The organism is Rhodospirillales bacterium (assembly GCA_028824295.1).
Lineage (GTDB): Bacteria > Pseudomonadota > Alphaproteobacteria > TMED109 > TMED109 > VXPW01.
In genome coordinates this window covers 1-46453 of the sequence record JAPPED010000020.1, presented here as the reverse complement: position 1 = coordinate 46453, position 46453 = coordinate 1, and the positions used below count along the sequence as shown (strand labels likewise).

The window sequence follows — 46453 nt, the reverse complement described above, 5'->3', positions numbered from 1 at the left end:
GACGGCCCGATCCCGGTGGTCGCCACCTTCTCGATCCTCGGCGACATGGTGAAGCAGATCGGTGGCGAGCACGTCGCGGTCACGACGCTCGTCGGCCCCGACGGGGATACGCATGTGTACCAGCCGACCCCGGCCGATGCGCGCGCCATCAGCGAGGCGGAAATCCTTGTCGTCAACGGGTTGCAGTTTGAAGGTTGGCTGGATCGCCTGATCGAGGCTTCGGACTTCCGCGGTGTCCAGGTGGTGGCAACCGACGGCATCGAGCCGATGACTTACGAGCACGGCGCCAACACGCACGCTCGCGACGGCGAAGCCGGCCACGGCACGCACACCGAGGGCGATGATCACGACGGCCATGATCACGGCGCCCTCGACCCCCATGCATGGCAGAGCCTCGGCAATGCCGCAGTGTACGTGGACAGCATCACCGCGGCGCTGGCCAAGGCCGATCCAGGGAACGCCAGCGCGTTCTACCGCAATCGTGAGGCCTACGTGAATGAGCTTGAGGCCCTCGACTCGGAAATCAGCAGGATTGTTGCCGGGCTTCCCGTCGGGAGTCGGACCATCGTTACCTCCCACGACGCGTTTCAGTATTTCGGTCGCGACTATGGGCTGACCTTCCTCGCACCGCAGGGGCTCAGCACCGAGTCGGAGTCCTCCGCGCACGATGTTGTCCGTCTGGTCCGGCAGATTCGGGAACAGGGCATTCGGGCCGTCTTCATCGAGAACGTTGCGGACCCCCGCCTCCTGAAACGAATCGCCGACGAGACGGGCACCGTCATAGGCGGCACGCTCTATCCCGGCGCGCTGTCCGGCCCGGACGGCCCGGCCCCCACCTACCTCGACATGATGCGGCACAACGCGACGACGCTCGCGCGGGCGCTGGCATCGTGAGGCTCGGCGCAGCCTTCGAACGCCGGGACTGACAGTCGCGTGACACAGATTGTTATCACCGCCCGGGCTGAGGTCACCCGGCGCCTGGCAAAGGAGTCAGCATGACCGAGACTGCCTCTTCGGTCTTGGCGAAAGGGCCGCCGATTGCTCAGGGCACCTGTCGTTCATCCGTCCTTCACGTGTGCACGTCCTGTAGGGCGCCTGGCTCTCCGCGTGAGCCACGGGAGAATCGAGCCGGCGCCAAACTCTATCGAGAGCTTCGCGCGACGTTCCATGAGAGCCCATTGGGTCACCACGTGGAGGTCAGGTCCGCCGCGTGCCTGAGCCTATGCCCGCGCCCCTGCGGAATTGCGCTCACATCACCCGGGGCGTGGACGTACCTCTTTGCGGATCAGCACCCGGGCAAAAGCACACGTGACATCGTGGAGTGCGTCTCGCTCTACATCGGCACCAGAGACGGGTTCATGCCAAGGGAGCGACGTCCGAAGCCACTCCGCGCGAGCATCGTCGGGCGTGTGCCGCCATACGTGGAGGGCGCTGATGTCTCCGGGTGAAGGCATGCTTCCGCCGAGCCACACCGTCGCGTGGAGCGTCCCCGACCGCACGCGTCGAAGTATGGGGATCTCGTTGCTCCCCACTTGGTCGGACGCAGCACGAGTGCAGGCGACCACTGAAACGCCTGCCGTGATGTCATCCGGGCCCATCGTCGGTTTCGCCGTGTCGCCGGGACAAGAGAGAACCCGTCGATCACCACAGCCGGACCGAGATGGCTCCAGTGGCAGCGCCATGGAGGGGCTTCCTGAGCAGTTGCAACAGAATTTCAACAATCGGGAGAACAACATGAACGCAATTTACCGTATGTATCGCGACAAGTTGCCCGTCGTGGTGGCCGCCTTACTGATGGCAGCGCTGACGAATCCGATGTCCGCTTGGGCGCAGTCACCGGAGGCCGACAGCCGAATCATCAGCCTCGACGAAGTCGTCGTAACCGGACTTGGCCGCCCTGAGCCGCTCAGCAAGATCGCCAGCACGGTTCAGGTGGTCGACTCGGAACATCTGCGGGAATCGCTCGACAACTCGGTCACCGAGCTGATGAGGGAGCGCGCCGTCGCCTTCTTCAGCGAGTGGACCCCGGGCCAGACCTCGATCACCATGCGTGGCGCACGCGGCGACGGCCAGGGCCGCGACTACCGGGGCCAGGTGCTGGTGCTGCTGAACGGCCGCCGGGCGGGCACGGCGAACCTGTCGAAGCTCTCGCCGGACCAGCTTGATCGCATCGAGATTATTCGTGGCCCCGCCTCGGTCGCATTCGGCAACCAGGCGATGGGCGGCGTCATCAACCTGATCACCCGCGACGGCCGGAGCGTCTCGGGCGGCACGGCCTCGATCGAAGCCGGCAGTTACGGGTTCGGCCGGGCGAAGGCGGAGTACGGTAGCGCCGTCGCCGGGAATCTCGCCGGTTATGTCGGAGTCAACGGTATGACCAGCGACGACTTCGACGGCGGCTCCGGTGCCTCGAAACAGATCAACACCGCGGTGGACCGGCGCGGCGCACTCGCCGCCCTCAACTGGGACCTCGGCCCCAGCCAGTGGCTGAATCTCACTTTGCGCACCCACGGTGTGTATGACGCGGGGTTTCGCGGCTCCTCCTGGGACTACGACAACTACGACGACCGCTGGAACAATTCCGTCGACCTGTCCTACGCCGGCGTGCTGGATGATTTGGGCATCGACCTGAATGCCCAGGTCTATGCCTTCCGTGACGTCGACTCCTTCCACTGGGGCTCCGAAGTCAGAGGATTCGATACGGACAACCTTCGCCGGGAACTCACGGCATACGGGGCGAGGTTGACGCCGGAATTCCAACTGACCGAGACCACGCGGCTGCTCGTGGGCTTCGACGGCGAGTCATCCCAGCTGCGCGGCACTCGCACACGCACCTCCGTCAGCGGCGAACCGGTCTCGCAAGTCGCCCACTACGACAACAACGAGGACAACCTGCTGACGGCAGGCTATGCCGAGCTCACCCAGTCCTTCCTCGATGACCGGCTCACCGGGCGGGCAGGCGTGCGGTATACCCGCAACGAGCTCAGCCGAAGGGACACGCCAAACCTCAACCTGAGCGGCGAACCCGACCGCACCTTCGACGGCACGACCTACGGTGTCGGCCTGGCCTACGCGGTGTTGCCCGGCCTCAAGGCCCGGGCAAGCTATGCCACGGGCTTCCGCGCGCCGACGGGCCGGGAGCTGGCTGGCGAGTCCTCAGCGGTGCTGACACCGGATCGCATTACCCGCGGCAACCCGGACCTCGATGCCGAGGAGAGCGAGCAGTTTGAAGTCGGCCTCACGTACGCGCCCGGCAACCTCTTCTTCGACGCCGCCGTCTTCGATCAGACGATCAAGGGTCGGATTACCACCGGACCGTACGTTGACGACATTCGTCAGTTCCTCAACGCCGACGGCGATGCGGAAGTCCAAGGCATCGAGGTGCAGGCCCAGCTTGACGCCGCGCCCTGGCTCGGCCTGGCGGACCAACGTCTCACCATCGGCGCCGACGGTACCTGGAACTTCAAGCTGCTGGCCGACGGCATCGACCGCGGAGACAGTGGCCCCTATGGTCACAAACTGCAGCGGTTGAACGAATACCTGGCTGCCCTGCGGCTCGGCTACGAGTGGCGCGAGCGTTGGGGCTTCAGTCTGGTCAGCTTGCTGTACGGGCCGTTCTACTACGATACCGAGGAAAGACTGCTGCCGACCGCCGAGCCGGCCAGGAACTTCGTGCACCGCAAGGATGCCTACTGGGTCTTCAACGTGCGTGGCCACTACAACGTGACTGACCGGGTCACCGTTTACGGTGGGATCACCAACCTGCTCGACAAGAACCAGCACCCGATGTTCGTCGCGATCGACGAACAGCCCTACATCTCCGACCCCTCGAACTCCAACGGCGGCCGGGGCAACTCGATGCGCGGGCGCTTCTTCTCCGCCGGCATCAGGGTCACCTTCTGATGTCCTGATGAAGCTCACTCGACGCCGCTTGCTGCCGGCCGCGGCCGGGACCCTCGCGGTAGCCATCACCGCACCCTGTGCGGTGATGGCGGGGTCGCACGGCGGCTGGCCGCGCGAGGTGACCGACGCGCTGGGCCGGCGCGTCCGTATCGCCCGCCGGCCTGCCCGCATCGTGCCGGTGTTCTCCAGCAACACCGAGATCGTTGCGGCACTTGGCGGCGCCGGGCGCATCGTCGCGATCGACGGTCTGACCAGTTATCCGCCGGAGGTCCTCGACCGGCCGCGCATTGGCAACCGCATCGGCTTCAGCCCGGACATCATCGCCCGGCTGGGCGCCGACCTCGTCATCGTGACACCTTCGCGGCACGCGGCCGCACGGCTGTTGCGGCCGATGCGCCTGGCTGGCGTTCCGGTAATCGTCCTCGAGCATCCGACGCTGGCGCGCATCCTGGCCAACATCGCTCTGGTCGGGCGCGCGATCGGCAGCGAGCGGGAGGCGCGGGCGCTGATCCAGACGATCGAAGGCGAACTTTCGGCACTGGCCGAGAGCTTCGCGTCGCGGCCGCCCAAGCGGGTCTACTTCGAGACCGGCGCGGCCGGCCGTGCCGGCTACCTCTCGGTCCGGCCCGGCACCTACACCGACGACATCCTTCGCCACGCCGGGGGGCTCAACGTCTTCGGCAACCGCACGAGTCTCTCGCAGGTGAGCGGCGAGGCCGTGTTCCGAGCGGATCCCGACCATATCCTCGTTGCGGGTAGCGAGGCGGATGTCGCTGCCCTTCGCGAGCGCCCCCACTGGAACGGTATCCCGGCGGTCGCCGCCGGGCGGGTCGATGCGATCCCGCGTGGCCTGGTCCTGATCCCGGGGCCCCGCGTCGTCGAGGGCGTGCGCAGCGTCGCCCGTGCGCTGCACCCCGATCTCGTTGCGACCCGCCGGACTTGACGCGCATCCTTGCCATCCCGACCGGCTGGCTGGCAGCTCTCGTTGCCGCGGTGCTCCTGTCCATCGGGTTCGCCATGATGCTCGGGCCGGAATTGCTCGGCCCCGGCCGATTGCTGGATCTGCTCCGGCCGGCGGCGGGCGATCATCCCCTGGACCGTCTGCTGTTCGAGTGGCGGCTGCCGCGCGTGCTGACCGCCTTCGTGGTCGGCGGGTTGCTCGGCGCGGCCGGGGCGATCTTCCAGGGCATTTTCCGCAACCCGCTGGCCGATCCCTTCCTGATCGGGACCGCGCCGGGTGCCGCGCTCGGTGCCACCCTCGCGCTGCTGGTCCCGGGGCTCGCGCTCTTCCAAGCAGTCTCCCCGCTGCTTCTGCTGCCGATCCTGTCGTTTGTGGGCGCCTTCGGCGCAACGCTTGCCGTCCTCCTGCTGGCTCGCATCGCCCAGGTGCGAGACACCGCCGGACTGCTCCTGGCCGGCGTCGCCATGGCGGCATTCCTCGGCGCCCTGCGCAGCTACCTGATGCTGGCGCTTGCCGACGAGACGATCAGCCTCCAGGTCGTGCTGTCGTGGACGCTTGGCGGCATCCAGACCCCCTTCTGGCGCGAGCTGGGCTACATCGCCCTGGCGAGCCTGCTCCTGCTGGTGTTCGCGCGCCGACTTGCCCACGGCCTCGATGTCCTCGGCCTCGGGGACGACGTGGCGCGCAACATGGGGCTCCCCGTCGAGCGCTTCGTCGTAGTGGCGACCTTGCTCGCCTCCGCCCTCGTCGCGCTCGCGGTCACCTGGGGCGGCACGATCGGCTTCGTCGGTCTGATCGTGCCGCACCTGGTGCGCTGGACGCTTGGGCCGCGCCACGGCCCGCTCATTCTGGCCTCGGCCCTGGTGGGCGGCATTCTCCTGGCCCTGCTTGATGGTCTGGCGCGCAGTCTCCTTCCGCCGGCGGAAATTCCGCTTGGCTTGTTGACCGCCCTGATCGGCGCGCCCTTCTTCATGCTCATTCTGGCAAGGCGCAGCCGTCAATGACCCAAACGCCCGCCAAACCCGACCCGCTTGCGCGCTTGTCAGATCTGCGTCTCACCAAAGCCCGTCGCCCGGTGCTGGACGGCGTCGCACTCGAGGTATTCGCAGGGGAACTGCTCGCACTGGTCGGCCCGAATGGGGCCGGCAAAAGCAGTGCCCTCAAATGTCTCGGCGGCATCGAAATGGCGTGGAGCGGAGGGATCGAACTGGAAGGTCGCCGGCTGGCCGAGTTTCCGGCGGAAGAAAGGGCGCGCCGCATCGCCTATCTCCCGCAGTTCTTCGCACCGCACTGGGAACTGAGCGTCGCCGACCTCCTGGACATCGGCCGGCAACGTGGCCTGGCGGCACTCGGATGGAGCGCGATTCGACCACCCGTACCCGCGGCCGGCGATACGGCAGACGAGTCGAGCGGTCTGCTTCAGGATCTCGAGCTGACCGGGCTGCTGGACCGCCAATTCGCCTCGCTGTCGGGCGGCGAGCGCGCCCGTGCGCTGCTCGCGCAGGCACTCATTGCAAGGCCTAGCCTGCTGCTCGCCGACGAACCGATTGCCAGTCTGGACCCCGCCCATCAGCTCAGAACCATGCAGTACCTGCGCCATTGCTTGACCGATGTCGCATCGCTTGTCGTGCTGCACGATCTCAACCTCGCGCTGCGCTTCGCCGATCGCATAGCGGTCATGGCTGAAGGCCGGATCGTGGTCTGCGGAACCAACGAGGACATCCTGGACTCCGGGATTCTCGCGAAGGTGTTCGGCGTTCGCTTCGAGACGTACCCGACGTCTTGGGGACGGGCGTTGCTGCCTGGCCGGGATGACCTCGGTTGATCGGCAGTTGCCTGCCTGCCGTCAAAAAGACGAGGAGGGGGAGATGGGGGAACCGGCCCGCGAGCTGACACCGTCGGCGTTCTGGAAAATGGCCTTCGCCCAGAAGGCCGAACGCGACGAGCGTTGGCGTGACCAGGCGGCTGAGGAAGCCTTCTGGCGCGGCTATGCGCCAGACTACGACGAGCGGAGCCCACTGGCGCAGCACGCCGATGTGCTGATCACTGACCTCCTGCCACTGCTGCGGCCCCGCGACCGAGTGCTTGAGATCGGGTCCGGATCCGGTTCGTTCACCCGGCGGATCGCCAACCATGTTGGCGAGATCTTTGCGGTCGAGCCCTCGCTGGCCATGCGGACGGAGTTTCTGCACCGCTGGGAGGAGGCACGATCCAGCGAGGCGCCCCGGCTCTGGCCCTGCAGCTGGGAGGATGCGCCGGAGTTGGAGGCCGACGTCGTGTTCGGATGCAACGCCTTCTATCGCATGGAAGATATTGCGACCTCGTTGTCGAAGATGCACCGCTTTGCGGCCCGGTGCGTCGTCCTGGTGCAGAGCGTCGGTGCCCCCTACGCGCCGCCACTGCACGTCCAGCTCAACGGGCGCCTCCTGAAGCGCGAGCGCGCCCATGCTCTCGCCGATGTCCTGCGGGAACTGGAGATTTGCCACCGCCTGCGGCTGTATTCGGTGGAGCGTGCGCCAGGCACTTGGGGCGATGTCGCTCTGATCGATTGGCGGACCGACGGTTGACCTGTGCCCAAGCAAGTTGCGCCGGGGCATAGGCGACACCTCTCCGATGGGTTCGCAGGTGGGCGCCGACGGAAAGACTGCAGGGCCGTCGAAGTCCCGCGAACTGAAGGGTGCGTGCCGCCTGGGGAATCTCGATTCACCCCGGCATGTGAAGTGATTTGGAATTCGACGCGGCGTAGACATCGACGGCAAGCGCATGCGGGGGTCCGCACACGACCGACTCGGTCTCGACGCGGCGCGGCGCGCGATTATCAGGGTGCGAGGCAAATGGATGGCGTCGACGTTGCCGGACAGTTGCGCGGTCCTGTTCAACCGCGACCGGTGGGTGCAGTGCGAGCGCAAAAACTACAAAGTGCGGCCTAGTCGGAAGCGAGGAACTGCATCCATGCATAGCCAGTATCCGGACGGACCGTCGCTGCAACTGGACGTCGTGGGTGCCGCCAGTTGGCAGAGTGCGCCAACTCGACGACGCGGCACCCACCGTCAACCCAGCTGCTGCCGCTCGGCGCCAGCCTCCCGCATGGCGGCCTCCCTCTCTTCCACCGTTTCAGTAGTCTGCCCTCCGGGGCAGCGAGCATCCCTGTCACGGGTCGCGCCTAGGGGCTCTCGCTGGAAGCCAACTTCGGCCGGGTTCGCGGCTCAGCGTGTGGTCTGTTTGATTCGCCGAAATCCGATCACGATCGCGGTGACGCAGAAAACAAAGCCGCAACTCAACAGCGCGATCATCAGCACGTCCCACAGCGGCCGGCGATCAACGATTCCCGGGAAATCGAAGCTGTGCAATCCGTTGAACAACCACCGGTACACTCTCCGGCTACGATCCATGATCGAAATGATCTCGGCTCGTGTCGGATGTACGTGTACCCACGTATCGGCGGGATCGTTAAGGACAATACGAACTGTGTCAGGTGGAAGCGACCCACTGCGCAAACTTGTGTAGATGTCACTTTCGCCCAAGACATAGGAATCGACTGGTTCGTAGCCGGGCCAGGCATTGCCCACAGCGGCCGAGACCTCGGCAGTGGTCGGCCGATATTCCTGCAGTTGGTTATCAAACAGTCGCCATAACTTAGGTCCATTCGGACCCGCCGTTCTGAGTACCGGCGACCCGGCAAACGCGCCAATTTCCGCATGGGAGAACGGAGCAGTATCGGCAAGCGCGTCGATCCGAATCATATCGGCCGCGGCCCGTACACTCATCCCGGTGAAGCGCTCAACATGACCTCGTGTGGGTGACGGCGTCGAGAAAAGCCGTCCGTGATCCATCGACAGCCAGCCGCTGAAGACCCAGGTCAGGACAACCACGCCGATGGTCAGACCGCCGATGTGGTGCCACTTCATCCAGCCACGGTACGGGCTCGACAGGCCACGTTGACCGCTACGGGCGGCGGACCGCCATCGCAGGATACCGAGGTAGATTCCGGCGAGCGTCAACACGATGCCTGCGAGGGACACCCACCAGACCAGTTGGTCCCAAAGCGCCCAATGTTTGCGGATCACGGTCGGGTAAATCCAATGGACTACGGCGCCAACGTAGTTCCATCTACGTTGTGACCGTGCGGTGCGCTGGACCACTTCCCCGGTAATGGCAGAAACATAAAGATCCGTACCAGCTGGATCGTCGAGACGCACACGGTAGTATGGGCGCAGTTCGTCAAAGGCACCGTAAACGACCCATTGGTCGTACTGAACGGGACCATGGACGCTCTGCGTAGCGATTCCCGAGAACTTGCGTGCGATTCGACCGGCGCTGGCTGAATCGAGCGTGGCGGCGAGTTCGCCGGTGTCGGCCTGGACAACGACTGCCCGTCCATTGTCAGCTATCACATACTGCGGTCGACCATCCTGGCTCCGCAGGCGAATACCGACGCTTGAACTGGAATCCGCGAGGTCGACAGCCTCAGTCGGGGTAACCCGGATTCTGTCTATGTCGACTACCTCAGCCCGATCGATCCGATCGGCGAGCGGCAGCAGCGGGAACGGCACGTAGATCATGACGATCCCGCTCGCAAACCAAGCGGCGAACATTAGACAGAGAACGATACCTATCCAACGGTGAAGCTGGACGAGGATCCGCTGCACGGTGGACGTCCCCAGGTTCATTGGCGTGCTCTCCTAGAAAAAGTACTCGATGCCAAGCTCCCAGGTTCGGGGGGAGCCAAGAATCAAATGATTTGCATACGGCACACTGGGATCGGTCTGTTGCAGATAGAACACGTCGGACCAAGGAACGTAGTCGGTGTCGAATACGTAACTGAGGGAGGCTGTTACACGGTAATTCTCGCCGTCCCACGCGGCGTACGCGTCCGCAATCCCGTAGTCGGCCAGCGTCACGGCATTCGCGTCGTCGCCGAAGCGCTCACCGACGTAGCGCGCGGCCCCGCCGACTTCCGCCGGCGTTCCCGCGATACTGCAGTACGATGTCCAGAGGTTGAACGTCCATTCCGGAACGTTTGAAGGCGTGTTGGCGGCGAAACTATCGAAGTTGGCCGGCCGCTTGAACGCGGCATCGGTATCGGCTGCGTTGGCAGCAATTTCCCACTGCTCGGAGGCCGGGACGGAAGCGGCTAGCTCTACGTCCCTGGACTCCCTGCAGCCGATGCTCGACTCCCGCCTCACGCTTGATGCGCCGTAGCCGATGTCCAGCGACAGAGTAAGTGAAGCGTAAGGCGACACCCAGATTATGGGTCCGGCTCTCAACTATGTCGCGTGAAAATAATTCCTCCATCACCTTTTCCAATCAAGGTTTGGGAAAATTCAGGGATCTATCCTCAGACGTCGCCAGGCAATAGTGATGGACGTCAGCGAAAACAATGCAGCGGTGCTGCATAGCAGCACAAGCAAGATGTCCCACAGCGGCCGGTGATAGATTAGAACACTGAAATCCAGTGTGTGCAGTCCGTTAAACAGCCATCGTTGTACGCGGTTCTTGAAAGTTAACCGCCCCAGTAATTGGCCTGTTTGTGCATGAATATGAAACCATGTCGATTCAGGGTCCGAAAATATGACCCTTATCACCGGCAGCGGGCGATAACGTTCATGATGCGAATAATAGTAGTTGTCATAGTCTTCCAAGTACTCCATGGATGCTACTTCGCTGTCAGGGAGCAAATGGCTTATCGCCGATTTTATCTGTGGAGCTATGCTGGCTTCGGTAAGCTGGTACTCTCCATACACAGACCGAAACACATCAGGAGAATGATTCAGAGCAAGCAAGGATTGCCCTGCAATCCAATGCCAGTTCAATTCCTTGATATCGTCAGTCTTGTATTGTTGCAACAGTTGACGGATTTCCTCCGCAGTGGAATAGACCGCCTCTAAATTTCTGATATCACCCGGTTGCTGGTAACGCCACAATTGTTGAGTAAAGCTGGTTTTCGCATCAAACAGGCCCCAAGGCGTCATCGACATGAACCCGCTGAACATAAATGTCGTCAAGAAAAATGCACAGGCTAAACCAGCAATATGATGGAGTTTCATCACGCCCTGATAGGGGCTCACGTTGTTTCCCCGATAGCGCCGTCGAACGCACAAGCGCATGACACCAATAATACTGCCGCTTAGTACCGAGGCTAGTCCCACCAGGGTAAGTACAACCAATACATTTGCCCACACCGTCCTGTGCTTACGTAACTGCACCGGATAAATCCAGTGCAAGTTGGCACCAAGCCAGTTCCACACACGTTCACTACGAGTTACATCCCGGACCACCTGACCTGTGCCAGAAGATACATAAAGCCAGGTTGCGGCAGTGTCATGCAATACGACTTTATGCAGCGGCCGGTGTGAATTCAACGCGCTGGAAACCGTCCACTGATCCATCTCCAGCATACCTTGGTAAAGAACTTCAATCGATTCTCCTTCAGCCTGTCGAGCCTGAAAAAACGTTCTGGCTGCGCTTGCGGCATCCTCAGCTGTTGGTCTTTTCAGCCACTCACCGGTGTCCGCATAGAGCCCTAGCCAGGGATGTTCCGCCTGTTTCAACAAATAAGCAGGGCGGCTTGAAACATTGCTTAATCTGAATTGTGTGACTGGAACGTCAGGAGCGGCATGTTGCAACAGCTTCGACGGCCCGACGCGAATGTGCTCAGCGTCAAGGACAGGCAGACCGGCATATCGTTCTTTCGCGGTAAGTTCCGGAAAACCGACGTACATCATCACCACGCCGCTCAGGGGCCACATGGCAAACAACAGGCACATGCCGATACCGAGCCAGCGATGAGAAAGGTAAAGCCAGCGCATCAGTTTCCCGGCAACCCTCGGCAAACGGCCGGCCCGGCCATAAGCCCGGGCCGGCGCGTATCAGGCATTGCTCAAAACAAGCGATAATCCAAGGTCAGGCTGACGGTGCGCGGTTTGCCGACCAGCCACTGGGGAGCGCTGTAATAGAGGGTAGAAGCATAAAGTTCATCGAATACGTTGTCGACGCGCAGCGCCATGGACAGATCCTCATTGAAGCGCCAGCGTGCAGAGGTGTCGACAACTGTGTACGAAGGAATCGGGTTGTCCACGTTAAAACGCTTACCGACATAGCGGGCATCGGCCAATACCAGCAACTCGTCCAGCGGAGCCCAAGCAAGACCTAGGTTGTAGGTTTCTTCAGGTGCATCTACTTGCCAGCCAAGAGCTGTTCGTTCCACGTCCACCAACGTCCCATTGGCAGTTAACTGCAAGGCATTGGTCAGCGCATAGGTCAGGCCAAGCTCCACACCTTGGGAAGTCTTCTCTGGAATGATGATCTGGGGTTCGCTGGGATTCGGATTATCTGCAATCAGGTCATTCTTGACGATGTCAAACCAGGCCAGTGTCCAGTGCAAGCGGTTACCCAGCAGGCTCTGTTTGATACCGACTTCAACCTGCTCACTCTTGGTAAAACCGACGTCCCGGTTTGTACGGTTGACCCTCACGATGCCTCCGGTCGGATGGGTCGCACCGGTAGCGTACTGAGCGTACAGCACCGTAGTGTCGCTCAGATCAAAGACCAGTCCTGCCCGGCCTGTCAGGGCGTCCAAGTTCTGCTCGAAGGTCGGCGGATTGCTGATATCGTTGTAATCCCCTTCAACGTTCTCATGACGCAGTCCCAGCACCAGCGTCAGCGATTCGGCGAGGCCGATCTGGCCCTCCGCAAACACAGCGAATTGGGCGACATCAGAAATAGTTTCCGTTCTGGTCACTGCATCGGTCAAATCGGAGAACAGGCCGGGGTTGAAACTAAAGGCATTGACGACATCAAGGTCATTGCCCCAATCAACTCCATTGGGATTTCCACCGCCAAAATTGGTTGGCCGTATAAAGGTTACATCGTTGATTTCAAAGCCTGCCGAGGTTTTCAGCTTCCGCCCGCCGTCACCGGCATCAAACACAAGGTTGGTACGAAAGCCGTTATGTTCGACGTCATGCGCAATGACCAGCGGATACTCGCGCGTAACCGTGCCGGCCGCCCGATCGTATGTGTACCGATCGACCAGTTTCCAGAAACGGTCGCTTTCCAGGCGGTACAGCTCAGACTGCATGGACAGGCGTTCACTGATATTCCAGTCAGCTTTAATCCGGGCAACGCTTTCTTTGTGGCGGATCACCGAATCGCTGACATCGTAGTTCCTTTTCAGCAATTCAGTGGGGAACTTCCCGTCGACCAGTGGTGTTCCAGAGTAGCGCATAGGCTCCTGATCACCATAGTCGTAGCGTGCTGTCAGTGAGAAATCCTCGGTGACCTGCCATAGCAGTGAGGTGGAAATCATCTCGGTCTTGCTGTCAGCTCTCTCCACCCAGTTATCCGACTTGTTGCTACTGTAATCGAGCCGGTACGCGAGGTTGTCGGCGAGACCGCCGGTCAGGCCGAGACCGATGAAACGGGTGTCGTCTTCACCGGTAGATATGCGCATGTCACCACTGTGTTCCTGCTGTGGTCGTTTGGGGATAACGTTGTACGCGCCACCAATGCCGCCTTCACCGTACAGTACGGAGGAAGGCCCCTTCAGCACCTCTATACGCTCGATGCCCCAAGTATCGAAGGGAAAGGTAATGGTGTTGTATGCGTTATAGTAATTGGTGCCATCGTACAACTTGGTGACAGTCTCCTGACCATGAAAGCCTCTGGCGGCCATGTTTTGGCCACCATTCGCATGGTGTGCATCATTGGTAAAACCGAAGCGGGTGACGGCCTCCATCACGCTCGTATCCATGCGTTCACGAATCGTATCGCCCTGAATGATGTCCACCGTTGCCGGTGTTTCCCTGACGGATAGCTCCAAGCGGCTGCCGGTCTCGCTGACAGCATCAACGGGCGTGCCATAGACAGTGATCCTTTCGAGAGTCACTCCGTTATCTTGGGCATTGATGTCCTCGGTTGGTTGGCTGTCCTGTGCCATTGCTTCGGTTGTTAGCGAAATGGCCAGCGAAACCAGTACGTATAAGGTCCCGATCGTCCGGAACGCGGGGTTAAGCATGCGAGTTCTCTCTCGTGGTTAAGACGCGCCGGTCGCCCGTCTGATCAACCGGCGTTGCAAGGTCCATATGAGCGATGCCGTTCTCGACTGGTCTGGGTACATGGTCGCCGACCGTGGCGATGGCCCCGTCCAGGCGACGGCGCCGGGTGCCAACAGGATCGGGGGTAAGGGTGTGGACGATGGGGGCCGGATCTGTGAGACCGGCGGTCTCGCTCAATACCCCGTCGAAGCAGCACCCGACCCCGCGCGCACCGTGGAGGAACCTTTTCAGTGCTACCGTTTCAGCCTGCACATGTGGCCGGCCGTGACAGGAAGCGGTGCGGGGTCGGGGCTGGAACGACAGGACCGTCATGGCCTCAAACCATTACCGCTCCTTGGAAATGTTATGTTATAACATTCCATATGATTGCTGGCAACAGCCGTGTGCTGCGCGGAAGTTGCCTAAGCGGGCCTCACAAGCGCTTTCCCCGCCTAGCCTTGCTAACGACGTGGTGGCTATCGGCGAACCCATCATTCTTCGCCTGGCCAGCCAAGCGATGCTTGAGGACGCGCGCCCGAACGCCCCAGAGCGCCTGCTCTGCATGGAACCTTGTCCTGCGGTGTGGATGCGATTATCGCGTGTGCGGGTTTCGATAGTGCCGATCTGGTCTATATGTTGCCGTCGCGCGTCTTCCATGGTCTGTTCCCCGGCGCGCTGACCGGAAAGACGACAATGAAGCACAACCTGACCCTGGTGATCTTGACTCCGGAGCAGATTGCACGAGCCAAGGAGGCGCACGGAAGTCGAAGGCGCATCACGCACGCCCTCGTTTGCGGGCCCTATGGCCAGATGTTCGGAACGGAGCGGCAGTGCCTCAAGTACTTTACGGTCTGGGATCCGGATCACCGGATCGAGGTCGCGCCGGGGCAATTTCAGGCGCTGTTTGCAGACCTGTTCGACAAGGCGGTGAAGACGACCGCCTATGCCATCAGCGACTACCGGACGACCCCAGACTTGGCCGCGCAACTGATGGAGGCCTCCGGCAGAGGACCGCCGGCCGCGCGATCCGCGCGAGGGCTACTCGGTCGGATCCTGACGCGCAGGTGACGAAGTTTGGCTAGGCGCGACGACAGTGGACCCAGTGCCCGCGGCGCGTGAGCGGGCTCGGGACCGCACGATCCCGCGCTCTAGTCTTGGTGACAGCGGCAACCGGCCGCCAGGAGCGCCCCCCCCGCCCCTACTCGAATGGAGGGAGCGAAACTCGGACCGACTCCTCCTCTGGACGGTCACCGTGGCCCAGAAATCTGGCGGGATCGCCACGCTTCCTTCCGTCAGCGGTAGTCGACCATTCCAACCCGGACGCTACGGTGCAGCCCTCGGGTCATGTGAAGCAGCTTCACCACTGATCGTCGACACGGATGCTCCACTGCCCCCGGTCGTCGGCGTTTCACCGCCTCCGGGGCGGCCGGGCCAAACCAGGTCGCTGACGCCAGCGAATCGGTCGGCCACCACTGCGGATGTCACGACCACTCCTCACCATGTCCTCGTGGCAGCCAGGAAGATCGTGCGGCCCCGGCCTGAGTGGAGGTTTACATCCTGGGCATCAGGATCCGTGGGATCGATGGTCGGGCCCCGGTCCCCGATGTTAAGGACGCCGCCGGTCACGTCGAAACCGCCGAGCCCGAAGGCGTCGCGCCAACGGATTGCAAGATCTTGGCCCACCCAGTTGTCAAAGCGACCGGTCCGGCGGGCGTTCCAGTAGCCGGAGACTGCGTAAACCCTCCAATTCACGGTCAGATTGCCCTGGCTCATGCGCAACGACCCGTGAACGTGATCGCGCGGGTGATCACCCGGCTGCCGCTGGCCGACCACCCGGGTTTCGTGGCGCGTGCGGTGCAGCCACCCGGCATCAAGCTCCAGGTCCGCCCATGTGGTGGTCCAGCCGACCCGCGCCTGCACGTCGACGCCTGCCGCGTCGGTCTCGCCGCTGTTGACGATCGGACTGATGATCCTCTCGACCCTGCCTTCCTGCGTACGGACCACCGCCACGCCGGACGGCAGAGCATCCCTCGCCTCGAGATCCATGATCGACTGCGGGAGCAATTGGGCCGGCACGTCCGACAGGGCAATCCGGAACCAGTCCGCGCTCAATGTCAGCGGTCCGAGGCCGAGCATGACTCCCAACGACACACTCTCCGCATGATCCGGCTCCAGGTGCGGATTGCCGCCGCTGACCCGCTGGAACTGCTCCACGGGGCAGGTTGCGAGCGCGCCAACATGCGACCTCCGATCGCACACGTACGGGAAGTCATCCGAATTGCGCAGGTGCAGCTCGTACAGGCTGGGCGCCCTGGACCCGCGGTCCCAGGAACCGCGCAAGGCCACCGCATCGTGTAGGCGCAGCCGGCTCGCCAACTGGAGCGAATGGGCCGCGCCCACGTCATCGTGCGTATCGGCGCGCCCCGCAAGCGCGACGTGCCAGTTGGCACGGAAAGGCAGCCGCAACTCTGCGAAACCCGACCCGCGCCTCCGATCCCCCGACGCCTGGCCACCGCCGGCCCCCAGGGCATCGCTCGCATCGTGAAGCCGGTCGGAGTGATCCCGATACTCGTGGACATCACGCCGGTTCTCGCTGGACAGTTCGACGCCGGCTGCCCATTGGGCAGCGCCGCCGGAGAGCGCGAACATGGGCCCGTTCATGGAGACGCGAAGGGTCCGGTGGTCGGTGACCCGGACGCGAAACTGCCGCAGCGCCGTCTCCCGGTAGGCGTCCCGGTTGCCAGGCGACCACGGGTTCACCAGGTCGTAGCGGCCCGCATCGATGAATTCCTGAATGGCGCTCCGGCTGACGAACGTGTTGCCGACGCCGCCGGCGTCGCGGCGATAGTACCGGAGATGCGCGTCATAGCCGACGCCCGCGGACTTCCCCGCCAGGCCGAGTGCGACGTCGTGCTCTTCGAGCGACGTGCGCCATTCCCGGTCGCCGTGGCCGAGGAAGCGATGCGATACGCGGACCGTTCTGGGGAGCGAATCTATGTCGGGATCGGGCAGCAGGACTTCCCTGAGAGCCTCCGACGAAACCGAAAAGGTGCCGACAGCAGGAGCGTAACGCTCCCGGTTCTCGCCACCCGCAACCCGGATGTCAAGATAGGCATCGGTGCGACTGCCGAGCGGGTGATCGAGAGCGAGGAACACGCTTTGCCGCCCCTCGTGCTGCATGCCCCACGCGCGGTCGGCATACGAGAATCCGCATCCCGTGCCGGGGGTGCCGAGGGGCTCGGTGAGCACGCCTGCGTACCGGTCCCTCGGGCAACCGCCCAAGGGACGCGCAATCGAGGGTCCCGTGATGCCGGGGACATGCACCGATGTGAGGGCGCTGTCGTCGTCGTAGCTCCGTGTCGCGACAAAAACGGTGTTGCCGCCCACGGAAATGCCGGCGGCATCGGCGAACCTACCGCCCGGCGTCCAGTTGGCAGCGCTGTACGCGCGCGCGGCCTCCGGGATTTCCTCGCGTCGCAGAACATCGGCAATCACGGTCAAGTGGCCCCGGCCCACCGCGCCTCCCCACCGTATGCCCGCCTGCTCCACGTCGCCGCCCCTCTGCGTTGGTCGGTCGGCAACGGTTGTGACCTCGACGCCGTCGTCGCCACGTTTGAGTACGATGTTGATCGCGCCGGCAACGGCGTGCCCGCCGTGGAGCGCTGCGGCGCCTCCCTTCAGGACCTCGATCCGCTCCACCGCCGATGCCGGCAGGGTGAAGAGATCGACGGCGGAATCGGCGATCCGTCGGCCATTGACGAGGTAGGCGACCCGCCCCTCGAGAAGCAGTGTCCGGTGCACGCCGAACCGGCTCAACCGCTGTCGGCTCAGCAAGCCGTAGCGGGTGAACCGCCTCTGGCTTGACAGCAGTTCCGAGACGGTGCGCATCCCCGACAGCGCGATATCCTCGCGATCGATCACGTCCAGGGGGCGCACCGCACTGGCAGGATCCTGCGGAACATGGCTCGCCACGGTGGCTCCCGCCTCCGCCGCCCGCCCCTCCACCGGAACTAGACCAGCCGCCGCGACCGCAAGGGCGGCGACCAAGCGAAACAGGGCTGGCGCGCGATGGCTACGGGGCAACGCGCGCGAAATCCGCGTGCCTGACAGCGATATCATGTCTCAAGTATTCCCGACTGGTATCGATTGGGCGCGTTGCTCGATCGCCGCGTGACCAGCCCCACTGACTGGCCAATGCTAATGCGCTGACGGTCGCCTGGCCAAGTTGAGGAGCGGCCGGAGCGTCGCGGGATTGGGAGTATCCGATGGTGATCTACCGCAGGCCGGAAGCTACCCACTCGATTTCGTGCTCCTGACAGCCCGAAGTCGACTTCTTCGCACTGCTCGAGCCGTGCGCCGACGAATTCCGTAACTGCTTTGCCGACGGGAGCTCGCACTCTCCGGCGGAAATATTGGTGGAGAGGGCGACGCTGCTGACCCTCACGATCCCGGAGATGGCCGTGGTCGCCGGTGGGATGGGCGCAATGGCCAGCCATGCCGGCGGGTCGGTGAGGGCCTCATCGACTGGAACCTGCTCGGCCGCGCGCGCCACCTCCGACGCGATTATCTGATCGTCACCCTGACGACCCTGCCCCGACCATGTTCGTCGACCTCATCACCGGCGGCGCCGTGGCGCTGATCGCTGCCGGCATGGTCCATGCGCGCCAGCTCGAGCGCTTCGACCGCGCCCAGACGAACGACGGCTGGACGCGCAGGGCGATGGTCTCCGCGCTGACGTTGTTCGGTCTCGATGAAATGATGGCGCGTTACGCTGGCTACGAAGACCTCGCGGAAATCGTTCGGCACCGCTTCACTTCGCCGAAGGCGACGTTGCACCAGCTGTACGGACGCCTCGTGTTCAACATCCTGTGCGGCAACACCGACGATCACGCCCGCAACCATGCGGGCTTCTGGGACGGCGAACACCTGACGCTGACACCCGCCTATGACCTCTGCCCGCAAAGCCGTACCGGCAACGTGGCCAGCCAGGCGATGCTGATTGTCGGAGACAACCGCGCGAGCACGCTTGCGACTTGCCTTGCGGCCGCGCCTAATTTCCAGCTCAGCGACAACGCAGCGAAGGACATCATCGCCTGGCAGATTGACAGCATCCGGGGCGGATGGGACAACATCTGCGAGGAAGCCTCATTGACGGACGTCGAGCGCAACCTGTTCGGCCGACGCATCTTCCTGAATGACTTCGTCTTCGAAGGCACGGCGGAGAGCCTGCGGTGATGGAGACTCTCCCGTGCCGGCGCCTTCGGCGTTACGGGCGTCGAGTGGGCGCACACGACGCTCGACGCGAATAACACGAGTTCGATCAACTCCCGAGCGGTCGTGGAGTCCGGCAGCGGACCCCGGCTACCTCTAGCAAACACAGGGCATTTACGGGCTGACCTACCGTGCCTCTGGTTTCGGGGGCAGGATTTGAACCTGCGGCCTTCAGGTTGTGGGATCGGTCACGGCAAGGATCGGGTGGTCGAGCCGAGTTAGGCAGTTTCTTCCTCAGCCACCATGAACAACCCGCCTGGCATCAGTCCGGCTAGTGCCCATTTGACCATGGCCATGTGCCCCGCTGCGTGTCTCCGGGCCAGAGGGAAATTCCGGCCGGTACTTGTTGCAGTCTCGCGACAGACCACACCTCGATACCGTTCTCGGGCCGAAACGACCGCTTGCCGCCGTAAACGAGCACCCGCCGCACCAACCCCGGGAGTTCCCCGATCGCGCGTAGTCCCGGCAGCATGCCGGTGCGATAGCGGGGCTGGGACATAACTTCGATCGCCGCCAGCTCATTGCCTCGGCGTAGCAGAAAGTCGACCTTGATCCGCTTCACGGGGTGAGGCGCCCAATAGTGAAGTTCATTGGGACTTAAGATCATGTAGTCGATGCCGATCAGATTGCCGATCTCACCTCTGCTGGTCGTGAGATCCGCTTGTCCCAGCAGTTGTTCTTCCAGAATGGTGTCCATGCGGACGCGTTCCATGGCGTCCATTTTGCGGCTCTTGACGATGGCGGTTTCCAGCATGGTGCGGAAGCCTTTGGTCGGGGATTGGGTGCAATCAAATGCGCAGCAGATTTCGTCATGATTCCTAGACAGGTCCAGTCAGACTTGGAACACCGCGGGATTGCTCTTGGATATCGTTGGGGTGTGCATCTTGTTTCGATTCTCGTTACCGGACGCAATTCGCCGAAGCAGGGTGCAATTTGCGTTGAATCGAGATTTAGTAGAGGACGATGACGATCTCACGGCCGAAGAGCGCGAGCAAGATCGAGTTCAGATTCTGCGGGAGCGGCAATGGCGTCGAAAGTCAAATCTATATGACGGGTTGGCGATCACGTCGTTAGTTACAGGGTTTACGTTTCAGATTGTCGCGTCTTGGTGTTAGCAGTGCCAAGCCGTGTGCGCAGTTAGGCATATAAGTCCCTTTGCGAAGCTATTGTGATCATGCGTAAATCCGACCTTGCCGGGTCGCGAAACTGTCAGGCCGCCGCAAGGGAAAGTACGGTCGGCATTCCCTCGCCGCACAGCTCCCACCCGGCCCTGTCGCTGACGCGCCATACCTCCCCGGTATCCGTGCCGACCAACACGCCTCCCGGCGCCTTCGGGTCCACCGTCAGACCATGGAAGTTGGCGGCGCTCGGGGAATGGGCCTCATCGCACAGTGAACGCCACGATTCGCCGCTATCCTCGGACCGGAACAGCATGGCCTGCGCGCCGTTCTCCTCGCGACAGTTCGAAAATGCTGAGGGCGCGCTTGCGACGGTCAGCCCGTACGGCGCGCGATGATCGATGCACATCGGCCGGGAGTAGCGCGGCACAATGCCCTTCCACGCGTAGGTCCAGGTGCGGCCGCCATCGTCGGATCGAAATACTCCGGCGTTGCCTTCCACCATCTCCGCCACCCCGTCCAAGCGTCCGTACCCGGTGGACGCGTACAGGGTGTCCGGCTCCGCCGGGTGCGCGAACAGCATGTGCAGGTCCGGGTTGTCGCCAGGCAGGACTACGGACCAGGTCTCGCCAGCGTCCTCGGACAGGGCCAGGCCACCTACTTCGACGCCGACCAGAATGCGCATACCGTCAACGACCAGAGCGCGCGCTCGTGCCGCGACCGGTGGCTGCAGAGGAATCTGCCATCCTCCGGCATCTGCCAATTGCGCGAGGCCCACGACCTCCGTCCAAGTGGCCCCATGATCGTCGCTCCGGAACAGCCCCGTGGGCGCCGTCCCCGCGTAGAGTGTCCCGCTACCATCGGTGCGAACCTGCCACACTTCCCTGCCCTGGAGACCTGACGGTGCCCACGTCCGGCCAGAGTCGTTCGACACGTACAGGCCGTCGTCCGTGCCGGCAAAGCAGGATCCGTCGATACGAACGAGTTCGCGGACGTCACGGCTCCGAAGAACCTGCTTGGGAGCCCCCTCCGCCACGATAAAGACGCCTTCGCTGGTTCCTGCGCAAACTTCCATGTTGCTTCGCTCCCCGGCCGCTGGACGGTAGGTCAATACTGACCCACCCGGGCCGTATTGAATTGCAGAGCAATCCCGCGCCCCATGATGCCGACACCTGCGGGAGCTTCCAAGAGACGGCAATCAATGGCACAGAATTCGCGACAAGCGGGGTCGAAGCGGTCAATCCCGCGTGAATGAGGCATTGGCGGCTCGAGGGACGCGTCCTCGGGGGTCCAATCGTTCCTGATTTACGGTCTCAAGGAAGAATTCGGCCACCGCCGCCGGAGCTCCGGCGGCGGTGCTCGCGGCGGCGGATGCGGCGGGAGAGCAAGTCGCCGAACAGCGGGGGAAAAAGCTCGCTTCGCATGGTGGTCAAGAGCATGCCGCCATCCGAGTCCTGGGCGCTCCGTTCTTCGGTCAGGTGGGCTGCTTGCGGTCGATCGGGATTGCAATCACCGGGTGGTCATGATCGCCGTGCCCGCTCTCGACGGCTTCGTCGAACAGCGCCTTCACCAGCTCTACGCTTGCGGCGTTAACGTTGGCCTCCGCAGCGAGCTCGAGCGCTTAGTTGCGGTCCTTTATCGCGTAGGTCACGGGGAACGCGCCCTCCGGGTAGCGCACCGCGAGAATCCCTTTCATGCCGTGGTTCCGGAGCGCGAGGCTGTCGCCGGAGCAGCCGCTTACTGCCTCCAGAACGGTCTAGGGCGTGCCTCCCTGGCGGGGCGCAATCGCGAGCCCATCAGCCAGCGCATCGAGGAAGGTCGGCCGTCGCCGGCTGACAGTGGCCGCGCTGAGCCTCCACCACGCCACCGCGGATCGGCAGCCGTCGCCTCTTGCACCCGCCAACGCTCCCACCCGAGAATCCGGGCCAGAACTCTCAATACGGACTCGCGGCACACGCTCCTTGACGTCAACGAAACTCGCTTTCACGTCCGTCTGCACCGGTACCAACCCCGTGGTTGCCCCGTCTCGTTGGCCCAAGACTCCAGCGCAGCACCAGCCAGGCCGCGACCGCAGAAGCGCCCGACCCGATCAGGATCCCCAACCGGTCCCCCGCAAAGTACGCCCCGCTTCCGTGCTCGAAGGCCAGCCCAGCGATGAACAGACTCATCGTGAACCCAATGCCACACGCCCATGCGACGCCGAGGATCTGACCCCAGGTCACGCCCCGCGGGAGGGTCACCACCTTCAACAGCACACCAAGGCCGACGAATGCGACGATGCCGATTGGCTTGCCGAGGAACAGCCCTGCCGCGATGCCGAGCGTCACGGGATGGAGCACGTCCTGAAGGCCGATCCCGCCCAGCGCCAATCCCGCGTTGACAAAGGCGAACACCGGCAGGATCGCGTACGCGACCGGTGCATGCAGATCGTGCTCCAGCTCCTTCAGCGGTGACCGTCCCTCCGGGGAACGCAGGGGCACGCAGAAGGCGATCAGCACCCCGGCAAGCGTCGCGTGGACGCCGGACTTCAGCATGGCAACCCACAGCACCACCCCAACGAGCACATAGGCCGTCGTACGCGTCACGCCGAGGCGGTTCAAGGAGAGGCCGACACTCAGCGCGATGACACCCACGAGCAACGCCTCCAAGGACAAGTCCGCCGAGTAGAAGACCGCGATGATCACGATCGCCGCGAGATCGTCGAAAATGGCAAGCGAAAGCAGGAACACCTTGAGGGCGGTCGGCACCCGCCGCCCGAACACACCGACCAGGGCCAGCGCAAAGGCGATGTCCGTGGCAACCGGGATCCCCCAGCCATCGAGGGCAACCGGATCCCCCCAGTTCAGCGCCGCATAGACGGCGGCCGGGACCGCCATCCCCCCGAGCGCGCCCAGACCGGGCAGCACCACCTGGTTCGCCGACGCGAGCTCGCCCTCGACGAACTCGCGCTTCACCTCGAGGCCGATCAGGAAGAAGAACACGGCCATCAGCCCGTCGTTCACCCACAGCAGCAGCGGCTTCTTGATCACGAGCGCGCCCACCTGGACCGCAACGGTGGTGTCGAGCAGTCCGGCATATGCCTTGGCCAGGGGCGTGTTCGCGGCGACCAGGGCCGCCATTGCCGCGGCGAGCAGCAGGAGGCCACCGGCACCTTCAAGGCGGATGAACTCGCGGAGAGCAGAACCGATCGGGGAAGACTGCGCAGGCCGGTTCATGGCGGCGTCCCTTGCTACAGAGGCGAGTACAGGCGTGCCGGACAGGAGCCCCGGCCGGCCGGCACCGGCACGGGAATCACGGCAGGAGGGATGGCACCGGTCCCGGAACAGACTCGGAGACCCACCTTCCTGCGGACATCCGGGACCTGCGTGCCTGCCTAGCATGACGCAGGATGAACGCGATCTCCAGTTCGCGGAGCGTCGACCGGCGCCCGAGCGATTCTCCGGCGGATTCTCCAACACCCAGGGAGGATTTCTCCGGTTTCACTTGCCCGGTACCACCGATCGGGTCGCGGCCCTCAGGAACCGGTGGCAGCGGCGGAGAGCAGCCGGCAAACCGTCGAAGCGGGCGGTGGAACGCTCGCATGGCGGCCGTCCGAGGCGCGCCGACAGCCTGGCGCGCCCCCGTTCCGGTCAGGTGGTCTACTTCCGGTCGATTAGGGTCGCGATGACCGGGTGATAGCGCGCGCCCAGCCCGCATTCGGCGGCCTCGTCGAACACCGCCTTCACCAGCGTGGCGCCCGCAGCATCGATCCCGGCCTCCGCTGCGAGCTCGAGCGCATAGTCGAGGTCCTTCATTGCGTAGGTCACGGGGAACGCACCCTCCGGGTAGTGATCCGGGAGCATCGCCTTCATGCCGTGGCTCCGGAGCGCGAAGCTGTCGCCCGAGCTCCGGCTCACCGCCTCCAGGAAAACTTCCGGTGTGACTCCCTGGCGGCGCGCGATCGCGAGCCCCTCGGCCAGCGCGCGGACGTTCTGGAACAGGATCATGTTGTTCAGGATCTTGACCGCCTGCCCGCTGCCGACGGGCCCGCAATGAGTCACGTCGCTGGCAATGTGCCCCAGCAGCGGGCGGAGACGCTCCACCACCTCTGCCTCACCGCCCACCATGACGCTGAGCGTGCCGTCGATGGCGGCCTGACGGGTGCGGGCAACCGGCGCATCGGCGAAAGCGATGCCGCGCCGGCCGAAGGCTCCGGCGAGCTCGCGGGCAAGCGCCGGTGGCGCGGTGCTGGCGTCGACCACGATGCACCCGGCGTCCATCCGCTCAACCAGGCCGCCGCCGCCGAGACACACCGCGTGCACTTCGCGGCCGGCGGGGAGGGACAGGAAGACGATATCCGTACCGTCGGCGAGGTCGGCGAGTGAGGATGCGACTCGCGCACCGTCGGCGGCAAGCCGCGCCAGTGGAGCCGAGTCGAGGTCGTAGCAGATCACCGGCCCGTCGTGCTTGCGCACGAGATTGCGGCACATGGGCTCGCCCATGACGCCGACGCCAATGAAACCGATACGCTCGCCGTTCACGTCGCCCCACCCTCCTCCGCAAAGCAGGCTGCGCCGGCACCGGCGAGGCGGCCGAAGACCGCGCCCGAGACCAGACCGGTGCCGCCCGGATAGTTGCCGTAGAAGAGCCCGCCAACCAGCTCGCCAGCCGCGAAGAGGCCCGGGATGGGCGCGCCCGAGACGGCCTGCACCCTAGCCTCTGGATCGATCGCGAGACCGCCGAAGGTGAAGGTGATGCCACAGGTCACGGCGTAGGCCTCGAAGGGCGGGGTCTCGATCCGGTTGGCCCAGTTCGTCTTGGGCGGCGTGATCCCGTGGGTGCCGCGGCCGTCCTTCACAGTCGGGTCGAAGGGAACGTCCGTCGTAACGGCATCGTTGTAGCTTCGGACGGTCGCCAGGAAACGCGCGCCGTCAATGCCTTCCATCCCGGCCGCGAGAGCCTCCAGCGTGTCAGCCTTCACCCGGGTCACCTGCCGGATCCGGTACTCGTCGCGCAGCAGGTGGCTCACCTTCGCGTCGAACACCTGCCACGCCACCTGGCCCGGCTGCTCCAGCACCCGGCGGCCATAGGCGGCATAGGTGTAGTTGCGGAAGTCCGCTCCCTCATCGACGAAGCGTTCGCCGTCCGCATTGACAATGATGGAGAAGGGGTAGCTGTGCTTCTGGAAGCCGTCGCCCACGGCGAGGTCGCCGAAGTCCGGCGCGTTCCGGTCCCAGGCAACCGCGTGGCAGCCGGACCAGTTGCCGGCCGGCATAGCCCCGGCCTCCAGCGCCATGCGGATTCCGTCGCCCTGATTGAAGCGGGTGCCGCGCACCTTGGCTAGGTCCCAGCCGGGGCCGAGATAGCGTGCCCGCCAGGCAGCATTGGCTTCGAAGCCGCCGCATGCGAGCACGACGGCGCGGGCGTGCACGTCGACGCTGCGCCCCTCGACACGCGCACGCACGCCCTTCGCGCCGGCGTCGTCCGCGATGAGGGAGCGTGCCTGTGCCCGATAGCTCAAGGTGACCCCCGCCTTTTCCACGGCTTGGTAGAGCGCCGCGACCAGGCCCGGGCCGCCACCCCACGCCTCGACGGCGAGCCCGCCCCAGAAGCGGAAGCGGCCATCGTCCTGCTTGAAGGCCTGGCGGCCGTAGCTCGGTTGGAACCGCACGCCCTTGTCGCGCAGCCAGCACAGTGCGCCATGGCTACCGGTCACGAGCTGCTCCACCAGATCCGGGTCAGCCCGATACTGGGTGAGCCGTGCCATGTCGTCGTAGTAGTCGGCTTCGCGGTAGGTGCCGAAATCGGTTTCCACAAGCTCGCGCTCGGAGAGGTCGGGCATCAGCGCGCGGAGCGCCTCGGCGTCGTCGAATACCACGCGCATCGCGCCAGCGGTATAGGCGCTGTTGCCGCCCCGCTCCTCCTCCGGCGCAGCCTCCAGCAGGTGCACGCGCGCCCCAGCCTCCGCCGCGGCGAGCGCTGCCGTGAGCGCGGCGTTACCACCGCCCACGACCACGACATCGGTTGTCAGAGTCTCGGCCATCCCGTCCGGCCCTTTTACGGCCGGGGCACCTCGACGCTCGCCGCCCAACCGGCCGGAGGGTTGCGCAGGTCGTCGTTCGCCCTTCTTCCGGTTGGAAGCTGGAGTTCAGGGTGCATTGGCAGTTCGTTCCCTGTGGCTGTAGTCGCAGCCGACTCTACGCATGTGGCTGCATGTCAACGTGGCTCGGACCAGACATTCGGGAACGAAGGCCGCGAAGTGCCCGGTACGAGGGCGGGGGCGCCGATCGGTCGGTGACGCTGGCACGATCACCTCGATCCCGAAGGTCATCCGACCGGATGCGGGGGTCGCGGACGCAATTGGTTCAACTCCTCGACGAGGGGCGCATTGCCTGCCGCAGAGTTGGCTCACACTGTCGCGTCCGCATCGAGGATGTCCTCGCCTCTCGCCGTGAAACGGACTCCTACCGCCGCGAAGCCCTCGATGGGCTGACCGCTCGCGCCAGAAACTCGGCTGGCAGTAGGCGATGACTCGCCTTACGGCGTTGCTTATGGTCGCTTGTTCCCGCGGCCGGTCACCAATCGAAACGTCCCGATGTTCCAGAACACGATCGCCCTGATCGGGTACGCCGACCGGTGGTCGGCCCGCCCCGGCGACACCATCTCCTTCAAGGTCAGCAGCCGCTCCGACGAGCCGTACCGGGCGCGGCTCGTGCGAGTCATCTCGGGCGACCCGAATCCGGCCGGCCCGGGTATCAAGGAGGTGCCGGTGGCGGCCGACTTCGAGGGCAGCTGGCCCTCGCGCGCCCAGGACGCCGAACTCGGCTCCTACGCCCGGATCCAAGGGGCTTCCCTGAAGGCCGAGGCCCTCACCGTCTCCGCGACGGTCTGGCCGACGCTCCCCGGGCGCAGGGCGCAAGGCATCGTGTCCTGGCTCGGCAACGCAGGAGGGCTTGCGCTCCTGCTCGACGGCGAACGCGGCGCGAGCGTGCGGGTTGCGACCGCTCGGGGGCCCGAGACGGTTGCGGTGGGGAAGCCGCTGCGTTCGCGTGCCTGGTACAAGGTGTGGGCGAGCGTCGACCCCCGTAGTGGCGCCGTCCACGTCGGACAGCAGGCCCTCGACCCGCTGGCGGTGGTGGACGACACCGGGACTGCGAGCGCGAGCTTGGACGCGCCGACGCCCGCGGGCGACGGCGAACTCCTCATCGGGGCGCTGGGAGGAGCCCCGGTCGGCGGCCACTTCAACGGCAAGATCGAGTGGCCCACGATCGTGCGCGGCGCCAGCCAGTCGGACGACCCACTGTCTGACGGGGCGCCGTCCAGCGCCGAGGTCATCGCAAACTGGGACTTTTCGTTGGAGATTTCGTCCCTCAGGGTGGTCGACGTGGGACCCAACGGGTGGGACGGCGAGCTGGTGAATCTGCCCGCGCGGGCAATGAAGGGCTCCAACTGGAGCGGGCGCGAGCAGTGCTGGCGTCATGCGCCCGCGGAGTACGGCGCCATCCACTTCCACGAGGACGACCTCCACGACTGCGGCTGGGAGACCGATTTCTCGTTCACGGTGCCCGCCGACCTCCGGAGTGGCGCGTATGCGGTGCGGCTCCGGTGCCGCGAGCACGAGGATATGATTCCCTTCTTTGTGCTGCCGCCCCGCGGGTCACGGCGAACGCCCCTCTGCGTCCTGATCCCTACCTTCACCTACACCGTGTACGGGAACTACGCCCGGGGGGTCACGAACGACGAGTACCAGACCCGGGCCCGCGCTTGGGGAGCACGCGAGGCGACGCCCGACGACCACCGGGAGTACGGGCTGTCCACCTACAACTTCCATACCGATGACAGCGGCATCGGCTTAGCATCGCAACTTCGCCCGGTGCTGAACCTTCGCTCCGCCTTTCTGGGCTACGTCGACGCAGCAGGGTCTGGACTTCGCCATTTCCCCGCCGATACCCACCTCCTCGACTGGCTGGACGAGAAGGGTTACGAGTTCGACGTTGTGACCGACGACGACCTGCACCGAGAGGGCCACGACCTCATCGCGCCCTACCGGGTCGTGCTAACCCCTTCACATCCCGAGTACCACACCGCGAACACCCTCGACGCCCTCCGGCGGCACCTGGATGAGGGGGGGCGCCTCATGTACCTCGGCGGCAACGGCTTCTACTGGCGGGTGGCGCTCAGCGATGCCGTGCCGGGCGCCATCGAAATCCGCCGGGGGGAAGGGGGCATTCGCGCCTGGGCCGCGGAGCCGGGCGAGTACTACAACGCCTTCGACGGCGAGTATGGGGGCCTCTGGCGACGCAACGACCGGCCGCCCCAGCGGATGGTCGGCGTGGGGTTCTCCGGACAAGGGCATTTTGTGGGCTCGTACTATGTCCGCGCGCCCGGCGCCGACGACCCGCGGGCCGCCTGGATCTTCGAGGGCGTACCGGACCGCATCCTTGGCGACTTCGGGCTTTCGGGCGGGGGTGCCGCCGGTTTTGAGCTTGACCGGGTGGACTTCCGCCTCGGCTCGCCCCCCAACACGATCATCCTCGCGACCTCCGAGCGGCACGGCGACACCTTCATGGTGGTTCCCGAGGAGCTTCTCACCCATCTTGCGACCTGGCCGGGCGAGCCGCCCGACGCCCTCATCCGCTCGGACATGGTCTTTTTTGAGACCGGGCGGGGCGGAGCCGTGTTCTCCGTCGGGTCCATCACCTACTGCGGAAGCCTTTCGCACAACGGCTACGACAACAACATCTCGCGCGTCACCAAGAACGTCCTCGACCGCTTCCTGGACCCTGCCCCCTTCGAAACCTGAAGGAGCTGGACACAACGGACTCTTCCAGGTTTACCGCACCGCCGCAGACCGACGCCGGCCCCACGGCATCGTCCTGAAGACCGTTCTGGCGGCGCCCGAAGAATTCGACGAATTCGATCCGCGCAAATCCCGGTGAACGGCCAAGCGGCGGTTCGCTGCGCACGGCCACCTCCTACAATTGCCTTGCTTCCTCCCGCAGCGGCGAGCCCGTTCGCAGGCAGAATCCTCCCCCCACCCCTCTATTCACTCTATCCACGCGAAATGCCGGCCGATGAACGCGATCCCCGCTGAACCCATTCACGCTGTCAAGGTTGACGGTGCCTGGACCGCCTCCGTCCACTACCACATCTCCCTTGAGGCGGTCAGGCGGCGCGTGCGCGCTTATCTGGGCGGCACTGCCGTGGTCGACTCGCTCGACACGCGGGTCCTGCTCGAGAAGGGGCACCTCCCGGTCTACTACTTCCCCAGGGCCGACATCGCCGACGACTGCCTCAGCGCGACCGACCGCAGCACTTTCTGCCCGCACAAGGGCACTGCCAGCTACTGGACCGTCTCCGCCGGGTCCAAGACCGCGGCAAACGCGGCGTGGGGGTACCCGAAGCCCCTCCCCCACCTCGCTCCGCTCGCGCATCTCATCGCCTTCTACTGGGACGCCATGGACGAGTGGTGGGAAGAGGACGAGCAGGTGTTCGTCCACGCCCGCGACCCGCGGACCAGCATCATCGTGGTTGAGTGCTTTCGGCAGGTCGAGGTGATCCTCGACGGAATCGTGGTCGCGCGCACGCGCCGGGCCCGGCAGCTCCACGAAACCGGTCTGCCGGTGCGCTACTACATTCCGCCGGAGGATGTGCGCACCGATCTTCTGGCGCCCAGCGACACACGGACGCGGTGCCCGTACAAGGGTGAAGCCGTGTACTGGAATGTCCGGCTGTCGGACCGGACGCTCGATGACGTCGTCTGGAGCTACCCTCGCCCGATCGCGGAGTGCCCGCGCATCGCCTCCATGATGTGCTTCTTCAGCGAAGCGGTCGACGCTGTCCTCGTCAACGGCATGGCCGAGCCCAAGCCCCGCACCAAGTGGTCGAGGGATTGATGACCGGCAGACAGGCGACAGCACCTCGGTCTTGTCGCGATACAACCGGGCCGGCCGCAGTGACCGCGCCGATCGGTCCTCCGCCCCGTGTTCCTGCAGACGGTTGCATCCCGCCGCCACCGTATCCCCGCAACGCGGCGGGAAATTCAAGCCGGCCGCAGGCACACCTGCTTGCGCCTGCTATCGTCGGAGCTCGCCCGCGGAAGCAAAGCCGGCCATGAGCACACCAACCGAGATCGCGCGTCACTACACGAGCGGCGACCTGCTCGCGCGGCTCGAGGCGAAGTTGCGGGAAGACGGAGTCGATCCGGCCCGCCCGACCTTCGACGCGCTTGCCCCCTATGACCAGTTCCACGGACGCGGAATCGATGCCACGGAAGACCTGGCCCGGGATCTGGAGGTCTCACCGACCGACCACATCCTCGACGTCGGGAGTGGTATCGGCGGGCCCGCGCGCTACCTGGCACGACGCTTCGGCTGTCGCGTGAGCGGTATCGACCTGACCGCCGAGTTCTGCGAGGTCGCACGCCACCTGACAGCGCAGCTCGGGCTCACCGAACGCATTGCCTTCGAGCAGGGCGACGCGCTTGCGATGCCGTTCGGCGACGCGGCCTTCGACGGCGCCTACACGATGAACGTCTCGATGAACATCGCCGACAAGCGCGCGTTCTTCGCCGAGATCCACCGCGTGCTCAAGCCTGGCGCGTGGTTCCGGCTGTCCGAGATCGCCCAAGGACCCGGCGGAGCGCCGGACTACCCGACGCCGTGGGCGCGGACGGCCTCGTCGAGCTTTCTCGCGACGCCTGTCGAGACCTGTGCGAACCTCGAGACCTCGGGTTTCGCGGTCGAGAGCCAGCGTGACACTGCAGAAGCGGCTCTGGCCTACGCCGCCCGCTCCCGCGCCGTGGTTGAGGCCGGCGGACAGCCGCCGCATCGAGCCGTTTCGCTGGTCCATGGTGCAATTGCCGAAGAGGCGATAGCCAACGCGGGTCGCGCACTGCAGGAAGGCCGCACGGTGCCAATTGAACTGATCTGCCGAAAGGTGTCCGATTCCGACGGTTGACGGTTTCATGACTTGGTGCGAGGGCACTTCACAGGCGCGACCCGTGGATTGCCGGACAGGGGCCGGAATGACTATGCGGGATTGGAAATGAATCTCCAACTGGTCAAGGCAATCTTGATCCTTCCGGGAACGGCGTTGGTCTACGTGCCGGGTGCGATCCTTTGAATGTCGGCCGAATTGGGCCTGGCCCCGAACCTGCCGAATTCCGGGCGACCCCGATTCTGGGCCGCCCTCGTGCTGGGCGTTGCCGGCCTCGCGTTTGCAGTGTGGACGACCAATCTGTTCCGAGTCATCGGGAAGGGCACGCCCGGGCCATGGGCTCCCCCGAGCCGTCTCGTTGTCCGCGGGCCCTACCGCCACGTCCGAAATCCCATGATCACGGGCGTGCTTCTCGTGCTCGCCGCCGAGTCCCTGATGCTCGGGTCGTGGCCGATCGCCGGCTACATGCTCCTCTTTTTCCTGGGGAACGCGATCTATTTCCCGATGGTCGGAGAGCCCGCGCTCACGAGGAAGTTTGGTGCCCCCTATCGGCGGTACCAGGCAAACGTGCCGCGCTGGATCCCAAGGTGGTGCCCCTGGGAGGCGCCTTGAGCACGAGGTCGGCCGACCGACGCTCCACACACCCGTATCGCGGCTTCGGAGCGAAATCTCCGGCGAACCGGTGGTGGTTTCCACCACGGGCGAAAGCCTGGTCGCGAACCAGGGCCGCGAATGCTCACGCTACCGCCCCGAATCCGTACTTCATTACCGGCGTCAACAGCTTCAGCAAAGCCCCGCGTGGGCGCTTGTCGCCTCGCTCCCATCGGCTCACCAGACCCGTCGTCACGACGAGGTAACGGGCGAATCCCGCCTGTCTCCCAGATCGATCCGTCCCGCCAGCCCTACGCGCCGTCGGGGCGTAGCGGATGCTGCCACCGGACTCCAGCGAACCGGTTGAAGTCGGAGTCGGTGGAAACCATGGTACAGCCGTGTTCCACCGCGATCGCCGCGTGCTGAGCGTCGGCGACCAGCTTCCCCGTCGCACCCGCTTCACGGCACAACCGCTCGAAAATCTCCAGGTGATCGGAACCGGGACCGACGATCCGGGCCGTCGGCCGTTCGACGAGAGATGAGACGAATGCAAAGGCGTTTTCCAGGGTCGACGGCGGGTCGAATATCCGCGGATTCGTGGCGGTGCGAACGAACCCGGACAGGACAAGGACCGAAAGGGCGAACGGTTCGGGTCCTGTTGCCAGTCGGGTGAGCCAACTCGCGTACTCGGCCTGTTCCGCAACGATGTCCTCAAAGTGCGCATAGATCAGCACATTGACGTCGGGAAGGAGCATCGCGTACTGCTACCTCACCGCCCGAACCGCACCCGGTCATCCTCTGCATCGAGCGACCTCGGCGAATCGAGATCGACCCCCGGGCGAAGGCGCGCATTACGCACGGTCACCAGGCGAAACGGGGTCGGCTCCGATGGCGCCCGCCGCTTGAGCGCGTCGTCGAGGACCTTGGCGATGAATGCGCTCACGCTGAGGCCCTGGGCAGCCGCCCTCCGGCGAACCTGCCTTCCGAGGCGCTCGTCAAGCGATATGGTCGTTCTCATGATGCAGAGCATAACATGCTGTCATCAGTGCACCAAATCGGAATCTGTGCCCGTTGCCGGCGTCAGCGCGAAGAATGCCGCCAGTTCACGACCAGGACTTGGCGATGACCGGTGCGCAAGTCGTTCCGCGTGTCCCTGCCAGCCCGCGGCATGTCGAAGAATACCCTGATGCGGATGCAGATCAGGGACGACGCTGGCGGGGAATCGTGCACAAGCGGTAGTGGGCAGTGTCGTACGCCGAATTTCGAGAGACTGCCCGATCCGTTGTGTACGTGAGCTCGGTGGGTTCGATCTCCCGTTTGGGAAGACCGGCCATGACGACACTTCGAAGGAGATGGGCAAGCGCTTTCTTCGAAGCCTCGGCAGGGCGGTAGACGCACGGGCGCCCTCGTGACGAAGAACGGCGCTGCGGCTGAAAGCGCTGACTGTCAGATTTCGTCGTGACTATTCCAAGTGATGGGACGCGTTGTCGCCGAACTGCCCGGCTGATAGCGTCTCGCGGTGGCTAACACCATCGGGGAGGGGCTCATGGCGTTCGATCTGCTGATCCGCAACGGAACCCTCGTGGACGGCTCCGGCATGCCACGCTACCGGGCGGACGTCGGGGTCAAGCATGGACAGGTCGCGGAAATCGGCCGGATCTGCAGCCCTGCCGACGAGACGATCGACGCCGAAGGCATGATCGTCGCGCCCGGCTTCATCGACGGCCACACCCACATGGACGCGCAGGTGGCATGGGACCCGTTGGGGAGCTGCTCCTGCTGGCACGGCGTCACCAGCGTGGTCATGGGCAATTGCGGATTTGCGCTCGCGCCCTGCAAGCTGGAGGCGAGGGAGTGGTTCGCCGAGTGCCTGGAGGCCGTGGAAGACATCCCCAAGGACGCCATGGTGGCTGGGATCGACTGGCGCTGGGAGACGTTCCCGGAGTATCTCGCCGCCGTCGAATCGTTTCCCAAGGCCATCAACTACGCCGCCTACATCGGCCACTCGGCCCTCCGGATGTACGCGATGGGAGACCGCGCCCTGGACCAGGAGGCCGGCGAGGACGACCTGAAGCTCATGGCCGATCTCGTGCAGGAAGCGCTCCAGACCGGTGCCATGGGCCTGTCTTCATCGAGGGCCACGACGCACATCCGGCCGGACGGCGGTCCCGTCGCAAGCCGGATCGCCAGCTGGGCGGAGATTGCGCACCTCGTGCACGCCATGGCCGACCTCAATGCCGGCATCTTCCAGGTTGGGCCCGACGTCTCCGGCGGCGAGGCGCAGCGCGCCTGCCTGGACGAGCTCGCCAAGATCGCGGTCTCGAGCCGGCGCCCGCTGATGCTTGGGGTCCTGTCGACCCGCCAGGGCGACGACCCCAATCCCCTAGAGTACCAGTTCGAGTGGATGGACCGGGTGGCGGCCGAAGGTGGGCGAGTCCTGGGCCAGGCTACCACGCGGTCGATCAACGCCCTGTTCTCGCTCAAATCCTACTTGCCGTTCGATGCCCTGCCGGTCTGGTCCGACATCCGCGGCCTGCCTGTGGAGCAACAGCAGGCCCGCTTCCACGACCCGGAAATCCGCGCCGGCCTCGTCGCGGCCGAAGCGGGAATGCAGCCCAGGAGTACCGAATTCCAAGGAGGTGGTGCGGCAACGACCAACCCGCGGAAGCCTGACTACGCCAACCTGTTTCCGATGTTCGACGTGCACTGGGATGACCCCAGCGTCGATGAACTCGCGCGCACCTCAGGCCGGAATCCGGTCGAGGTCATGCTCGACCTGATGACAGAGAACGAGGATCTCCTCTTCGTGCAGCCCTTGGTCAACGAGACGCCGGAAGAGGTTCGCCGGATGCTCGAGAGCCCCCGGTCGCTCGCCACCTTTTCCGACTCGGGCGCGCACGTGTGCCAGGAGATGGGCTCGTCGCTCCAGACGCACTTGCTGAGCTACTGGGTCCGCAACAAGCAGGCGTTCACGCTGGAAGAGGCCGTACGGATGCTGACCTTCGAGAACGCGGCCGCCTGGAACATGCACGATCGCGGGCTGCTGCGGCCCGGCTTTGCGGCCGACATCGTCATCTTCGACGAGGCCAAGGTCCAGCCGCGCCTGCCGATCGTCCAGCATGACCTGCCCGGCGGCGCCCGCCGGCTGGTCCAGAAGGCGGACGGCATTGCTGCCACCGTCGTCAACGGCGCAGTCACCTTGGAGGACGGGGAACCCACGGGCGCGCAGCCGGGCCAACTCATTCGGGGCGAAGCTGCCCGCGTTTGACCTGCGCAAATACCGGGTGGCGCTACGCCCTGGGGCATCCGTCCACCGATGCTCGAGTCCCACCGCGGCCCCGGGGCTTCGGTTGCTGTTCGGTCCGTCCGGCTGATCAACCCACACCCGACTGTCGCTGCGTTTGCCCGTCCGCGACCTATTGCGGGCAGGCAGGAATTACTCGACCGCGCGCCACCGGCGCAGGCCCACCCGATCGGCCGTAATCGCCTGAACGCGCCTCGAAATGCTCGGCGATGCTTGCGCCGCCAGTCGTAGCGGTTCCTGACGGATGCACGGGTCCGGGTAGCTGCTCAACCAAGGCGATCGTGCAACGTGTGTTCGGGCGCCGTGACGCCGGGAATGTTGCGGGGATCGGGGACTGGGTCGAGAACCTGCATTCGGATCGGGATCACGCCACCCCAGATTGACAGGGCGTAGTCCTCCTCGTCGTCGATCGGAGGTCCGGCTCGGACTTTCGCCGCGGCCTCGTCAATCGGCATGGTCATCACAGTGGTGGCCCGCAATTCCTGTGCTGTGGCGGGGCGGAGCGTGTCCCAGCGCTGGGGAAAGAGGCCGTCGACAAACGTCTTGAGGCGGTCTTCCATTTCCTCAGGATCATCCACCTTGCGCGCGTTCCCCAGCAGCATCACTGAGCGATAGTTCACCGAGTGGTGGAAACCCGATCGCGCGACGACCAGACCGTCCAGCACCGCCACGGTCAGGCAGACGTCCGCAGCCTCGACCGCCCGCAACATCCGGCTGGCAGACGATCCATGCCAGAAGACATCGTTGCCTTCGCGCCACTGGAATGTTGGCGTGACTAACGGCCGTCCGTCGAAGACATAGCCCACCGAACACATCGGCATAACATCCAGGATCGAGTGAATGCTCGCCTTGTCGTAGGCGCCCCGGGTGTGTTGCCGGCGCAGACGAACACGATCGGTCGGCGGCGATGTAGACATGACGCACCTCAATGAATCACGAGTCTGGAACACGGGATATACAGGCTTGTGTGACCTTCTCAATGGACACGGACATCGTTGCTGCCGTAGCCATCTTTGGACTAAGGGTACGTGCCCTTTCGGGCCTCTACGCCCGCGCGCCCGCCCGTCAGGGGCTGGTTCTCGGGTACGCCGCCTTCAACGCCACCGAGATTCGCGAAGGCTCGGACGGGCTCGCGAAGGCGATAGCCGTGTGCCGGCAAACTGCAGCGTGAGACTGCCGCCATTGACGACGAAACGTGCCACGCGGGAGCGCACCAGCAGGCCGAACGGGACGGCCTGACCGAACCTAGGTCGACGCGCTCGAGGCGACCGGACCTTGCTGCTGCGCCGTCGCGACCGAGAGTTCACCGAGCAGGTCTTCCGCCCGCCGCCGCTTCGCCTCGTCGGGGTCGCGCTGCACGATGCGAAGCAGCGTGTCGCGAGCCGAGAGGTCGCCGCGCTCGGCCATCTCAAAGGCCATCTCGTCGCGGCGCTCATAGTAACGGTTGTCGAACGGCACGATTTTCGGGGACAGTGCCCGCCAGTAGTACTGCTGGTCGTCGGACGACCAGCCCTCGTAGACCTCTTCCCACGTCCCGCATCCGGCGTAGGTGCACAAGTTCTTCTCGGTCGTCGGCTGGCTTGCCGGCTGGTACCGCGCGTCGAACGACTGCCGCAGCAGGGCCGAACGATTCGGGAGCGCGCAGTGGACTGTGGTGTCCGCAAAGATCAGCGCATCGCCCGCCTCGAAGTCGCCCGTGACCCACTCGCCGGGGATCGGCACGCAAATGTCCATGCCGCCTGCCCCGTTGCCGACCTTGGTATCCAGCACGCCCGCGTGATGTGACCCCGCCGATACCGCCAGTGGCCCGTTCACCCGTCGGCAATCACCCAGCGGCACCCACATCGCGTAGTTGGTGGCGCCGCCGATATGCACCTTGTCCTGGTGCGCTCCCGTGGTGAAGTCGAAGCTCTCGCTCTGGGGGAAAATGTTGCGCTGGACGAACATCGGATGGACCAGGGCCGGTTCGTCGAAGATCCGCTCGAACAGTGCCAGCACCGCCGGCAGGGTCCGGAGCCGGTGCAGCGCCTCGTCCGACCAGATGCCGCGGAAAACCTTCATGTACCGCTCTTCCGGATCCTTGCAGGCGGCAGCGGGATTGGCGATTGCGTCCTCAACCGGATAGTCGGGGTCGAGCCAGCCGCCGGCTGCTGCCTTCTCCAGGAGGCGGCTACGCACGTCCAACACCGCTTCGCGTGGCAGCAAGCCCCGGAGGAATAGGTAGCCGTCGCGTTCAAGTCGCTCAGCGAGCGCCGGTCCGTCTTCCATGAGATCGGTCGAATCGAGAAAATCCCGCATCGCGTCCATCCCGGTTCCGCTACATCCACGGGTGAGGGTGCGGCACTAGGACCCGCTGCGTCAAGGCGTGTCGAGGATCAGCCTAAGTGGCATCCGGTGTACCGGCCGGACATCAGGAGCAAACCGCCGCTCCGCCGCATGTCGACGAGCCATCGTCCACTGGGCCTGATCCGCCGATGCATTGCTCGCCGGCCGCCCCAGGCAGGCCCGTCACCCCGAGGCCGTAACGGGCCCGCTCCAGCCGGTGTTCATCAGCGTCTCGCGCGGCACGATCAGCCGCGCAGCCATGATCGGACGCGGTGACGTGCCGATCCGCAGTTCCCCGACGATGCTGAGCAGCATGTACGCTTCCTCACGGTCGAGATCGGTGTTCGCCGCGACGTAGGCGACCGCGTGTTCGGCCGCCGCTTCCGTCGCGGCCTCCACTGACGGCCCCGTTCCCACGAACTGGATCGAATCTCCGTACTCGATGATGGGGTGCTCGACCTGGTGATCCTTCACCAGGGTGATCCGGGCAGTGACCGTAGCCGTGCACTCGACACCTGTTCCGGTGATGATCCCGTCGCTGATGGCCGCGTGCGGGTCCGCGAAGAAGACCATGGCGCCGGGCACCATGACCGGGAGATGGATGCGGCTTCCGACGCCGGCATCCTTCTGGTCGAAATCGCCGCCGTAGGGCCCCGCATACGACGGTTTGTAGCCTTCCGGCGGCATCGTCGACACGGTACCGAGGTTCGGATTCAGCGGAACTGGGATGCGGTCTGCAAACCACGCCTTACCGTCGCGCACCGGGCAATGGAGGAGCTTGGGATCACCGAACTCCTGCCGCAGCACACCGAAGTCCCGGAGGATCGCCGTCATCCCGTCCTCGTGGACGTCCATCTTCAGGATGTCGATGAGGACCGCATCGCCCGGCGCTGCCCCGTTGACCCTGATCGGACCTGAGACCGGCGCCAGCGGATGTCCGTCGCATGCGGGCGTAAACGGCGTCGGGACGCTGCGAATGTCCTCGACATCCGCGAATGCGCCGCGGACGACCAGTGACACATCTGCACCGGAATCGATCGTTTCCACCGGGGGCGTATCCGGCGTGACGGAAAACAGGTAGACGGAACTCATTGCGATCTCCCGGGCCCGGACGCACCCTGAGAAAGAGTGACGTCCGCCCTGACCCATTGACTGGCTTTCAACTGCTCCCGCTGATTCCTGGGAAGAGCCAGTCGGAACGGGATGGAACCACGCGGCTGAGCCGGTTTCAAGCAGCCCTGGTTCCGGGTACCGGGTCATGGTTGGTCGCGCCAGGTACCAGGCCTGCACCAACCGGTGCCGGGCCCGATTCGGCCGGGCTTCATTCCCGACGTCCGATCCTCGCCGCGGGTACCTCCAAGGCTTCCGCAGCCCCTAATGACGGCGGGCCAGCCACCAGGCAGCCATCCACACGGGTGCACTCAGCACCAGCGCATAGGCCAGGATTCCGATGGGACCGAGGAGGCCCACCAACAGCGACGCAGCCACGGTGATTGCGCCGAGGCACACGCCGACAGCCCAGGCGGCGCGCGCATATCCGAGTCGCCACACCCGCCGGCAGGCCAAGGCCAGTGGCAGGCCGCACGGTGCCGCGAATACCAGTGACTGCATCGACATCACCACCACGGTGATCCACATGGCGGGTTCCGTCGATGGCCCGGGTTCCGGGGGGAAGCGCACGGCGGCGGTTGCCATGATCCCCGCCGGCAGCCAAAGCAGCCCCAGCACCCAGAACCCGATTTTCCCGAACTTTCTCCCGTTCTCCATGGAACCAGACTAGGGCAGATCCATCCTCAAGCCGTAGTCGGAACCGGCTGCCATGGGCCCGGGCTGCGACCCGTCCAACGCAAGTTCCCAGCTGCGGCCAATTGGCTGCGCCCCTGCAGCTTCCCGGCATCCAACGGACGCCCGCAGCGCTCACCGGCTGCCGGTGGCGCCCTGCGTCCCGTCGTGCAACGGCCCACGAAACCGCCGCGCCGGTTCAGGTGCGGTACCGCGGCAAGTGGTACAGTCCAAAGCATGACACGCGCGTCTCGGACATTGCTGGTACTGCCGTTCCTCCTGATCGCCGGCGGAACGGTGGCCGCAGATCACCACGAGCGAGCCGAACCCGAAGCGTCCACCGGGACCGGGACCACAGCTGTCGCGACCGGCGCAACCAGCATGGTCGTGGCCGCCGATGCCCGCGCGGTGGATGCAGCCGTCCAGGTCCTCCGCGCGGGTGGCTCGGCCACCGATGCCGCCATCGCTGCACAACTGGTGCTGGCATTGGTCGAGCCGCAGTCTTCCGGAATCGGTGGCGGCGGTTTTCTCGTGCGCCGGGACGGCGCATCGGGAGCGATTCGTACGCTGGACGGCCGCGAAACGGCCCCGGCGGGCGCCCGCCCCGATCTCTTTCTGGATACGGCCTCGTCACCGCTTCCATTCTTCGACGCCGTTGCCGGTGGCCTGTCCGTCGGGGTGCCAGGGTTGCTGCATCTGCTGCAGCGGGCCCATACCGAGTTTGGCAAGCGCCCCTGGGCCACGCTCTTCGAGCCCGCGTTGACCCTTGCCAGGGACGGCTTCGTCGTTCAGCCCCGATTGCACGGCTTGCTCGCTCGCGTACCACACCTCGAACGTGACCCCGAGGCGCGGGCATATTTCTTCGACGCGGCCGGCAACCCCCGCCCCATCGGGTATCGACTGCGCAATCCCAAGCTCTTTGAGACGCTGGCGCAACTCGCCGCAGACGGCGGGATGGCGCTCTATCGCGGCAACCTGGCCGAAGCCATCGCGCGCAAGGTGAATCTGGATCCGGACCGGCCCGGCACGCTCTCGGTATCCGACCTCGCGCACTTCAGCTCCCGTTTCCGGGAGCCGGTGTGCGGTCAGTACCGTACCTATCGCGTGTGCGGGATGGGCCCCCCGAGTTCCGGGGCCACGACGGTCCTGGCAATCCTCGGCATGCTGGAGACATTCGATCTGGGACGCATGGATCCCGGCACGGTCGAACCCTGGCATCTCTTCGCAGAAGCGGCGCGCCTCGCCTACGCCGACCGGGACCGATACGTGGCTGATCCCGACGTCGTCCAAGTGCCGACCGCAGGTCTGGTGGACCCGGCGTACCTCGCTGCGCGGGCCGGGAGCATCGATCCGACCGCCGCAGCGGCCGGGCGGGCGGCGCCCGGCGACCCGCCGGGAGCCCCAGGTGGCCAGCGCGATGACCGTTCATCCGGGCAGCCATCGACCACGCACCTGTCGATTGTCGACAGTGCCGGCAATGCCGTGGCGCTGACATCGAGCATCGAGACCGCCTTCGGCTCCGGACTGATGGTGGAAGGGTTTCTCCTCAATAACCAGCTAACCGATTTCGCGTTTGAACCCGAAGGGCCTGACGGGCTGGTCGCCAACCGTGTCGCGGCGGGCAAACGGCCACGGAGTTCCATGGCGCCCACCATCGTCACCGATGCCGACGGCCGCCTGCGGGCAGTGCTGGGTTCTCCGGGCGGCTCCCGCATCATCTGCTACGTCGCGCAGGCCGTCGTCCTCGCGGTCGACTGGAAGCTCGAAGCGGCCTCCGTGGTCGATTTTCCGCACATCTGCAATCGCGGTGGACCCACGGAAATCGAAGCCGACACTGCCTTCGCATCGTTCGAGCAGCCCCTCTCCGACCTGGGTCACACGGTTGCCGCACGTCCGATGACGAGCGGCCTCAATGTCATTCTCGTTGGCGAAGACGGCGGGCTTTCCGGGGCAGCCGACCCGAGACGGGAGGGCACGGCAAGCATCCCGTAGACCGGGACGTGCCGCCGGTCTGCCCGGGGGAGGATGCAGCGGCGAAGGCCGGACCAAGCTCCACCCCTCCCGGCTGGGCTTCGAAGCCCGCAGGCAGCAGGCCCGGGCGGATTCCCACAGGCACACGAACGCTGGGTTTCCGACGCCCGAACGCGTCACCCCTCCGCGCCGGCTGACGCGGCGCGCCGGACGCCCGCCGGGCCGGATCCCACCGGGGTCTGCAACCGTCAAGCCCCAGCCGCATTGCTGCGCGCGGGCGACAACCTGTCGCAAGCCGATATGGTAGCCCTGTCCTACCGTCGTCACGGATACCCGCCATGTCCGCAGCCGAGCCCAGCGTTCTGGTGTTTCAACACGTCGCGATCGAACACCCCGGAGTATTCCGGGATTTCCTTCGACAGGACGGAATCGCGTGGAGCACGGTTGAACTGGATGACGGGGAGTCGATTCCCGACCTAAAGCACTTCGACGCGCTGTGGGTGATGGGTGGCCCCATGGACGTGTGGGAGGACGAGGCTCACCCATGGCTGGAGCCCGAGCGAGCCGCCATCCGCGAGGCTATCCTGGCCCGCGGGATGCCGTTCCTTGGCTTTTGCCTTGGGCATCAGCTCCTCGCGCAGGCACTCGGCGGCGAGGTCGGGCCTGCCGCGACCCCGGAAATCGGCATCCTCGAGATCGCGCTGACGGATGCCGGACGATCCAGTGCGATCTTCGAAGGACTGCCGGCGGCCCATGCCTGCCTGCAGTGGCACGGCGCGGAGGTGCGGGAAGCGCCGCCGGGCGCACTGACGCTCGCGTCGTCCCCGGACTGTGCCATCCAGGCCCTCGCCTATGGGGACCGTGCCTTCAGCGTCCAGTACCACGTCGAGATCACCGGTGACACCGTCCGTGAATGGGGCGAGATCCCGGAGTACGAGCAGGAGCTGGAGAGAGCGCTTGGGGCCGGGGCGCTCGCGGCATTCGAGGCTGACACGGCGGCACACCTGGCCGAGTTCAATCGATACGCGCGCCGGATCTACGACAATTTCATGGGCATTGTCCGCCGGCGGTAAAGGCGCCTCCGCACGCGCACGGTGGCGGAAGCGCGAACGCCACGGCAGGCTTCGATGCAGCCGGGACCCGCACGGGAATTCCAATTCACCCCGTTCCATCGCAAATTGTTATAGAAATGGCGCCGTTTCGCCCGCCAATTGCGACAAAACGTCGGAGCGTGCGCCATGAATGCCGTTGACCGTTTCTTCAAGCTGCAGGAGCAGGGCACGACGATCCGGCAGGAGATCATCGCCGGCGCGGCGACGTTCCTCACCATGGCGTACATCATCGTCGTCAATCCCTTGATTCTGAGCGACGCCGGCATGGACTTCGGCGCGGTCTTCACGGCCACCATCCTTGCCGCCGCGATCGGCACGGGAGTCATGGGGCTGTGGGCGAACTGGCCCGTAGCGCTCGCTCCCGGCATGGGGATGAACGCGTTCTTCACGTACGGCGTGGTCCTGGGCATGGGACACCAGTGGCAAGCCGCGCTCGGCGCCGTCTTCTGTTCGGGCGTCCTGTTCATGGCGCTGAGCGCGAGCGGGCTCCGGCAGTGGATCCTCGAAGCCATGCCCAAGAGCCTGCGCCTGGGCATCGGTGCCGGTATCGGCCTGTTTCTTGCCCTCATTGGCCTCCGCAACGCCGGCATCGTGGTTGGCCATCCGGACACGCTTGTCACGATTGGCGATCTCACCCAATCGACCGTGCTGCTCGCCTGCGTCGGCTTCGTCGGCATGACACTGCTGGATGCGCGCCGGATCACCGGGGCGATCGTCATCTCCATCATCGGGATCACCGTTATCGGCCTTGTCGTCGGCGATGCGTCGTGGGGCGGCGGTACCTGGTTGCCGCCGAGCCCCGCCCCCACGCTGTTCGCGCTCGACATCGCCGCGGTAGTCGAGCTGGGCCTTATCGTGGTCGTGCTGACGTTCCTGTTCTTCGACTTCTTCGACACGGCCGGAACCCTCACCTCGGTCGCTGTCGTGGCCGGCAGGGTCCGGGATGACGGGAGCATCGAGAACATCGGCCGTGCTGTGTTCGCCGATTCGGTCGCCACCACCGCGGGGAGCTTGATCGGGACGAGCAGCACCACGAGCTACATCGAGAGCGGGGCGGGAATCCGGGAGGGAGGGCGAACCGGGCTGACCGCCGTCACCTGCGCCGTGCTGTTCCTGCTGTGCCTCTTTCTTGCGCCCCTGGTCAAGACAATCCCGAGCTGGGCGGCAGCCTCCGCGCTCGTGTTCGTGGGGACGGGATTCGTCGCGACGTTGAAGGACCTGGATTGGGAGGACACAGGCGCCTACGTACCGGCAGTCCTCACGGCGATCGTCATGCCATTCACGTTCAGCATTGCCAACGGCATCGCGATCGGTTTCATCAGTTACGCGGTGATCAACACCGTGACCAGGAACGCCCGCGAATTGCACCCGGCGGTCTGGTTACTTGCCGCCGCCAGCCTCCTGTACTTCCTCAAGGACTTCTAGGGGCATCTTGCGCGCAAGCGGGCCTCTACGGCCCGAACGTTGGATCAACACCAACGGTGTTCCAGCGCAACGCGCCCGCTTCCAGCCAACTGCAAGAACCTCGACACTCCTTCGCCGATCGCCATTGGTGCCGGTCCACTACCCGCGATCGCACACGTTCGCGACCCATCCTGCAGACTCGGAAGCCGCCCAGGTCAGTTGGACATCTTCAGCAGAAAACGCGTGCCGGAAGGCGAGGTTTCGCCCAGCTCGAACGTCCCGCCGTGCGCGGCCATGATTTCGCGGACGATGACAAGTCCGAGCCCGTGGGCGTTCACCACGGTGTCCGCAAACGGTCGTTCAAAGAACGCCCGTACCTCTTCTTTCAGGCCCGGACCGTTGTCTTCCACCTCGATCAGAACGTGGTTCAGTCGTCGCCGCGCCCTGACCGAAACCCTGCCGCCGCCGGGCATGGCCTCGGTCGCATTCTGGGCCAGGTTGAGCAACGCCCGGAACAGTTCCTCCTGGTCGGCCTCGACGACCAGGTCGCCAGGAACATCCACGTGCCACTCGACTCGCCCTTCGTGGATGGCCGCCACCGAATCGCCCACTTCCACGGCGATCTCGCGCAGCCGCGTCGGGGCCAACCTGATCGGGGTGTCCCCGAACCGGTGATAGTCGAGGGTGCGGGTGCAGATTTGCACGGCCCGCTCCACCGCCTTGACCAGCAGCGGCACCAATTTCCGGACGGCCGGATCCTGCGCGGCCTTGATGCGGTCCGACGCCACAGCGGCGGTCTGCAGGACGTTTCGCAAGTCGTGGTTGATCCGGCTCACGGATGCACCCAGCGCGGCCTCACGATCACGCCGATGCAGCAGCGCGCGCAGGCTCCCCTGCATCGACAGCACGCCACGCTCCAGATCGCCGATCTCGTCGCGGCGATCCGACGTCTTGACCGTCGTATCCACGTCGTCCGGGTTGCGGGCAAACCATGCCAGGCGCTCGATGATCGCGGTGACGGGACGGACGAACTGGTGCTGCAGGACAAAGAACAGGAGGACGCCGACCGCGATAAACGGGGCGATCGCGCTGGCGCCCATCCGGAGCGAGTGCTGCCACACGGCCTCCGCGAGCGGTGCCTCCGGCGCCACCACCTCGACCACGACGCTCGGGTCCTGTTCGGCCGGACCCACGATCCTGAGGATGCGCCCGCGCCCGTTGATCAGGGTGTCGAACGCATGGCGAACCCGACCGGGCCACGTGATCGAAGCGGGCCGCACGGTCTTGTCGACCGCCGCCGGCGTGGAGCCGATGACCAGGGTGGACGTGTCGCCCGTCCGCAGGATCACGGCGTTGGTCTCCGTGAAGGCGAGGAGGCGCTGGCGCAGGTCGGGGTCGAGTTCCCCCTCCGACACTACCTGCACGACCCTGATCGTGTCGTAGGCGCCGCGGAGCTGGTCCTCGATCTGCGACAGCCAGTACGCCGACACCGACGTCACGTATGAGGCTGCCGCCCACAGGGCCGCAAAGGCCAGCGTGTGCTGGAGAACCCGCGCCGTCAGCGACCGACGCGCGCGGCGACGGCCGCCCGCCCTCGTCGCCAACTCACCCAAGACGCGTCAGGAGGCCCACGATCTTCCGGGTCCGCTCGCCAAACAGCGCAGGCGTGAAGTACGACCCCGCGACCTGCTTGTTGATCTCGCCGCGGGTGGGATACGGGAGGATGGCGCCCGTCATCTGCGAGACCTTCATCCGGTGGGTGGCCATCAGGCACCAGGGCTGGATCAGCTCGCCGGCGTGGGCGCCGACCATGCTCGCGCCAACCACGCGGCCGCGGTGCACGATGACCTTGACCAGCCCTTCCGTCTCGCGCTCCGCCCGAAAGCGGTCGTTGCCGCCGACCGGCATCTCCACCACCCGCACTTGGTCCCCGTACCGCTCCCGAGCCCGCGGTTCGTCAAGTCCGACCTGCGCGATCTCGGGATCGGTGTAGGTGACCCACGGCGCCGCCGCCTCATTGACGCGCGCCGGCAACCGGAACAGCGCCCGGCGCACGACGATGCCGGCGTGGTAGCCGGCGATGTGCGTGAACTGCAGGCGGCCGATCACGTCGCCGATCGCATAGACCCGGCGGTTGGACGTGCGGAGCCCACCGTCGACCTCGATCCCCCTGCGATGGCGCCGAATCCCCGCGGCCTCGAGATTCAGGTCCTCGACGTTCGCCCGGCGGCCGGCCGCCACCAGCAGGTGGGTCCCGGCGACCTCGCGGGAGCCCCGATCGTCCTGCACGGTGAGCCGGATCGAGCCGTCGGCGTCCGCCACCGACGTCACGACCGCTCCCTCGATCACCGTGATGCCTTCCTCCCGGAAACGCTGGGACACCACTTTGGCCATGTCCGGATCGTCGCGGCGCAGCAGCCGTCCCTGCTCCACCACGGTGACCTCGCAGCCAAGCCGTCGGTGGGCCTGCGCCAGTTCACAGCCGATCGGCCCGCCGCCCAGCACCAGCAGATGGTCCGGTCGTTCGTCGTTGTCGAAGATGGTCTCGTTAGTGAAGTACGGCACCTGGTCCAGACCGGGCATGGAGGGAACCACCGGCGAGGAACCAGTGGCAATGACGAAGCGCCTAGCTCGGATCCGGAACGGCCCCGCCTGTACCTCGCGCGGCCCGGTGAAGGCTGCAGTCTCGCGCAGCACGGTCGCCCCCAGTCCCTCGAAGCGTTCCTGCGAATCATGGGGCGCGATCGACTCGATGACAC

At 65.1% G+C, this 46453-nt stretch carries 37 protein-coding genes; 18 read left to right on the top strand and 19 right to left on the bottom strand.

What is annotated here, in order from left to right:
- The 6 genes from OXH60_08895 to OXH60_08870 form a co-directional block, all read left to right on the top strand.
- Positions 1 to 894 (top strand): metal ABC transporter substrate-binding protein (locus tag OXH60_08895; protein MDE0712237.1); only part of this gene is annotated, 894 nt, incomplete at its 5' end.
- 1038 nt (positions 895 to 1932) lie between these two features.
- Complete coding sequence (locus tag OXH60_08890; GenBank protein MDE0712236.1) at positions 1933 to 3903, top strand: TonB-dependent receptor; 1971 nt, start codon at positions 1933 to 1935, stop codon at positions 3901 to 3903.
- A gap of 28 nt (positions 3904 to 3931) precedes the next feature.
- Positions 3932 to 4846: an ABC transporter substrate-binding protein gene (locus OXH60_08885; GenBank protein ID MDE0712235.1), complete on the top strand. Its 915-nt coding sequence runs from the start codon at positions 3932 to 3934 to the stop codon at positions 4844 to 4846.
- 50 nt (positions 4847 to 4896) lie between these two features.
- Positions 4897 to 5868 carry an iron ABC transporter permease gene (locus OXH60_08880; GenBank protein ID MDE0712234.1) on the top strand — a complete coding sequence of 324 codons (972 nt, stop codon included), beginning with the start codon at positions 4897 to 4899 and terminating at the stop codon, positions 5866 to 5868.
- Positions 5865 to 6689 carry an ABC transporter ATP-binding protein gene (locus OXH60_08875; GenBank protein MDE0712233.1) on the top strand — a complete coding sequence of 275 codons (825 nt, stop codon included), beginning with the start codon at positions 5865 to 5867 and terminating at the stop codon, positions 6687 to 6689. Before OXH60_08880 ends, OXH60_08875 begins: the two co-directional genes overlap by 4 nt.
- Positions 6690 to 6732: 43 nt before the next feature.
- Complete coding sequence (locus OXH60_08870; protein ID MDE0712232.1) at positions 6733 to 7431, top strand: hypothetical protein; 699 nt, start codon at positions 6733 to 6735, stop codon at positions 7429 to 7431.
- 639 nt (positions 7432 to 8070) lie between these two features.
- Here the strand turns inward: OXH60_08870 and OXH60_08865 are convergent.
- From OXH60_08865 to OXH60_08850, 4 genes are all read right to left on the bottom strand, one after another.
- Positions 8071 to 9534, bottom strand: coding sequence for a PepSY domain-containing protein (locus OXH60_08865; protein ID MDE0712231.1), 1464 nt, complete (start codon positions 9532 to 9534; stop codon positions 8071 to 8073).
- Between the two features lie 12 nt (positions 9535 to 9546).
- Positions 9547 to 10107, bottom strand: coding sequence for a TonB-dependent receptor (locus OXH60_08860; protein MDE0712230.1), 561 nt, complete (start codon positions 10105 to 10107; stop codon positions 9547 to 9549).
- Positions 10108 to 10188: 81 nt separating this feature from the next.
- On the bottom strand, positions 10189 to 11673 hold the full coding sequence (locus OXH60_08855; GenBank protein ID MDE0712229.1) for a hypothetical protein: 1485 nt from the start codon (positions 11671 to 11673) through the stop codon (positions 10189 to 10191).
- A gap of 71 nt (positions 11674 to 11744) precedes the next feature.
- Positions 11745 to 13880 (bottom strand): TonB-dependent receptor, encoded by a 2136-nt coding sequence (locus OXH60_08850; protein ID MDE0712228.1) that lies wholly within the window; start codon positions 13878 to 13880, stop codon positions 11745 to 11747.
- Between the two features lie 601 nt (positions 13881 to 14481).
- On the opposite strand from OXH60_08850, the gene OXH60_08845 reads away from it, so the two are divergent.
- Complete coding sequence (locus tag OXH60_08845) at positions 14482 to 14967, top strand: hypothetical protein (protein ID MDE0712227.1); 486 nt, start codon at positions 14482 to 14484, stop codon at positions 14965 to 14967.
- 426 nt (positions 14968 to 15393) lie between these two features.
- Here OXH60_08845 and OXH60_08840 read toward each other — a convergent pair whose 3' ends face one another.
- Together OXH60_08840 and OXH60_08835 are read right to left on the bottom strand one after the other, a co-directional pair.
- Positions 15394 to 18018: a TonB-dependent receptor gene (locus tag OXH60_08840; GenBank protein MDE0712226.1), complete on the bottom strand. Its 2625-nt coding sequence runs from the start codon at positions 18016 to 18018 to the stop codon at positions 15394 to 15396.
- Between the two features lie 154 nt (positions 18019 to 18172).
- Entirely contained in the window at positions 18173 to 18451 is a 279-nt protein-coding gene (locus OXH60_08835; GenBank protein MDE0712225.1) for a hypothetical protein, read from the bottom strand.
- A gap of 47 nt (positions 18452 to 18498) precedes the next feature.
- Here OXH60_08835 and OXH60_08830 point away from each other — a divergent pair, with 47 nt between their 5' ends.
- Entirely contained in the window at positions 18499 to 19134 is a 636-nt protein-coding gene (locus tag OXH60_08830) for a HipA domain-containing protein (protein MDE0712224.1), read from the top strand.
- Positions 19135 to 19441: 307 nt separating this feature from the next.
- Here OXH60_08830 and OXH60_08825 read toward each other — a convergent pair whose 3' ends face one another.
- From OXH60_08825 to nhaA, 3 genes are all read right to left on the bottom strand, one after another.
- Positions 19442 to 19975 carry a hypothetical protein gene (locus tag OXH60_08825; protein MDE0712223.1) on the bottom strand — a complete coding sequence of 178 codons (534 nt, stop codon included), beginning with the start codon at positions 19973 to 19975 and terminating at the stop codon, positions 19442 to 19444.
- A 404-nt stretch (positions 19976 to 20379) separates the two neighbouring features.
- The gene (locus OXH60_08820; GenBank protein MDE0712222.1) at positions 20380 to 21363 is read right to left on the bottom strand and encodes a sialidase family protein; all 984 of its coding nucleotides are present in this window, start codon (positions 21361 to 21363) and stop codon (positions 20380 to 20382) included.
- Between the two features lie 892 nt (positions 21364 to 22255).
- A complete protein-coding gene (gene nhaA, locus OXH60_08815; protein ID MDE0712221.1) occupies positions 22256 to 23503 on the bottom strand; it encodes a Na+/H+ antiporter NhaA in 1248 nt (415 codons plus the stop codon).
- Positions 23504 to 23666: 163 nt separating this feature from the next.
- On the opposite strand from nhaA, the gene OXH60_08810 reads away from it, so the two are divergent.
- Positions 23667 to 23963, top strand: a complete 297-nt coding sequence (locus OXH60_08810; protein MDE0712220.1) for a hypothetical protein — start codon at positions 23667 to 23669, stop codon at positions 23961 to 23963.
- Here the strand turns inward: OXH60_08810 and OXH60_08805 are convergent.
- Both OXH60_08805 and tcuA read right to left on the bottom strand, forming a co-directional pair.
- Positions 23927 to 24808, bottom strand: coding sequence for an NAD(P)-dependent oxidoreductase (locus OXH60_08805; protein ID MDE0712219.1), 882 nt, complete (start codon positions 24806 to 24808; stop codon positions 23927 to 23929). The two genes, OXH60_08810 and OXH60_08805, sit on opposite strands and share 37 nt — an antisense overlap.
- Positions 24805 to 26310, bottom strand: coding sequence for an FAD-dependent tricarballylate dehydrogenase TcuA (gene tcuA, locus OXH60_08800; protein ID MDE0712218.1), 1506 nt, complete (start codon positions 26308 to 26310; stop codon positions 24805 to 24807). Before tcuA ends, OXH60_08805 begins: the two co-directional genes overlap by 4 nt.
- Before the next feature lie 552 nt (positions 26311 to 26862).
- On the opposite strand from tcuA, the gene OXH60_08795 reads away from it, so the two are divergent.
- The 4 genes from OXH60_08795 to OXH60_08780 all read left to right on the top strand — a co-directional run bounded on the left by OXH60_08795 (position 26863) and on the right by OXH60_08780 (position 31817).
- Positions 26863 to 29070, top strand: coding sequence for a N,N-dimethylformamidase large subunit (locus tag OXH60_08795; protein ID MDE0712217.1), 2208 nt, complete (start codon positions 26863 to 26865; stop codon positions 29068 to 29070).
- A gap of 271 nt (positions 29071 to 29341) precedes the next feature.
- On the top strand, positions 29342 to 30163 hold the full coding sequence (locus tag OXH60_08790) for a DUF427 domain-containing protein (GenBank protein MDE0712216.1): 822 nt from the start codon (positions 29342 to 29344) through the stop codon (positions 30161 to 30163).
- 217 nt (positions 30164 to 30380) lie between these two features.
- Complete coding sequence (locus OXH60_08785) at positions 30381 to 31226, top strand: class I SAM-dependent methyltransferase (protein MDE0712215.1); 846 nt, start codon at positions 30381 to 30383, stop codon at positions 31224 to 31226.
- A 165-nt stretch (positions 31227 to 31391) separates the two neighbouring features.
- Positions 31392 to 31817, top strand: coding sequence for an isoprenylcysteine carboxylmethyltransferase family protein (locus OXH60_08780; protein ID MDE0712214.1), 426 nt, complete (start codon positions 31392 to 31394; stop codon positions 31815 to 31817).
- Between the two features lie 290 nt (positions 31818 to 32107).
- Here OXH60_08780 and OXH60_08775 read toward each other — a convergent pair whose 3' ends face one another.
- On the bottom strand, positions 32108 to 32551 hold the full coding sequence (locus tag OXH60_08775) for a type II toxin-antitoxin system VapC family toxin (protein ID MDE0712213.1): 444 nt from the start codon (positions 32549 to 32551) through the stop codon (positions 32108 to 32110).
- 14 nt (positions 32552 to 32565) lie between these two features.
- A complete protein-coding gene (locus OXH60_08770) occupies positions 32566 to 32814 on the bottom strand; it encodes a hypothetical protein (protein ID MDE0712212.1) in 249 nt (82 codons plus the stop codon).
- A 501-nt stretch (positions 32815 to 33315) separates the two neighbouring features.
- Here OXH60_08770 and OXH60_08765 point away from each other — a divergent pair.
- The gene (locus tag OXH60_08765) at positions 33316 to 35064 is read left to right on the top strand and encodes an amidohydrolase family protein (protein MDE0712211.1); all 1749 of its coding nucleotides are present in this window, start codon (positions 33316 to 33318) and stop codon (positions 35062 to 35064) included.
- A gap of 302 nt (positions 35065 to 35366) precedes the next feature.
- Here the strand turns inward: OXH60_08765 and OXH60_08760 are convergent, their stop codons facing one another.
- Positions 35367 to 36017: a pyridoxamine 5'-phosphate oxidase family protein gene (locus tag OXH60_08760; GenBank protein MDE0712210.1), complete on the bottom strand. Its 651-nt coding sequence runs from the start codon at positions 36015 to 36017 to the stop codon at positions 35367 to 35369.
- A 50-nt stretch (positions 36018 to 36067) separates the two neighbouring features.
- Between OXH60_08760 and OXH60_08755 the strand changes: the two genes are divergently transcribed.
- A complete protein-coding gene (locus OXH60_08755; GenBank protein ID MDE0712209.1) occupies positions 36068 to 36271 on the top strand; it encodes a hypothetical protein in 204 nt (67 codons plus the stop codon).
- A 74-nt stretch (positions 36272 to 36345) separates the two neighbouring features.
- On the opposite strand, the gene OXH60_08750 is transcribed toward OXH60_08755, so the two are convergent.
- The 3 genes from OXH60_08750 to OXH60_08740 form a co-directional block, all read right to left on the bottom strand.
- Entirely contained in the window at positions 36346 to 37407 is a 1062-nt protein-coding gene (locus OXH60_08750) for a phytanoyl-CoA dioxygenase family protein (protein ID MDE0712208.1), read from the bottom strand.
- Positions 37408 to 37608: 201 nt separating this feature from the next.
- Positions 37609 to 38517, bottom strand: a complete 909-nt coding sequence (locus OXH60_08745) for an acetamidase/formamidase family protein (protein MDE0712207.1) — start codon at positions 38515 to 38517, stop codon at positions 37609 to 37611.
- Between the two features lie 282 nt (positions 38518 to 38799).
- Positions 38800 to 39192, bottom strand: a complete 393-nt coding sequence (locus OXH60_08740) for a hypothetical protein (protein ID MDE0712206.1) — start codon at positions 39190 to 39192, stop codon at positions 38800 to 38802.
- Positions 39193 to 39444: 252 nt separating this feature from the next.
- Here OXH60_08740 and ggt point away from each other — a divergent pair, with 252 nt between their 5' ends.
- The 3 genes from ggt (at position 39445) to OXH60_08725 (ending at position 43715) form a co-directional block, all read left to right on the top strand.
- Complete coding sequence (gene ggt, locus OXH60_08735; protein MDE0712205.1) at positions 39445 to 41199, top strand: gamma-glutamyltransferase; 1755 nt, start codon at positions 39445 to 39447, stop codon at positions 41197 to 41199.
- Positions 41200 to 41516: 317 nt separating this feature from the next.
- On the top strand, positions 41517 to 42251 hold the full coding sequence (locus tag OXH60_08730; protein MDE0712204.1) for a type 1 glutamine amidotransferase: 735 nt from the start codon (positions 41517 to 41519) through the stop codon (positions 42249 to 42251).
- Between the two features lie 165 nt (positions 42252 to 42416).
- The gene (locus OXH60_08725) at positions 42417 to 43715 is read left to right on the top strand and encodes an NCS2 family permease (protein ID MDE0712203.1); all 1299 of its coding nucleotides are present in this window, start codon (positions 42417 to 42419) and stop codon (positions 43713 to 43715) included.
- A gap of 194 nt (positions 43716 to 43909) precedes the next feature.
- On the opposite strand, the gene OXH60_08720 is transcribed toward OXH60_08725, so the two are convergent.
- Positions 43910 to 45307 carry a HAMP domain-containing sensor histidine kinase gene (locus OXH60_08720; protein ID MDE0712202.1) on the bottom strand — a complete coding sequence of 466 codons (1398 nt, stop codon included), beginning with the start codon at positions 45305 to 45307 and terminating at the stop codon, positions 43910 to 43912.
- Positions 45300 to 46453, bottom strand: a 1154-nt coding sequence (locus OXH60_08715) for an FAD-dependent oxidoreductase (protein MDE0712201.1), incomplete at its 5' end; no start/stop codon positions are given. The genes OXH60_08715 and OXH60_08720, both read right to left, overlap by 8 nt.

What these genes read in the sequence shown, in the direction of transcription:
- OXH60_08725 (MDE0712203.1), top strand. Translation starts at nt 42,417, where the DNA reads ATGAATGCCGTTGACCGTTTCTTCAAGCTGCAGGAGCAGGGCACGACG.
- OXH60_08830 (MDE0712224.1), top strand. Translation starts at nt 18,499, where the DNA reads ATGTTCGTCGACCTCATCACCGGCGGCGCCGTGGCGCTGATCGCTGCC.
- tcuA (MDE0712218.1), bottom strand. Translation starts at nt 26,310, where the DNA reads ATGGCCGAGACTCTGACAACCGATGTCGTGGTCGTGGGCGGTGGTAAC.
- OXH60_08745 (MDE0712207.1), bottom strand. Translation starts at nt 38,517, where the DNA reads ATGAGTTCCGTCTACCTGTTTTCCGTCACGCCGGATACGCCCCCGGTG.
- OXH60_08810 (MDE0712220.1), top strand. Translation starts at nt 23,667, where the DNA reads ATGACGCAGGATGAACGCGATCTCCAGTTCGCGGAGCGTCGACCGGCG.
- OXH60_08790 (MDE0712216.1), top strand. Translation starts at nt 29,342, where the DNA reads ATGAACGCGATCCCCGCTGAACCCATTCACGCTGTCAAGGTTGACGGT.
- ggt (MDE0712205.1), top strand. Translation starts at nt 39,445, where the DNA reads ATGACACGCGCGTCTCGGACATTGCTGGTACTGCCGTTCCTCCTGATC.
- OXH60_08750 (MDE0712208.1), bottom strand. Translation starts at nt 37,407, where the DNA reads ATGGACGCGATGCGGGATTTTCTCGATTCGACCGATCTCATGGAAGAC.
- OXH60_08760 (MDE0712210.1), bottom strand. Translation starts at nt 36,017, where the DNA reads ATGTCTACATCGCCGCCGACCGATCGTGTTCGTCTGCGCCGGCAACAC.
- OXH60_08730 (MDE0712204.1), top strand. Translation starts at nt 41,517, where the DNA reads ATGTCCGCAGCCGAGCCCAGCGTTCTGGTGTTTCAACACGTCGCGATC.
- nhaA (MDE0712221.1), bottom strand. Translation starts at nt 23,503, where the DNA reads ATGAACCGGCCTGCGCAGTCTTCCCCGATCGGTTCTGCTCTCCGCGAG.
- OXH60_08820 (MDE0712222.1), bottom strand. Translation starts at nt 21,363, where the DNA reads ATGGAAGTTTGCGCAGGAACCAGCGAAGGCGTCTTTATCGTGGCGGAG.
- OXH60_08865 (MDE0712231.1), bottom strand. Translation starts at nt 9,534, where the DNA reads ATGAACCTGGGGACGTCCACCGTGCAGCGGATCCTCGTCCAGCTTCAC.
- OXH60_08855 (MDE0712229.1), bottom strand. Translation starts at nt 11,673, where the DNA reads ATGCGCTGGCTTTACCTTTCTCATCGCTGGCTCGGTATCGGCATGTGC.
- OXH60_08740 (MDE0712206.1), bottom strand. Translation starts at nt 39,192, where the DNA reads ATGGAGAACGGGAGAAAGTTCGGGAAAATCGGGTTCTGGGTGCTGGGG.
- OXH60_08780 (MDE0712214.1), top strand. Translation starts at nt 31,392, where the DNA reads ATGTCGGCCGAATTGGGCCTGGCCCCGAACCTGCCGAATTCCGGGCGA.
- OXH60_08850 (MDE0712228.1), bottom strand. Translation starts at nt 13,880, where the DNA reads ATGCTTAACCCCGCGTTCCGGACGATCGGGACCTTATACGTACTGGTT.
- OXH60_08775 (MDE0712213.1), bottom strand. Translation starts at nt 32,551, where the DNA reads ATGCTCCTTCCCGACGTCAATGTGCTGATCTATGCGCACTTTGAGGAC.
- OXH60_08795 (MDE0712217.1), top strand. Translation starts at nt 26,863, where the DNA reads ATGTTCCAGAACACGATCGCCCTGATCGGGTACGCCGACCGGTGGTCG.
- OXH60_08875 (MDE0712233.1), top strand. Translation starts at nt 5,865, where the DNA reads ATGACCCAAACGCCCGCCAAACCCGACCCGCTTGCGCGCTTGTCAGAT.
- OXH60_08840 (MDE0712226.1), bottom strand. Translation starts at nt 18,018, where the DNA reads ATGATATCGCTGTCAGGCACGCGGATTTCGCGCGCGTTGCCCCGTAGC.
- OXH60_08785 (MDE0712215.1), top strand. Translation starts at nt 30,381, where the DNA reads ATGAGCACACCAACCGAGATCGCGCGTCACTACACGAGCGGCGACCTG.
- OXH60_08770 (MDE0712212.1), bottom strand. Translation starts at nt 32,814, where the DNA reads ATGAGAACGACCATATCGCTTGACGAGCGCCTCGGAAGGCAGGTTCGC.
- OXH60_08870 (MDE0712232.1), top strand. Translation starts at nt 6,733, where the DNA reads ATGGGGGAACCGGCCCGCGAGCTGACACCGTCGGCGTTCTGGAAAATG.